This is a genomic window from Sorangiineae bacterium MSr12523, from assembly GCA_037157775.1.
GTDB lineage: Bacteria > Myxococcota_A > Polyangia > Polyangiales > Polyangiaceae > Pendulispora > Pendulispora brunnea.
Genome location: CP089982.1, coordinates 10,714,619 through 10,772,289 on the forward strand (window position 1 = coordinate 10,714,619; position 57,671 = coordinate 10,772,289).

At 65.5% G+C, this 57,671-nt stretch carries 46 protein-coding genes (1 of these 46 cut by a window edge); 15 read left to right on the forward strand and 31 right to left on the reverse strand.

The features are described from left to right. Positions 1-1,126: the 5' portion of a tetratricopeptide repeat protein gene (locus tag LZC95_42210; protein WXA93053.1), read on the reverse strand. Its footprint begins 479 nt before the window's first position; the window shows 1,126 of its 1,605 coding nt (coding positions 1-1,126); it begins with the start codon at positions 1,124-1,126; its stop codon lies beyond the left edge, outside the window. Positions 1,127-1,936: 810 nt separating this feature from the next. Here LZC95_42210 and LZC95_42215 point away from each other — a divergent pair. After that, positions 1,937-2,383: a hypothetical protein gene (locus tag LZC95_42215; protein ID WXA93054.1), complete on the forward strand. Its 447-nt coding sequence runs from the start codon at positions 1,937-1,939 to the stop codon at positions 2,381-2,383. Here LZC95_42215 and LZC95_42220 read toward each other — a convergent pair. The 5 genes from LZC95_42220 to LZC95_42240 all read right to left on the reverse strand — a co-directional run bounded on the left by LZC95_42220 (position 2,359) and on the right by LZC95_42240 (position 9,933). Beyond that, positions 2,359-5,184 carry a protein kinase gene (locus LZC95_42220; protein ID WXA93055.1) on the reverse strand — a complete coding sequence of 942 codons (2,826 nt, stop codon included), beginning with the start codon at positions 5,182-5,184 and terminating at the stop codon, positions 2,359-2,361. The genes LZC95_42215 and LZC95_42220 overlap by 25 nt on opposite strands. A 133-nt stretch (positions 5,185-5,317) precedes the next feature. Further along, a complete protein-coding gene (locus LZC95_42225) occupies positions 5,318-6,100 on the reverse strand; it encodes a hypothetical protein (GenBank protein WXA93056.1) in 783 nt (260 codons plus the stop codon). 114 nt (positions 6,101-6,214) lie between these two features. Further along, complete coding sequence (locus LZC95_42230; protein ID WXA93057.1) at positions 6,215-6,838, reverse strand: hypothetical protein; 624 nt, start codon at positions 6,836-6,838, stop codon at positions 6,215-6,217. Positions 6,839-7,086: 248 nt separating this feature from the next. Beyond that, on the reverse strand, positions 7,087-8,826 hold the full coding sequence (locus tag LZC95_42235; protein ID WXA93058.1) for a sigma 54-interacting transcriptional regulator: 1,740 nt from the start codon (positions 8,824-8,826) through the stop codon (positions 7,087-7,089). A gap of 42 nt (positions 8,827-8,868) precedes the next feature. Beyond that, a complete protein-coding gene (locus tag LZC95_42240) occupies positions 8,869-9,933 on the reverse strand; it encodes an Rpn family recombination-promoting nuclease/putative transposase (protein ID WXA93059.1) in 1,065 nt (354 codons plus the stop codon). 71 nt (positions 9,934-10,004) lie between these two features. Here LZC95_42240 and LZC95_42245 point away from each other — a divergent pair, with 71 nt between their 5' ends. Further along, a complete protein-coding gene (locus LZC95_42245; protein ID WXA93060.1) occupies positions 10,005-10,310 on the forward strand; it encodes a hypothetical protein in 306 nt (101 codons plus the stop codon). Between the two features lie 129 nt (positions 10,311-10,439). Here LZC95_42245 and LZC95_42250 read toward each other — a convergent pair whose 3' ends face one another. From LZC95_42250 to LZC95_42275, 6 genes are all read right to left on the reverse strand, one after another. Further along, positions 10,440-10,952 carry a peptidase M23 gene (locus tag LZC95_42250; protein ID WXA93061.1) on the reverse strand — a complete coding sequence of 171 codons (513 nt, stop codon included), beginning with the start codon at positions 10,950-10,952 and terminating at the stop codon, positions 10,440-10,442. Between the two features lie 32 nt (positions 10,953-10,984). Beyond that, complete coding sequence (locus LZC95_42255) at positions 10,985-11,971, reverse strand: HEAT repeat domain-containing protein (GenBank protein WXA93062.1); 987 nt, start codon at positions 11,969-11,971, stop codon at positions 10,985-10,987. After that, positions 11,964-13,136, reverse strand: a complete 1,173-nt coding sequence (locus LZC95_42260) for a HEAT repeat domain-containing protein (protein ID WXA93063.1) — start codon at positions 13,134-13,136, stop codon at positions 11,964-11,966. The genes LZC95_42255 and LZC95_42260 overlap by 8 nt, the downstream gene beginning before the upstream one ends. A gap of 264 nt (positions 13,137-13,400) precedes the next feature. Beyond that, the gene (locus tag LZC95_42265) at positions 13,401-13,919 is read right to left on the reverse strand and encodes an O-acetyl-ADP-ribose deacetylase (GenBank protein WXA93064.1); all 519 of its coding nucleotides are present in this window, start codon (positions 13,917-13,919) and stop codon (positions 13,401-13,403) included. A gap of 10 nt (positions 13,920-13,929) precedes the next feature. Then, positions 13,930-15,129 carry a P1 family peptidase gene (locus LZC95_42270; protein ID WXA93065.1) on the reverse strand — a complete coding sequence of 400 codons (1,200 nt, stop codon included), beginning with the start codon at positions 15,127-15,129 and terminating at the stop codon, positions 13,930-13,932. A gap of 4 nt (positions 15,130-15,133) precedes the next feature. Further along, on the reverse strand, positions 15,134-15,682 hold the full coding sequence (locus LZC95_42275) for a hypothetical protein (GenBank protein ID WXA93066.1): 549 nt from the start codon (positions 15,680-15,682) through the stop codon (positions 15,134-15,136). A 369-nt stretch (positions 15,683-16,051) separates the two neighbouring features. On the opposite strand from LZC95_42275, the gene LZC95_42280 reads away from it, so the two are divergent. From LZC95_42280 to LZC95_42300, 5 genes are all read left to right on the forward strand, one after another. After that, on the forward strand, positions 16,052-17,509 hold the full coding sequence (locus tag LZC95_42280; protein ID WXA93067.1) for a protein kinase: 1,458 nt from the start codon (positions 16,052-16,054) through the stop codon (positions 17,507-17,509). A gap of 61 nt (positions 17,510-17,570) precedes the next feature. Next, complete coding sequence (locus tag LZC95_42285) at positions 17,571-18,299, forward strand: amino acid ABC transporter ATP-binding protein (protein WXB00266.1); 729 nt, start codon at positions 17,571-17,573, stop codon at positions 18,297-18,299. 45 nt (positions 18,300-18,344) lie between these two features. After that, positions 18,345-19,259: a glutamate ABC transporter substrate-binding protein gene (locus tag LZC95_42290; protein ID WXA93068.1), complete on the forward strand. Its 915-nt coding sequence runs from the start codon at positions 18,345-18,347 to the stop codon at positions 19,257-19,259. Beyond that, positions 19,259-19,915, forward strand: a complete 657-nt coding sequence (locus LZC95_42295) for an amino acid ABC transporter permease (GenBank protein ID WXA93069.1) — start codon at positions 19,259-19,261, stop codon at positions 19,913-19,915. The genes LZC95_42290 and LZC95_42295 overlap by 1 nt, the downstream gene beginning before the upstream one ends. Next, positions 19,912-20,745, forward strand: coding sequence for an amino acid ABC transporter permease (locus LZC95_42300; GenBank protein ID WXA93070.1), 834 nt, complete (start codon positions 19,912-19,914; stop codon positions 20,743-20,745). Before LZC95_42295 ends, LZC95_42300 begins: the two co-directional genes overlap by 4 nt. Here LZC95_42300 and LZC95_42305 read toward each other — a convergent pair. Further along, on the reverse strand, positions 20,669-21,247 hold the full coding sequence (locus LZC95_42305) for a hypothetical protein (GenBank protein ID WXA93071.1): 579 nt from the start codon (positions 21,245-21,247) through the stop codon (positions 20,669-20,671). The genes LZC95_42300 and LZC95_42305 overlap by 77 nt on opposite strands. Positions 21,248-21,321: 74 nt before the next feature. On the opposite strand from LZC95_42305, the gene LZC95_42310 reads away from it, so the two are divergent. Further along, positions 21,322-22,371 (forward strand): NADP-dependent oxidoreductase, encoded by a 1,050-nt coding sequence (locus tag LZC95_42310; protein ID WXA93072.1) that lies wholly within the window; start codon positions 21,322-21,324, stop codon positions 22,369-22,371. A gap of 4 nt (positions 22,372-22,375) precedes the next feature. On the opposite strand, the gene LZC95_42315 is transcribed toward LZC95_42310, so the two are convergent. From LZC95_42315 to LZC95_42335, 5 genes are all read right to left on the reverse strand, one after another. Then, on the reverse strand, positions 22,376-22,933 hold the full coding sequence (locus LZC95_42315; GenBank protein ID WXA93073.1) for an NAD(P)H-dependent oxidoreductase: 558 nt from the start codon (positions 22,931-22,933) through the stop codon (positions 22,376-22,378). A 9-nt stretch (positions 22,934-22,942) separates the two neighbouring features. Continuing rightward, positions 22,943-24,340 carry a pyridoxal-dependent decarboxylase gene (locus tag LZC95_42320; protein WXA93074.1) on the reverse strand — a complete coding sequence of 466 codons (1,398 nt, stop codon included), beginning with the start codon at positions 24,338-24,340 and terminating at the stop codon, positions 22,943-22,945. Positions 24,341-24,387: 47 nt separating this feature from the next. Further along, positions 24,388-25,362 (reverse strand): 2-dehydropantoate 2-reductase, encoded by a 975-nt coding sequence (locus LZC95_42325; protein WXA93075.1) that lies wholly within the window; start codon positions 25,360-25,362, stop codon positions 24,388-24,390. Continuing rightward, positions 25,362-26,867 (reverse strand): acyl--CoA ligase, encoded by a 1,506-nt coding sequence (locus tag LZC95_42330; protein WXA93076.1) that lies wholly within the window; start codon positions 26,865-26,867, stop codon positions 25,362-25,364. The genes LZC95_42325 and LZC95_42330 overlap by 1 nt, the downstream gene beginning before the upstream one ends. Before the next feature lie 80 nt (positions 26,868-26,947). Further along, a complete protein-coding gene (locus LZC95_42335) occupies positions 26,948-27,559 on the reverse strand; it encodes a class I SAM-dependent methyltransferase (GenBank protein ID WXA93077.1) in 612 nt (203 codons plus the stop codon). A 57-nt stretch (positions 27,560-27,616) separates the two neighbouring features. On the opposite strand from LZC95_42335, the gene arfB reads away from it, so the two are divergent. From arfB to LZC95_42350, 3 genes are all read left to right on the forward strand, one after another. After that, positions 27,617-28,045: an aminoacyl-tRNA hydrolase gene (gene arfB / locus LZC95_42340; protein WXA93078.1), complete on the forward strand. Its 429-nt coding sequence runs from the start codon at positions 27,617-27,619 to the stop codon at positions 28,043-28,045. A 39-nt stretch (positions 28,046-28,084) separates the two neighbouring features. Beyond that, the gene (locus LZC95_42345) at positions 28,085-28,591 is read left to right on the forward strand and encodes a DUF1993 domain-containing protein (GenBank protein ID WXA93079.1); all 507 of its coding nucleotides are present in this window, start codon (positions 28,085-28,087) and stop codon (positions 28,589-28,591) included. A 125-nt stretch (positions 28,592-28,716) separates the two neighbouring features. Further along, entirely contained in the window at positions 28,717-29,883 is a 1,167-nt protein-coding gene (locus LZC95_42350; GenBank protein ID WXA93080.1) for a glycerophosphodiester phosphodiesterase, read from the forward strand. A gap of 1 nt (position 29,884) precedes the next feature. Here the strand turns inward: LZC95_42350 and LZC95_42355 are convergent, their stop codons facing one another. After that, positions 29,885-30,328 (reverse strand): response regulator, encoded by a 444-nt coding sequence (locus LZC95_42355; protein ID WXA93081.1) that lies wholly within the window; start codon positions 30,326-30,328, stop codon positions 29,885-29,887. Between the two features lie 181 nt (positions 30,329-30,509). Here LZC95_42355 and LZC95_42360 point away from each other — a divergent pair, with 181 nt between their 5' ends. The 3 genes from LZC95_42360 to radC all read left to right on the forward strand — a co-directional run bounded on the left by LZC95_42360 (position 30,510) and on the right by radC (position 34,416). Beyond that, a complete protein-coding gene (locus tag LZC95_42360; protein WXA93082.1) occupies positions 30,510-32,558 on the forward strand; it encodes a hypothetical protein in 2,049 nt (682 codons plus the stop codon). A gap of 164 nt (positions 32,559-32,722) precedes the next feature. Next, a complete protein-coding gene (locus LZC95_42365; GenBank protein WXA93083.1) occupies positions 32,723-33,610 on the forward strand; it encodes a hypothetical protein in 888 nt (295 codons plus the stop codon). Positions 33,611-33,705: 95 nt separating this feature from the next. Beyond that, on the forward strand, positions 33,706-34,416 hold the full coding sequence (radC, locus tag LZC95_42370; protein ID WXA93084.1) for a DNA repair protein RadC: 711 nt from the start codon (positions 33,706-33,708) through the stop codon (positions 34,414-34,416). 5 nt (positions 34,417-34,421) lie between these two features. Here the strand turns inward: radC and LZC95_42375 are convergent, their stop codons facing one another. The 5 genes from LZC95_42375 to LZC95_42395 all read right to left on the reverse strand — a co-directional run bounded on the left by LZC95_42375 (position 34,422) and on the right by LZC95_42395 (position 44,783). Then, positions 34,422-35,153 carry an SDR family oxidoreductase gene (locus LZC95_42375; GenBank protein WXA93085.1) on the reverse strand — a complete coding sequence of 244 codons (732 nt, stop codon included), beginning with the start codon at positions 35,151-35,153 and terminating at the stop codon, positions 34,422-34,424. A gap of 93 nt (positions 35,154-35,246) precedes the next feature. Continuing rightward, positions 35,247-38,912 (reverse strand): UvrD-helicase domain-containing protein, encoded by a 3,666-nt coding sequence (locus LZC95_42380; protein WXA93086.1) that lies wholly within the window; start codon positions 38,910-38,912, stop codon positions 35,247-35,249. Next, positions 38,909-41,962, reverse strand: a complete 3,054-nt coding sequence (locus LZC95_42385; protein WXA93087.1) for a PD-(D/E)XK nuclease family protein — start codon at positions 41,960-41,962, stop codon at positions 38,909-38,911. Before LZC95_42385 ends, LZC95_42380 begins: the two co-directional genes overlap by 4 nt. Then, positions 41,959-44,313, reverse strand: coding sequence for a lytic transglycosylase domain-containing protein (locus LZC95_42390; GenBank protein ID WXA93088.1), 2,355 nt, complete (start codon positions 44,311-44,313; stop codon positions 41,959-41,961). Before LZC95_42390 ends, LZC95_42385 begins: the two co-directional genes overlap by 4 nt. Next, a complete protein-coding gene (locus tag LZC95_42395; GenBank protein ID WXA93089.1) occupies positions 44,310-44,783 on the reverse strand; it encodes a hypothetical protein in 474 nt (157 codons plus the stop codon). Before LZC95_42395 ends, LZC95_42390 begins: the two co-directional genes overlap by 4 nt. A 52-nt stretch (positions 44,784-44,835) precedes the next feature. Between LZC95_42395 and LZC95_42400 the strand changes: the two genes are divergently transcribed. Continuing rightward, the gene (locus LZC95_42400) at positions 44,836-46,728 is read left to right on the forward strand and encodes an aspartyl protease family protein (GenBank protein WXA93090.1); all 1,893 of its coding nucleotides are present in this window, start codon (positions 44,836-44,838) and stop codon (positions 46,726-46,728) included. Positions 46,729-46,740: 12 nt separating this feature from the next. Here LZC95_42400 and LZC95_42405 read toward each other — a convergent pair whose 3' ends face one another. The 7 genes from LZC95_42405 to LZC95_42435 all read right to left on the reverse strand — a co-directional run bounded on the left by LZC95_42405 (position 46,741) and on the right by LZC95_42435 (position 57,582). Beyond that, positions 46,741-47,532: an FHA domain-containing protein gene (locus LZC95_42405; GenBank protein ID WXA93091.1), complete on the reverse strand. Its 792-nt coding sequence runs from the start codon at positions 47,530-47,532 to the stop codon at positions 46,741-46,743. Between the two features lie 176 nt (positions 47,533-47,708). Continuing rightward, on the reverse strand, positions 47,709-48,647 hold the full coding sequence (locus LZC95_42410) for a sigma-70 family RNA polymerase sigma factor (GenBank protein ID WXA93092.1): 939 nt from the start codon (positions 48,645-48,647) through the stop codon (positions 47,709-47,711). Positions 48,648-48,654: 7 nt separating this feature from the next. Beyond that, a complete protein-coding gene (locus LZC95_42415; protein ID WXA93093.1) occupies positions 48,655-49,938 on the reverse strand; it encodes an FAD-dependent oxidoreductase in 1,284 nt (427 codons plus the stop codon). A 44-nt stretch (positions 49,939-49,982) separates the two neighbouring features. Continuing rightward, positions 49,983-53,330 carry a carbamoyl-phosphate synthase large subunit gene (gene carB / locus LZC95_42420; protein ID WXA93094.1) on the reverse strand — a complete coding sequence of 1,116 codons (3,348 nt, stop codon included), beginning with the start codon at positions 53,328-53,330 and terminating at the stop codon, positions 49,983-49,985. A gap of 21 nt (positions 53,331-53,351) precedes the next feature. After that, positions 53,352-55,943 carry a protein kinase gene (locus tag LZC95_42425; protein WXA93095.1) on the reverse strand — a complete coding sequence of 864 codons (2,592 nt, stop codon included), beginning with the start codon at positions 55,941-55,943 and terminating at the stop codon, positions 53,352-53,354. Positions 55,944-56,009: 66 nt separating this feature from the next. Next, positions 56,010-56,729, reverse strand: coding sequence for a tetratricopeptide repeat protein (locus LZC95_42430; GenBank protein WXA93096.1), 720 nt, complete (start codon positions 56,727-56,729; stop codon positions 56,010-56,012). An 82-nt stretch (positions 56,730-56,811) separates the two neighbouring features. After that, the gene (locus LZC95_42435; protein ID WXA93097.1) at positions 56,812-57,582 is read right to left on the reverse strand and encodes an OmpA family protein; all 771 of its coding nucleotides are present in this window, start codon (positions 57,580-57,582) and stop codon (positions 56,812-56,814) included. Positions 57,583-57,671 lie beyond the last annotated feature (89 nt).

The following is a 57,671-nucleotide window of genomic DNA, read 5'->3' on the forward strand; positions in this document are numbered from 1 at the left end:
TGATCTTGTCTCGCGCGAGCAATGTACCCCAAAGGAACGGCTCGTCTTTCGCAGGCCAGTAACCGTCGGCCAGAGCCCCCTTGCGACGCAGGACTTGCTCCGCCAGCTTTGCAGCTGCTTCACCCCGTCCCGTTTCAATCAACAAATCGACCATGAATGCACTCGCGTTGAGACGGTCGAACTCCATGGACGAATCGCGCGCGAGTTCGATCAATTGCTGCGAGAGTTCTTCGGCCTTCGCCAAGTCACCGTTTAGAACGGTCAATGCAATACGGTAGCGCGTGAAGAAGATATCTCTTCTTGGTCCCGGATAGTTGTTTCGCGCCTGTTCGAGCGCGAGCTCTACGCTTTCCGTGGGTGCTCCCTCGAGAAAAAGCGCGTTCGCCAAATCGACATACGACCAGTATGCACTGGGCACCGTTGCAATCCACCTTCGCGCGTCGGCGGCAATTTCCCCACATTGGCCGCTCGCCTGCCTCGCAGTGATTCTTTCCGTGAGGCAATCCGCCGCACCTGGCGCTACTTCGAGACATTTGTCGAGGGCAGCGATGGCTTCGTCATATTTCCCTAGATAGATGAGGGCTTGCGCTTCCTGTTGCCAGGAATCGGCATATCGAGGGTCAATGGTCAGGGAGCGTATCGTAACATCGAGAACGTGTTCCACCTCCGAGGCACTCGTGGCAGACATCATGTGGGCGCGTCCTGCGTTGTACAGAATTTGCGCATCCAGCGGGAATCGCTCCGCCAGAACGTCCAGCCGTCGTGCCCACTCACTGCGATCGGCCGGCTCGGACAAGATGAGCGGGGACAATGCATCGAGCATCGCGCGATCTCGTTCGCTCATCGCATCCCGAAGGGAAAGCGCCCGTCGATACTGCTCGCGCACCTCGGTGATCGTATTGAAGGCATACGTGATCAATGAAAGCTGCACGGCTGCCTCGGGGCATGTGGGATCGGCAACCGTCGCTTTCTGAAATTCAGTGGAAGCTACTTCCCAAGAAGCTCCCTGCACCGCAGTGAGTCCTGCCCGATAGTGAGCCTCCGCTTCCTTGCTGCAGATGGACGAGATGGGAAGGTGCAAAATCGTCGTAGGTGTGAGCGAGGGCACCACCGAGGAGGAGGACACGGTACGGGATTGACGCAGACGAATCGCGAAAAACGTCACACCCGAAATCAATACGAGTAACGTTACGAGCAAGGCGGCGGCGCGTCTTCGTTTTCGAGGCAATGCTCCTGGCGCCGCCACCCCCGCGGCCAGCACGGTTTGATGTTGCCCCTCTTCTGACGTCCGTGGATCACGCGTACTTCTGCCAGTTTCCTGCATTGCGGAGGGAAGCCGCTGTTCGGTATCCGCTGGCACGTCTTGAGCACGGCGTCGCGGTGGCAATGTCTCGCTGGAGTTAACATCGTCGACGGTGACCGACAACTCCGAGACGAGTTTGGCGCGAACGTCGGACGCCACGTCGAGAATTGACTTACCCAAGGCGGGTTCGAAGGCCGACGCCAGAGCGTCACGCATTTCCTTCGCGGAAGGCCATCGTTGGCTCGGAGCGAACGCTAGGGCCTTATCCACGAACTGCACGATCGAGTCGGGCAGCTCCGGTGCGACTTCTGCCAGTGACCGTGCGCGTCTCGTCGCCGCGGCCGCCAATTGAGCACCTGCGCTATCGGCTTCGTGCACATACCGTCCCGACAACAGCGCGAAAATGGTCGCCCCGACCGCCCAGCAATCGCTGTGTGGACCGATGGCAGGGCGCTCCCCCAATGCTTGCTCGGGGGGCATGAACGCGGGCGTGCCCATCATGTGAGCTGTTGCACTCCCCGTTCCTCCCCCAACGAGACGCCGCGCGATGCCGAAGTCCAGCACGCGAACACGCCCCATCGAAGTAACGAACAAATTGTCAGGTTTGATATCGCGATGCACGATACCTTTGCCATGCGCAGCCTGAAGCACGTCGAGCACGTCGTCGATGACAACCGCCACCTCGGCGACCGGCAAACGTCTATTCTTACTTTCCCATCGACGGCGAAGAGTTTCCCCCTCGAGCAGTGGCATCACGATATACGGACATCCTTGCTCGTCCTCATCGTCATCGAGAACGTTGACCGCTCCCGGGTGTTCTACCTCATTCGCGACATAGGCCTCGCGGCTAAAGAGGCGCCGCACATCGAAGTCGTCGACGTAGTGCTCGAACAGAAATTTCACGGCGACTCGATGACCATTGCGATGTGTCGCAGCGTAGACCGCGGCCATACCACCCATGCCAATCAGTCGTTCAATACGGTACTTTCCGACGTCCTTTCCAACTCGGGCCAACAGGCGCTTCGGCACATACGACAGCGAATCCCCATCACGGGTCACAGCGTGCACCCGAGTGCGTGAGCGCGCTTCTTGGCGTTTTCCGCCGTGACGGACCGCGGCTTGGCATTGCCCCAGCGCTGCAACACGACGCCGTACGCGTTGCAAGCGCCCGCCACGTCACCGGTGTACTCTTTCGCCTGTCCGAGCCAGAAATGGGCACGCGTGTTCGGGAACGGTTGCTCCAGCCTGAAGCAAGGTTTGACGGAAGCTTCGAGCGATTTGACGGCACTCTCGTATTCGCCCGCTGCGAGGGCAATCCGCCCTTCGAAGGCATCGGCCATGACCGGGACGATGTACTGTTGATCGGCTGGCTTCAGGGCGGATGGCTCCTCGCTTGGCCGCGCTGCCCAAGCTTGCGCACCTACGTCCTTCGTGTCGCTGATGGGGCCCCAACGCAGCGCCCAGGCTTGCTGCTTGGTCAGTTCTGACAGCGAACTTTTCTCCCAGTGCTCGGACCAGTCGAGCCACTGCGCACGGGCCGGCCGGAACATTGCGGAAAGGACCAAGGGTTCGAATGCCGCTGCGCGCCAGAAGCCCGCCGGGGCTGCGCTCTTTCGTCGCAGAAAACGCTGAGCTACGGGAACGGCACGAGCTTCCTGACCTGTCTCCACGAAAATATCCACGAGGAGCGCCGACATGCGCACGTGATGCAAAAGCACCGACGATACTTGCGCCTGCGCAGCCATTTGCTCGGCCAATTTTTGGGCTTGTACGAAATCGCCGTTCAGCGCCGCGAGAAGGGCCGAGTAGTATACATAGATGACGTCACTCCACTCCTTCGAGCCAAGATCGCGCATTTGCTGAAGCGCGGACTCCACACTCTCGAGGGGAGCGCCCGTGGCCGCTAGTGCTTGGGCCAATGTCAAATAGGCGCGGTGATTCCTCGGTGCGTTGACGATCCATGAACGTGTGTCGGTCAGGGCAGCTTCACACTCGCCACATTCCCGGAGGCTGCGGCCACGCTGGTCGAGGCAATCCGTCGAGCCAGGCGCAACTTCGAGACACTTGCGGAGTGCAGCCCTCTCGTCATCCTGTCGACCCAGCAAGGCGTAGGTACCGGCCTGCATTTGCCAGCCATTTGCGGCCAACGGGTCGATCGCTGTCTCTTCGCGCGCTAACTCCAATACGCGCTGGGCCGTCGCCGGATCACTGGCGCTAAGAAGATGAGCTATTGCCGCATAATCGAGAACCTGCGCATCGTACGGAAACCTTCGAGCCATTTCGTCGAGTCGACGCGTTGTCTCTTGGCGATCGGCGGGTTCCGACATGATGAGGGGTGAGAGCGCGTCGAGCATGAGACGGTCTCGTTCGCCGAGCGCATCGCGGACGGCAAGGGCCTGGCGAAACCATTCGCGCTCCGTTGCAATGGGATAAGTCAACGAGTAACCCGTCAGCGCCAACTGCACGTGAGGTTCAGGGCATGCCGGATCGAGTGCAGCAGCCTTTTCGAATGCCGCGTGGGCCACGTCCCACGTCGCCTTGCGCATCGCGATGAGCCCTTCGCGATAGTGAATGACAGCTTCGTTTTTGCAGGTAGGTGAAATCGGCAGATCGACGATGGTCGTCGCCCTGGCCGTCGGTACTGCGGGAACCTCTGCCTGCTTGCCCTGACCTCGGCCCAGCACGGCAACGCCCACGGCCAGGAATACGAACAGTCCTATCACCGACACCCAAATTGTCCGCGTGCGCGGCGCGACTCCTTTCACGACGCCGGCGGCGAGCACGGTCGTTGCCTCGTCTCCGACATGGCGGGATGGGCCTGAAATGTTGCCTGCAGCGGCGCGGCTTTGCTTGGGGCCGCCCGACGTCTGCGCATCCCTCTCCGTCATGCCGCCCACTTGAGAACGGTGCTCGCGCTCAAGGGTCGTATTCGCATGAAGATCGTCGCCCGCGGGAGACAATTGGGTCGCGATTTCGCGGCGAACGTCCGTCGCGACATCCGACACCGGTTTCCCAAGCGCGCTACCAAAGGCTTCCAGCAATGCCTCACGCATCTCACGCGCCGACGGCCAGCGCTGGCCGATGTCGAAGGCGAGAGCCTTGTCCACGAGCTGCACGGCCGCGACGGGCAAGGTGGACGCGACTTCCGCGAGCGATCGCGCGCGCTTCGTCGCGGCGGCGGCCAGTTGCGCGTTCGAGTTGTCGGCCGGGTGAACGAACTCCCCTGACAAGAGCAAGAACATCGTGGCCCCGACCGCCCAGCAATCGCTGTGCGGTCCGATGGCTGTTCGCTCGCCGAGCGCCTGCTCGGGTGGCATGAACGCAGGGGTTCCGAGCATCTGTCCTGTCGCGGTCCCCGTTCCGTCGCCCTCGAGGCGGCGCGCGATACCGAAGTCGAGCACGCGGACGTGACCTGTGTTCGTCACGAACAAATTGTCCGGCTTGATATCGCGGTGAACGATGCCCTTGGCGTGTGCCGCGGCCAGAACGTCGAGGGCGTCGGCAATGAAGACGGCGACCTCGGTGAGCGGGAGTCGTTTGCCCTTTTCCTCCCATCGGCGGCGCAAGGATTCGCCTTCGAGGAGCGGCATGACCATGAAAGGGCACCCGTCGTCGTCGATGTCGTCGTCCAGCACGTTGACGGCGCCGGGGTGGCCCACCTCGTTGGCAACGTAGGCTTCGCGGCTGAAGAGACGGCAGATCGCGGGGTCGTCGGCGTATCGCTCGAGCAAAAACTTGATCGCGACCCGGTTCCCGTTGCGGTGGGTCGCAGCGTACACCGCGGCCATGCCGCCGATGCCGATCAGCCGCTCGATCCGGTACTTCTGTACATCGGTACCGACCCGCGCCAGCACGCGTTTTGAAACGGCTTGCCCTGACATCCGAGCTTTCTTCCGACCGGACATGATGCCGCTCGGCTCTTCCCAGCGTCAAGGGACGCTTGTCTCTACATTCCCATCGGTCTTCGCTGATTTTCGCAACGTCGCGACCAGCGAGCCTCGAGCCGGGCGCGCACTAATCCAATGCGGCGGGTGCCTGCGGAATGGGTGCATGAATCGGTTCCTCTGAATCGGCAGATTCGTCGGGTTTGCCGCGGCGGGTGGCGAGGTTGCGAAAGTCCTCGTAGGGACGCAGGGCCGCCTGGGCTGTGGTGACGGTGTGGGGCTCGTCCTCGTCGACCTCGCCGAGGGTGCGGCGGGCGTAGGCGGCGATGGCATTTTGCAATGCACGCAATGGATCGGCGACGGCGATGGCGGCGGTGCCGGCTTCGATGGGGTGCGTGATGCCGAGGGCTTTGCCATAGGCGTCGTGGGCGATTTTCACGTTGGGGAGAAACTCGGGGCCGCAAAGGGCGTCCAGATCGTGGGCGAATTTCTGCTGTGCGATGGTCGTGAGTTGCTTATCGCTTTCGGCCCATTCCTCGCTGTAGGGCAATGTCAAAAAGCCAAGTCCCTTGGGGAAGAGAGTGGCAACGAGATCGAGTGCGCGGCGCGCTCCTGGATGGCGGTCGACAGGCAGCGCTCCATAAGCATTGAGTCGAACGTAAAGTGCGCGCCAGGCCACATCGAGGGCGGTATCGAATGCGCGCACGGCAACTGGGCTCGGCGCGGTGTGCGGTTCGTTCCACATCGCCTGAAGGGCCACGGCGGCGTCGCGGACTTTGCCGAGTGCCTTCTGCTGGGCCGCTCCCTGCCTCCTCGGCGCCGCCTCGAGCAATGCACGAGCAAAGCTCAAGGTACTCGCCACGGACCGCGTCGGCAGTGTGGCGTACAACGTCGGATCGAATTCGCCTGCCATGGATCCCCCCATCGAAGAGCTACGGGCCACGCCCTCGCAGTCGCCCCCGTATAAGATGCCGCAAGAGCTGGCTCATCGCGCGTGACCCGAACGATCCTCTTCGGGTTGAGGTCTTCAGCCGGCAGCGCGTTTGTGGACGCCCGAGGTCACGTCGCATCGCCGCTGCAGTGCGAGTTCACCGCGCAAGCGCATGCTCGCAATGGCGTCCATGGCGCGCAGGTTTTCGACTTTGTATTCGGTGCCGGGCGCGCAGGGCTCTTTGGTGATCAACCGTTGGCCGCGGGGCAATGGCCCGTTTCGCTCTTGCCAGGCGGCGGCCAGTTTTTGCCCGGTCCATAACGTTGGGGCGCGAAGCAGCGCGGCTGCCCATTCGGCCATGGAGCTCGCCATGGGAAAGTACGTCGCGGTTTGCGCGTCGAAGCGGCAGATGGATCGACCGCGCCATACGAAGGCGTCGCCAAAGATGGTGTCGGCAAAGAAGACGCCGCGGTCGGCGAGGCCGCCGTAGGCGTAACGCCAGGTGGCGAGATCGTTCCAGCGGATGATGCCGGGCAACGGGCCCACGTTGATGTCCGGAAAGACGTGCAGCGCGTCGTCGAAGGCGAAAAAGCCGTTCTTCAGCCGCAAGAGCGAATGAATGGCATCGCCGACGCCATGACCGAAGTGGCCGTGCAGCGGATAGGGCGAACCTTGGACGAGCGGCGGCGAGGCAAGCTCGCACAGTCTGGCCAATGACATCGCGTCGACACCCCGCGAGGCTTTTCGGGCCGAAAGAAAAGAAGAAAAGAAAGAAGAGCGCCCCCCTGGTGGTGGTGGTGGTGGAAGAGAGGGCCATGAGTGGACCTCCCCCCGAGGGGCGCTCGGGTGCATGCTTGAGCAAGTGGCGCGCCAAGACGGAACCAGTCACTTTCAGCGGCTTTGCGCGCCTCGCCCCGAGCCGAATGCCCAAAATTTGAGCACTCGCACTGTCTCGATTTTGGGCACTGTCACGTTCTTGGGCGCATCTTGTTGTGCAGCGTGTTTCGGCTGATTCCCAAGAGCGCGGCGGCCTTCGTCACGTTGCCGCCGGTGACTCGCAAGGCGGCGTCGATGGCGCGGCGCTCGATGTCTTCCAGTTTCGCCGGCAAATGCACCGTGTCGCGCGATTCGACCTCGCCCTCCCCCTCGGGCGCGGGGGCACTTGCAGCCGGCGGCGCGAGAGAAAGATCCGCGGCGGTGAGGAGCGGCCCGCTACCGAGAACCACGGCCAGCTCGATGGCGTGGCGAAGCTCGCGGACGTTGCCGGGCCAGGAATAAGCGCGCACGGCCTCGAGCGCATCGCTCGAAAAGCCCTCGAGCCGCCGTCCCGCGCTGGGGCCGATGTCCGCGAGAATCCGCTGCGCGAGCAAGACGAGGTCGTCACCGCGATCGCGCAACGGAGGCACGGTGTATTTCGCGGCCGAGATTCGGAAATAGAGATCGCGGCGAAAGGTGCCCTCGGCAACCATGGCGGAGAGATCGCGGTTGGTGGCGGCGACGACACGCGCATGCAGGGCGAGCGCGCGGTTCGAGCCAACGCGCTCGAAGCTCTTTTCCTCGAGGACACGGAGCAGCTTTGCCTGGCTTGGCCATGGGAGCTCGCCAATTTCGTCGAGGAGGATCGTGCCGTGTCCGGCGGCTTCGAAGGCGCCGACTTTGGTGGCAATGGCGCCGGTGAAGGCGCCGCGCTCGTGGCCGAAAAGTTCGCTCTCGATGAGGGCCTCGGGAATCGCAGCGCAGTTGATGATGCGCATCGGAGCGTCGCGGCGAGGCCCCGTCTCATGGAGCAGGCGCGCGACGAAGCTTTTTCCCACGCCGGTTTCGCCCAGGAGAAGAACGGTGACATCGGAGCCCGCAAGGCGCGGGATGATGCGCGTGAGCTCGACGGCGGCAGGCGAATCTCCGAGGAACGCGTGTGCGCTGCCGACGGCTTGGCGGCGCAACGTTTCGCGATCTTCCTTCACGGTGGCGAGCACGGACAAGCGCGCGAGGTGCGCCCCGCAGAGCGACGCCGCGAGAACGAGGAGCCGGCGAAGCGAATCGCCGATCCGAGATGGCGGCATCGCGAGGGTGAACGCGACCCCTCCGATGGATGCGCCGTACGTGGGCACGGCGATGCGCGTGTTACCGTCCGCCAACGCGGTTTCCACGAGGGGTTCGCCATTCTCCGACGCGCGGGCTCGCTCATCGATGGGCAACAGTTCGACCGCGCTGCACGGCGCATGCTGTTTGACCCACGAGCCAAGAATGCCCTCGATGCCCTGCGCATCGGAAGCCGGCGTGAGCGCTTCGTTGAGGGCATACATCGCGGCCAATCCGCGAATCTCGGAGGCGGCGCCCGTGAGAAGGGACGCGACGGTGGTCGCCCCATCGTGGGCAGACGCCTTCTCCTGCTCCAATGCACCGGACTCGACGACGAGCAAGGTGGTATCCCCGACGAGGACGGTTCCGCCGACGTGAACCTCCGCATCATGGACTTCCTGCCCGCCATAAACGAGCGGCGAAGCGTTGTTGCACGTGCGCATGTGCACGCCATCTTTCGTGGCAAACACGTGAAAATGATGCCGAGACACGCGCCGATCGCTCAGCACGAGATGCGCATCCCGTGCCCGCCCCACGAGCTTCACCTGCTCGTCCACGAGCAACTGCCCACCGGCGTCCATGCCACCGGAAACGATGAGACGTTTCGTCGAAACTGCTTCCACCACGGGCGATTCTATAGAGCGCGTTGCCCTCCAGGCAACGCGCCTTCACCCACCGAAGATTTCCGATTCCTCATTCAAGGTGAGCGCCCTCTCGTACCAGCGCTCGAGCACGTCGGAATCGCTGCACCCCTCGAGCCGCGCCCGTCCGGCTTCCGAGAGAGTGACTTTTCGCGCTTCGAGGGCTTTCTCGATCGCCATTCGCAGCGTCTCGATGCGGCCTTTGGCCAGACCGTCTGCCATTCCCTTGGCCAGACCGTCTGCCATTCCCTTGGCCAGACCGTCCGCCATTCCCTTGGCCAGACCGTCCGCCATTCCCTTGGCCATGAGTTGTTCCGCGGCAGTCATCACGTCCTCTTTTCCTTCGGGCCCTGCGATCTCTACGAGTTTATCGTACACTGCGCGAGCGTCCACATCCCTGAGCACCTGGAGCAGGTAAACGTAGAGCCGGGTCAAAAGCGTGCGCGTGGCCGCATCGCGCGTCGTCACCCGGGCAAGTTGTTGCATCAGAGGTGCAGCTTGCTCGAATCGTTCGAGTGAACTCGATGTCCACAACGCGATCTGCACCAGGCGACCCAGCACATGGATCGTGCGACCGGCAAGCACCTCCACGGAAAGAGCGGTGAGATCGTCGAGAATGTAGCGAAAATGCGGTATAAATTCGCGAGTTGCCTCGATCGCGGAAGAGCTCGCGTCGAACATCGAGGAGAGCTCCGGCGGACCACTCCATCCCCCCTCCCCATGATGCAAGACGAGGCATATGAGCAGAGGAATTTTGCCGCCCGGATGCTCGTCAAGCCATCTTCGCCAAACTCGTAGTGCATACTCGAGCAAGCGAAGCGCCATCGTCGCGTCGTACTTGGACTGATGTTCGGCCAAAACGCACACCAGCGACGGCTCGCCAGACACGGTCCGTACGCCGTAGAGTAAGTCCGAATGCGTCTGTCGCAGATCGTCATCGATGTAAGATCCCGGTAAGACGACGAGGGTCGAAAGGTCGAGCTGCGTGAGAATGGCTCGCGGCAGGACCAGTTCCAGCTCGCTCCGAGCGATATCAGGTCGGCCGAAGCTGGCCTTGAACAAGGCATCGTGGGGACTCGGAGACTTCGACATGGCTCACCATTCATCGGTCGCAACATCGCGACAGTTGTGCGCGTCGAGCGTTTTGCGGGATAACCTTCCCCATGGGTTGGGCAACGGCGTACATCGAGAAGCTTCGGGCGGGGGAGACGGTGCAGTTTCGGCCGCGCGGGCACTCGATGAAGGGCAAGATCGAGAGCGGGAATCTCTGCACCGTGGTGCCGGTTCAGGACCATGACGAATTACGGCCCGGCGACATCGTTCTTTGCAAAGTACACGGAACGGAATACCTGCATCTGGTAAAGGCCATTCAAGCTGGGCGCTTTCAAATCGGGAACAACCGAGGACGCATCAATGGATGGATTGGGTCATCGTCCATTTTCGGGAAATGCATATCCGTAGAACCGTGAACATCGCCCCATGATCCAATTCGCCACCGCAGCCGCGTCGTACCGAAACGCGTCGGAAGACCGATATCGCCATCGTGGTGGCGTGGCTGGGCAATTGAGTTCGCGCAGCCACGCCACGGCGCCACGAATCTACTGCAACGTGGGCGTACCTACCCTATTGCCGCAATAGGCGCTGGAGCCACATGTGGTGCCCACGCTGGTGTACCAAGCCGTTTTGCGGGTTCCGTATTGGCGATTGTCCGCGTGCACGTGAGCGCCCGTGGATTGGCCGGTGGACCCTACGAGGCCGAGCGGACAGCGGTCGCAGGTCTTGGAGCCGGAGCTGCCATTGGCGTTGACGTGCAATTGGCGGAACTCCCAGCCGTTGCTGCCGCTCACCACGTAGTAATTGCCCGCGCCGCCGTTGCAACTGGAGCCACTGCAGGTGTTCGCGCAACCACCGTAGTACCGGTAGTACTTGCTCACGTTGATCATGCCGCGGTGGTTCCACTCGCTGCAGGTGCCATTGCTCATATCGAGGGCATTGTGCGAAGCGCCGTTGCACGAATAATACGTGGTCGATCCCACTCGTGCGCCTTGATCGCAAATAGGGCCCACCGCCGTTTCCGCATTGACGGCGCCGGCCCAGCCGACGACTGCCACGACGCCTACGAGATACAATAACGATTTACCTATCATCGCGTCTCCCTCCGTTCCTTCTCTCTCGAAATGAGGTTCCACTCCTGAAGGCCGAGCTTCAACGCCGCAATCCAGGCATCGATCTCGCCCTTCATGGCAGGATCGATCGACGCAAGCGACTCCAGAGCCGGTATCGCGTGCGTTTGCCCGAGGCGTGCAATCGACTCGAGGACGGCGCGGCGCACTTCCGGGGTCGCATCGTTTCGATAAAGCTGCGTCAATGCGACACGCGCCTCCGAGGAGTGCGCCGCTTGCACACCGCCCAGCGCGCTTGCCGCCGCCGCGCGAACCTGCGGATTGGACGATTCGAGTTGCCCGGTCACGTCCCGAACGGCGCGCGATCCCACTTGTTCCATCGATGCATTGCGCAAAAGTTCCGCCGTCGCAGCCGGATCGGTGGACGCCTTGGCCGCGGAGATCGCCGTCTCCGACACGGTGCGATCGTGGCCGGCATACACCTCGGAGCTCTCCGCCTTGAGGTTCTCGACGACGGCCTTGCGCACCTCCGGCGATGCATCCTGAATCAATTGCTCGTAACGCACGCGTTCACCGCTCTTTGCCATCATGTCCACCGAACCGGTGGAGCGAAGCCCGCGCAAAGCCGCCGCGCGAACGGCAGGATCGGCATCGTGGGTGGCGCGGGATAGCAACGGCCGAATCAACGAGGGATCCTCCGAATGGCTCGCTTTGGTGGCCAGTGCCGCGGCCAACGCTTCGACCATCGCCGGCTGGCGCTCGCGCGCGAAGGCGGCGCGCAAATCCTCGGCCGACAAGGTGAGTGCCGCCTCGCGCAACACCGTGGAGGCGTACCGCTTCAGCGAGGGCGACCCCGATTGCAGCGACTCGCGCAGGTTATCGACCATCGAGTCCACCGAGCACGATGTCTCCTTTTGCATGTGCTCGGGTGCCGTGGCTGCAACGGGCCCTGCGAGCAACACCAGCCCCGCAGCCGCGGTGACGAATGCAAAAATCCGCTTATCCATTGGTGCGGCCCTCCTCTCCCTCGCCTTCTTCCGGGCATTGATGGCGCTCTTGCTTCTCGAACCAGACGCGCGCGAAATCGACGGTTCCCTGCGCGTAGAGGGCTTTGAAGTCGAGGTAGTCTTGCTGAAAGCGTGAGTCTTGCGCGGCAAATTGCGCGAGCAGCGGCAATGCCCGTTCACCGGCGGCCCGCACGGCAAAGCGAACGATGGCCCAGCGAACACAGAGCTCCTTCTCGTGCGAGAAGGCCGTTCGGAAGATCTCCAGCGCCCGCTGCGGCTCCGCGGTCACGGACAAGCGAAACGCCGCCATTTCGCGCACGTCGCGCTCCGGATCGCTGTGCAGGATATTTCCCAATCGGTCCATCGACCCGCGGTCGAGCAATGGATTCGAGTACGACGGCATTTCCAACGCCAGAAGACGAACCGCGGATTCATTGGAGCGCTCCCCAATTTGAAGGAGTTGCTTCCAATAGCGCTCGTACGAGCCCGTACGGGCGTAGTCCTCCTTCATGACGCGCCCCAACGTGCGCGTGGCCACCCACGCCGTCGAATCCACCGTCTCGTCCATGGCCACCGCGCTGAGACGCGAAAGCGCACGGTCGGAAAGCCGTCGCTGGGTTTCCAGCGCATCGATGGCCGCCGAACGATGCTCCAGGCTCGCGGTTTTGCTCTCACCAAGCCCTACGAGACGCTCGGAAACCTCTTCATTTTGCACGGCGGGCGTCTTCTTCAACGCCTCCATGTAGACGCCCAGCGCCGGCGGCGCGGAGGTTTCGGCCCAATCCACGACCTCCAGGGCCTTTTGCGGATCATCCCCAACCAGCTCGGTCAGGCGCTCCTGAAGGTAATTCGTGAGATGTGGATCGTTCGCCGCCAAGGCCGCGGTCAGCGCCGCGCGGAAATTCGCCAGCGACAGGTTTTTGTCGAACGCTGCAAGGTTTTTCCAACATACGGTCACCGGAAGCTGCTCGACCGGCGGCGCCGACCCCAATGGACCTCCGCTCGAAGCCCTATCGAGACCACTCGGCATTTCCGAAAAAGACGACGATTCGTGAGCGTCCACCGATGCGTGGGGCGCGTCGCGCCGAATGGTCCACCGCAACACCGGACCGATGACGACCAGCGATCCGACGAGCCCAAATACGAGGAGCCTTCTTCGCGCCATCGAAATCTCCTTTTCCAATTCCCTTTTCGACCGAATCGCACGAAGCGACCGGAGTACGAAGAGCGCTAACGGCTGGGAGCCAATGCATATATCACCGAAATGCAGGTGAGCAACACCAGTTCCCTATGCGAACAATCGACAAAGAATCGTCGACCCAATTCGCAATTGGCCACTTCACGTTCGCGATCAATCGCGTCTTTTTCGCGAGCCTTCGCGATGGTCTTCGAATACCCCATGGCTGCACGAGCCATGTGGAATCGACTTCTACGACGACGACGTTTCGGCCAGCGTAAATGCACGCAGCGCGACTTCATCGAAAAGAACGAAGCGCACGAGCTCCACCGAGGTCCTCGCCTCGCGCACCGTGCGAAGGGCAATGGGCGCGGCCTCGTGCAAGGGATATCCATATATCCCCGCGGAAATCGCGGGGAATGCAACGGAGCGTGCTCCCAATTCGTCGGCGACGCGCAGGGACTCGATGTGGCAACTCGCGAGTTCGCGAGCGGGCGCGGACGAGCGCACGTAGATGGGGCCCACGGTGTGGATGACCCAGCGCGCAGGCAGCCTTCCCCCTCCCGTGGCCACGGCTTGGCCAGTGGGGAGGCCATCGGGATAACGCTCTGCGCGGATGCGGCGGCACTCTTCCAGAATGGCGCGGCCACCGCGGCGATGAATGGCCCCGTCGACACCCCCGCCGCCCGATAGCGACGAGTTGGCTGCGTTCACGATGGCGTCGACGTCTTGCTCGGTAATGTCGCCCTGGACGATTTCGATCTGCAGCATACCGACTATGTTAGCGCCCATACCGGCGCATGATCGCGCGCAAGCGATCCAGCGGAATCGCGTGCGCCACATGATCATCGCGGCCGCGTGTCGTCGTGGCCATGGTCAGCGAATTGAGGATGGCCTCTTCCACGCTTTCCACGGTCGCCTGAAAAATGGGGTCGATGCGCTCGTCGGCGAGTTCGCGCAGCGGATGCGTGAGCTCGGTGGGCTGACCTGGGATGCGGTTGCCCGTGGCGAAGGCCACGAACAAGTCGCCGCTGCCGTTGTGCGAAATGGTTCCGGTGCGCGCGACACCGAGGGACACGCGACGGGTGACACGCTCGAGTTGGCGCGAGGTCAAAGGCGCATTGGTCGCCACCACCACGAGCAACGAACCGTCGGTGTGGTACGCCTCCTCGGGAAGCAAATCTTTGATTTCCTCCCCAACGGGCACGCCATTGATGCGCAATTCGGGGCGGGTCCCGAAGTTCGATTGGACGATGGCGCCCACGATGTATCCGCCCGCTTTGTCCGGCAGAACGCGCGACGAAGTGCCGATTCCGCACTTGAATCCGTAACACATCATGCCCGTGCCGCCGCCCACGGCGCCTTCCTGCACGGGGCCGTCGCTTGCGCGCTCGGCGGCCTTCATCACGTCGGCCGCGGTGACGTGCAAACCGCGCATGTCATTGAGCCAGCCATCGTCGCATTCGCCTACGAGCGGCGTCGTCGGAGCCTCGTCCTTGCCAATGCCGTCGAAGCGCTGCTGCATGTAGCGCACGCCCCCATCGAAGGCGGCGCCGATGCCATGCGTGTCGGTGAAGACGATGGGCGTTTCGAGGTAGCCGAACTCTTTGACGTAGTGCAGCCCCGTCATTTCGCCGTTGCCATTGAGGATGAAGCTCGCGGCGGGCACCTTGCTGTGCCAAAAGTCGTCGGACGTCGGCAGGATGACGGTCACGCCCGTGCGTGCGGGGCCTTTGCCCGGTATCAGCTTTCCAAAGCCCCAATTGTGGGTGACATGTCCGACGCGCACGCCCGGAACATCGGTGATCGCATTGTATTTGCCGGTGGGCAGGCTGCCGAGCGTAATGCCGAGATCACGAAGACGGGCGCGTTGCTCGCTCCCTTGCTCCACCGAGACCGGCGCAGACGCCGGCGCGGGTGGCGTCTTTGGAGGCGTACAAGATACGATCGATGCCGCAAGAACGATGTGCGAAAGCTTCATAGCGCTAGGGCGCTTTTAGCAGTGCCCAAGCGACGATGCCGAGAACGACGGCGACGAGAACGAGGATAGTCAGCTGCCGGCGCTCGCGGCGGCGGTGAATACTCGGGTGCGTGATGCGGTCGCCGTCGGAGACCGCGTCCTCGGCCGCGGGCTCGGCCATGGCGACTTGGGCAGCGGCCAACTCGGCCTGCAGGGCTTTGGCGCGACGTGATGCACGGATCGCGTCCGGCGAATCGGGCGGCGTGGAATTCGGACGATCGCGACGCTCCGAGCCATTGCGCGGCGCGCGTTGTTTCTCTTCATCCCACTCGAGAATGCGCACGCCGGGAAGCAAATCGGAGCGGGGAATGGCCGCCGCCTCCTCGGCCGATTCGTGCACCACGGGCTTGGCGCGCTGAAACGACTCGACGAATACGCCAATCGATTCGGCCTCCGTCGATGCCACCGCCTCCTCGGCGAGGCGCGCATAGTCGCGCTCGTATTGATTCACGATCCGCGCCGCACGCGCGGCGGTCTCGCGATCCAAATGCGAGAACTCTCGCGCAGCCCTCAATACATCTTCCTCTAGCGCCGCAGACTCACGCACCCCACGCTCTTGGCCCGCCCCTTCGCCAAACGTAGGAGGACCCGGCTCGGTCGCAGCGAATGCCGGATCGGGATCTGTACCGAACGGGCCCGGTTGTTTCTTGGACTCTTTCATGGACCTGCGGCCCGCACGAGGGCGAGGAGCAATCGTGTCCCAAGTTCAAGCAAAGCGCTACCGCTAGGTCATCCTTGGACGATTTCGTCCTTCCAATAGAGGTTGAGCTCATCACTCCTCCCACCTGACGGCGTCATTCGCGCCATGTCGGCAACGGTACATCTTCACTCTTCCACCCCGGAGCGCACGCGGTACGCTCACGCCGATCCTGGGAGTCGTCCGATGCCCAAGAACGTCGGGGAAGTGGAATACGCAGCCGGTGTCGTCCTCGCCGGCAAATATCGAGTGGATAGGCGTTTGGGCGGCGGCGCCATGGGCACGGTTTACGAGGTTACGCAGACGGATCTCGAGCGAACGTGCGCCGTGAAAGTGATGAAGACGTCGCTCGCGCGGGACCCCGCGCTCCTTGCTCGCTTTCGTGCCGAGGCGCAGACGCATTCCCTCCTCGAGGGGAGCGGCCACATTTGCACCGTCTTCGATTATGGCTCCCTCGAAGATGGCACTCCCTATTATGCCATGACGCTCCTGCGCGGCCGCCCGCTCAGCGAGTTGATTCATTACTACTACGCCATCAAGCAACGGCGATTTCCGCCCAAAATTGCATTGGCGATTGCCCATCAAATCTGCAAAGCGCTGGCCTTTGCGCACGAACGCGGCGTCGTCCATTGCGATATCAAACCCGAGAATCTTTTCGTGCACGTCCAACCGGGGTCGCAAGCCTGGTGGGTGCTCGTCGTCGACTTCGGAATTGCCCATAACGTGGCCTCCACGGTGCAGCCCGACGAAATGTTCATCGGCACACCGCCCTTCTCTCCGCGCGAGCAAGTCCTCGGCCGGCCTCCCTCGCCCAAGATGGACGTTCACGCGTTGGGCGTCGTCCTCTTCATCATGCTCACGGGCCGCGCGCCCTTCGCGCACCTCGGCGCGAAGGGCCTTGCTGCGGTGCTCTCCGCCCGGCCGCCGGCGGCCCCGCTCCTCAGTCAATTCGGCGACTACCCGCGCGAGCTCACTGCGCTGCTCGCGCGGTGCCTTTCCCACAATGCCGACGAGCGCCCCGACGCGCGCCACCTCGCCGCACGTTTTCACGAGCTTGCAAACGAGCTTCCCGAGTCGGGCGCACGGCCCGACGAAAGCGCTAAAACGCCGGCGCTCACGGCCCCCATCACCCCGTCGGAGACGCCGCTGGCCATCAGCCGCTGGCAGCAGGACCAGGACAAATGGGACCGCACGCAACGGCGACTGCAACGACGCGAGAATTTGCGCCGGTTCGCCAGGCGCACCGGATTGACCTTGGCCATCGTATTCGGCGTGGCGGGCGCTTCCTCCACGGGCATCCTCCTTTTCCGAAAGCCCGATGCGCCGCCGCCGCATGCCTCCGGACAATCCGCACCGATCGTGCCGACTTCCGCGCCCCTTGCGCCGCCCCCCATCGCGCCTGCCCCGACGGCACCTGCCAAGACGGCACCTCCCCAGGCAACGACTGCGGAACCAGCACCTTCGGAAAAAGCCCCCGCCGAGCCAATCCCCGCGGCCTCCGCAAGCCAACGACCTTCACCCAAAGCCTCCGCCGCCCAGCGTTCCTCGGCGGACATGGCACCGCCGCCGCGAACGCGCACTCCTCAAAAGGAGAGCGCAACGCCGGGCAACCTGGGAACCGACCTCGAGACCACCATCGATTGAGCTCTTGCGCGAATAGTGCGAACTTCCTAACGTTGATGCCTTAATGGGCGAGACAGATCCGTTGGTGGTGCTCAAGGGGGTCAACAAGTGGTACGGGCAACTGCACGTGCTGCGGGATGTGAACCTGGAGATCGCAGCGGGTGAGGTCGTGGTGGTCATCGGCCCGTCCGGTTCGGGCAAATCCACCCTATGCCGCGCGATTAACCGCCTCGAAACGATCCAGGGCGGAGAAATCCGCTTCGCAGGCCGCCCGCTACCTGAGGAGGGCGCGGCGCTGGCCAAGCTGCGGAGCGAGGTCGGCATGGTGTTTCAGTCGTTCAATCTGTTCGCGCACAAGACTATCCTCGAGAATGTGATGCTCGCCCCCATCAAGGTGCTCAAAGAGCCCGAGGAAGAGGCGCGAACGCGCGGCCTCGCCCTGCTCGAACGGGTGGGCATCAAAAATCAGGCCGACAAGTACCCGGCGCAACTTTCCGGCGGGCAGCAACAGCGCGCAGCCATTGCGCGGGCGCTGGCGATGCGCCCCAAGGCCATGCTCTTCGACGAGCCGACCAGCGCGCTCGATCCGGAGATGGTGAACGAAGTTCTCGACGTCATGACCAACCTGGCCAAAGGTGGCATGACGATGATCGTCGTCACGCACGAGATGGGCTTTGCCCGTCGTGCAGCGCACCGCGTCGTATTCATGGCCGATGGTCAGGTCGTCGAGCAGGCTCCACCCGAACAATTTTTCGCGGACCCGAAGACCGATCGGGCCAAAGACTTCTTGTCCAAGATCCTAACGCACTAAAGAGAGGCTCCAATGAACTCGTGCAGAACTGCATCTTTTATCGGTATGGGTGCCCTCGCAATCGTGATGGCCTTGGGCGCATGTGGAAAGAAAGAGGATCCCGGTGCCGCTGGCAGCGCCGGCAGCACGAGCGCCGCGGTGGGCACGGGCGACAAATGCGCCAGCTCGGGGGTCAAGCTCACGCCGGCGACGGACGTGAAAATCGAGGGCAGCAAGACGTACGACAAGATCAAGGGCGCCGGTAAAGTCGTCGTCGGCGTGAAGGCCGACCAGCCGAACCTGGGCTACAAAGACGCCGACGGAAAGCGGTGCGGTTTCGATATCGAAATTGCCCAATTGGTCGCCGCGCGCATCGGCATCGATCCGTCGAAAATCGAATACAAAGAGATCCCCTCGACGAACCGCGAGACGGCCATCAAGGGCGGCGAAATCGATTACTACGTGGGCACGTACTCCATCACCGACAAGCGAAAGAACGACGTCGGCTTCGCCGGCCCGTATTTCATCGCCGGCCAGGATCTCTTGGTCCGCAAGGACGAATCGGGCATCGCCGGCAAAGATGGCTTGCAGGGCAAAAAGGTCTGTTCGGCGACGGGCTCCACGCCCTTGCAGCGCGTGCGCGAGCAAAAGCTGACCGACGACGGGAACATCAGCGAGTTCAAGACCTACTCCGAGTGTGTCTCGCAATTGCTCGACAAGAAGGTGGACGCCGTCACCACGGACGACGCCATCTTGAAGGGATACGCCGCGCAGAGCCCGAGCAAGCTCAAGGTCATTGGCCAGCCTTTCAGCCAAGAGAAATACGGCATCGGCGTGGCCAAGGATGACACGGCCTTCCGCAATGCGGTGAATGACGCGCTCGAAGCGGCGGCCAAAGACGGCACCTGGAAGAAGATCTACGACGGCACGTTGGGTCTCTCCGGATCGTCGGCGACGCAACCCCCCGTCGAACGATACTGATGCTCGAATTTTTCCGCACGCTGACCAACAACTGGGACATCTTCTCCCGCGGCTTTTTCACCACGCTGAAGCTTTTCGTCATCGGCGCGGTGGGGTCGCTCACGGTGGGTACCATTCTGGCGACGATGCGCGTATCGCCGGTGCCGGTGCTCCGCGGGCTGGGGGCGGCGTACGTGAACATCATTCGCAATACGCCGCTGACCCTCGTTTTTGCCTTCTTGGTGTTCGCTGCACCCAAGTTGGGAATCGAAATCGCATTCGAGCCGGCGGCGTACACCGCGCTCACCATTTATACGGCGGCCTTCATCTGCGAAACCCTGCGCTCGGGCATCAACACGGTGCCCGTGGGCCAGGGCGAGGCGGCCCGCGCGTTGGGGATGACGTTCGGCCAGGTCCTGTACCTCATCGTGCTTCCGCAGGCGTTTCGCACGGTGGTGCCGCCGCTCATCAGCATGCTGAACGCCATGTTGAAGAACACGACCGTGGCCGCCGGCTTTTCCGTGGTGGAGGCCGGCGCCATTCAGGCGTACCTCTCCGAGCGCGGTGAGAATCAGGTGTATACGCTTTTCTGGATCACCTTTGGCTTTCTGACCTTCGTGGTGCCGCTCATTCTGCTGCAGCGGTTCCTCGAACGCCGATGGGCGGTGGTTCGATGAGCACCTCCGTTCTCTACGACGAGCCGGGCCCGCGCGCACGCCTGCGGCACCGCTTCGTGGGCATCGCCACCATTGGGCTGATCGTCGCCTTCGTGGCGTTCACGATTTACCGCTTTTCCGAAACCGGCCAATTCGAACCGCTCAAGTGGAAGCAATTCGAATACGAGGCGATTCAGCTTCAATTGCTCCACGGGCTGCTCGCCACGTTGGAGGCGGCAGGCACCGCGGCCGCACTTGCGCTCATTTTCGGCGGCGTCTTCGCCAGCGCACGCATCAGCGACGCGTGGATCTTTCGCGCGCCCGCCACGTTCTTGGTCGAGCTTTTCCGCGCCATTCCGCTGCTGATTCTGATCTTCTTCGGCTATTACGTACCGCTGCAGTACGGCCTGCACATTAGCAACTTCTGGGCGCTGGTCGCCGGCCTCACCGTGTACAACGGCTCGGTGCTCGCGGAGATCATCCGCGCGGGCATCGCGGCCATTCCGAGCGGGCAGTCCGAGGCGGCGTATGCGCTGGGCATGCAGAAAGGCCAGGTGGTCCGGCTCATTCTGCTGCCGCAGGCCATACGGAGCATGCTTCCGTCGATCATCGGGCAGCTCGTGGTCCTTTTGAAGGACACGGCGCTGGGCTTCATCATCACGTACCCCGAGCTTCTCTACGTCGGCAAGCAAATGGGCAGCCGCTTGGCCTTCGACCTTCCCTACGTGCCGACGTACCTGGTCATCGCGGCGATTTACATTGGCATGTGCGCGATCATGTCGGCGTTTGCGAATTGGCTCGCAAAACGCGGGGACGGAAAGCGATCGCCAGCCCCAGCACCTCGTCCGTAATTTTCACTTTGCCGCCCCGCACCGCGAGCTCGAAGGCGCTGAGGTCTTCGAGCACCGGCGGCAGCTTGAACGCGTGGGACAACGTCTTCGTGAAGTCCCACGCGAGGCTTTCCTTGGCCAGCGCCTCGTTGATCTTCACGGTGATGTGCGCATCGATCATCGGGGGCAGCCCCGCGAGATCGGCGTGCTCCACGTGCAGGCCAAAGGTGAGCGCATCGTGACCGTCGCGGCGCTCGACGGCGGGCTTGAGAATCACGGTGAGCGATTTGATGGTCACCGGCACACGAATCCGAAATACCGGCCAGCGCACACTCGCTTTGCAGACGAGCCGCAATCCCACGTCGGGAACCAGCGTCACCTCACTGGGATCGTGAAGCACGAGAAAGCGCCCTTCGGCGTCGTCTTTCTCCTCGTCGTTCACGTCGAGCCGTATCTTCAGCGGTACGAGCTGCTCGACCACCGCCACCAAATCTTCGCGCGAGAGAATCGCTTCGAGCCACATAGGTAAACGCTAACGCATATCTCGCCTATCTAAAAACGGGACACCCGCGTAACCCGCTTGAGTCAAGTTTTGCCATGTTGACCATGGACGTCGTGCAACTTCGTTTCTACGTTGCCGCCCCCATGGCACTCATCAATCATCGATTTCAACTTACTTCCCGCCCGGTCGGCCTGGTCAAGCGCAGCGATTTCACGTACAGCGAAGCGCCCGTCGCCGATCCGGGCGAGGGTGAGGTCACCGTCAAAGTGCGTTACCTCTCGCTCGATCCCGCGATGCGCGGTTGGATGAACGACGCGAAGTCGTATGTCCCGCCGGTCGGCCTTGGCGAGGTGATGCGTGCACAAGGAATTGGCGAGGTCATCGCATCGGCCGATCCGAAGTTTCCGGTTGGGGAACAGGTCCTGGGCCTTTTCGGCGTGCAGGAATACGCCACGCTCAAGACCAAAGGCCTGCGAAAGGTCGACCCCAAGGCCGCACCGCTTCCGGTGTACTTGAGTGTCCTCGGAATGACCGGCATGACCGCGTATTTCGGTCTTCTCGACGTGGGGCAGCCCAAGCCCGGTGAAACCGTGGTCGTCTCCGGCGCGGCCGGGGCCACGGGCATGGTCGTGGGGCAAATCGCGAAGATCAAAGGCTGTCGGGCCGTCGGCATCGCAGGCGGCAGCGAGAAATGCGATTACCTCGTCAAGGAGCTCGGGTTCGACGCGGCCATCGATTACAAGAGCCAAGACGTCAAAGCGGGATTGAAGGCCAACGCGCCCGACGGCATCCACGTCTATTTCGACAACGTCGGTGGCGACATTCTCGACGCCGCGCTTTCCAAGCTCGCGCGCCATGCCCGCGTGGTCATCTGCGGCGCCGTTTCGCAGTACAACACCACCGAGGGCGCCAAAGGCCCGGCGAATTACCTTTCGCTATTGATCAATCGGGCCCGCATGGAAGGCTTCATCGTCTTCGATTACGCCGAGCGCTATGGCGAGGCCGCACGCGAGCTCGCCGGCTGGGTGGCCGCCGGCAAGCTGAAGTCGCGCGAGCAAATCGTCAAAGGACTGGATACGTTCCCGGAGAGCCTGCTCAAGTTGTTCCGGGGCGAAAACACCGGGAAGCTGGTGCTCGAAGTCTAAATTTTCATTTCTTGTGCGAGGCGATCCACTCGGCAAATGATTGCATGTACTGCGTCAGCGTCTTGCGGATTGCCTCGTCGGTCAGGTTGCCTTCCGCGTCGAACTTGTCCCCGGCACGCCGCACGAAGACTTCGGGCTTGTTCATCACGTGGAGGTTCAAAAACACGGCAACCTGCCGCCAGTGGTACTGCGAACGCATCGTGCCGCCGTCACCTCCGCTGGCGCCGATGATGCCCAGTAGCTTGCCGTTGAACGGCTGCTCCGGCGGGCGCGAGGCCCAGTCGACGGCGTTCTTGAGGCCACCGGGAATGGAATAATTGTATTCCGGGGTCGCGATGAGAATCGCGTCGGCCGCGGCAATCTGCGCGCGGAATCGCACGACGGATTCCGGGCGGCCCGCAGCCTCGACGTCCGCGTCGTAGGGCGGAAAGTCGGCCCACTCCGCCGTCTCGAAGGTGAGCGAGGCAGGCGCGAGTTGTGTCGCGGTGCGGAGCAGCGCACGGTTGTAAGATTGTTTACGAAGGCTACCTGCGATTCCCAATACCCGAAACGTAGAACTCATGGCGCGGGATCATAGCGCACCCGCTTCGTCGAGCGCACGGGCCACGATGGCGATATCATCGGCGGTCGTGGACCAGTTGGAGAATGCGGCGCGGATGGCAGGCCGGCCCGCGTACAGGGTCGGCGTGAAGAATGCGCGGCCGCCCGCGTGAATGGCCTCGAGCACGCGATCGCGATCGCGCACTTCGCGTGATCGAGGCGCGAAACACACGATGTTCAGGTGCACGTCCGCGAGAAGCTCGAACGAACCAGAGGCGCGAAGGTGCTCGCCGAGCCGGCGCGCGTGCTCGCAGCAGCGATGCACCAATTCCCGGTAGCCCTCACGGCCGTAGGCCATCAACGTCATCCAGGCAGGCAGCGCGCGAAAACGGCGCGAGTTCTCTGGCGTGCGGTGCAGGAGATCCGGCCCGGCGCCGAGGTACGCGCCCGCGGCGCGGAAGACGCGCTCTTGGTCGGTCAAATGCCTCGTGAACACGAAGCCCGAGTCGTAAGGCACGTTGAGCCATTTGTGTGCGTCGGATGCGATGGAATCGGCGAGTTCGAGCCCGTCCACGAGGTGCGCGTAGGCTGGATCGGCCGCCGCGAAGAGGCCGAAGGCTCCGTCGACGTGGAGCCACGCACCGTGGCGTCTGGCCACCTCGGCGACGGCGCGAAGGTCGTCGAAGTCGCCGGTGTTCACCTCCCCGGCGCTCGCCGAGACGATGCACGGCGCGGCGTAGGCGCGCGCTTTCAAGTGCGCATCCAGCGCGGCCGGGTCGATGACGGCGCGGCCCTCGACGAGGGAGATGCGCTCGATGCACCGCCGCCCCATGCCCAAAATGGAGACCGCTTTGTCGATGCTCGCGTGCGGCGCACCGGCGAGAACCGCAATGGGCGGCGCACCGGTGAGCCCCGCCTCGGAGACGTCGATGCCGATGCGCGCGTACGCCCACTGCCTCGCGGTGGCCAGGGCCACCACGTTTGCTTGTGTGGCACCGCTGACGAAGGCCCCTTCGAACGAATCGGGCACGCCAAAGAGAGCGCGCAGCATGGCGAGCGTGTGCCTCTCCACCCCGGTGGCGATGGAGTCGCCGTCGCTCGAGACATTCTGGTCATACGCCGCGGCGAGCCAATCGCCCGCGAGCGCCGCCGGCGTGGAGCCCCCCGTGACGAAGCCGAGGTAGCGCGGTCCTGCCGAGCCCGAGAGCAGCGGCTCCAGGTTCGCGCGGAAATAGTCGAGCGCGCGCGTCGTGCCCCACCCTTGGTCGGGCAGGGCCGGAAACGACACCGCGCGCAGTGCTTCCCGGGGCGCGGCCACGGGGCGCTCGGCCACCGTTTTCAAGAAGGCCTGCGCCCCGTCGCGCACCGCACTCAGGATTTCATCGAGTCGCTCACCGGTCATCCCCCCCACGTGGAGCCACCGGCACACGGCGGGTAGATACACTTCTCTTCAGTTCGACCGGTACAGTTCCCAACTTAGAGCGTCGTGCGTTGCTCGAGCAGCTTGACCGACGCATACACCGCATCGATGGACGGCGTGGGAATGTCCATCCAGCGCCCCAGCTCCGCGACGGCACCGACCATGGCATCGACCTCGGTGGGCCGACCGCGTTCGATGTCTTGAAGCATGGACGTTTTGTGGGCTCCCACCTTTTCCGCGCCGTCGATGCGCTGTTCGATCTTGATGCCGAAATCGATGCCCAATCGCTCGGCCACCGTTTGGGCTTCCTGCATCATGGTGCGCGCCAATTGCCGCGTGAGCGGATATCGGCATATCTCTTCCAGCGTGGAGCGCGTGAGCGCGGAGATGGGGTTGAACGCGAGGTTGCCCCAAAGCTTGACCCACGTCTCCCAGCGGATGCGCGGCGTGACCTTCGCCTTCATTCCCGCAGCCTCGAACGCCTCGCGCAGGATGCGCACGCGCTCCGTCTTTTCCCCATCGAGCTCGCCGAGTGAGAAGCGCTCGCCTTCCACGTGGCGGATGACACCGGGGGTGTCGATATCCGCCGCGGGGTAAACGATGATACCGATGACTCGACGCGGCTCGATGTTCGCCTCGATGACGCCGCCGGGATCCACCAATTCGACGCGGCGGTTTTCGTAGGGTCCTGGCAATTTATGGAAGTACCACCACGGAAATCCATTTTGCGCCGTAACGACGCTCGTCTCCGCGTGGTAGAGCGCCCGAAGGCGCGGCGCGATGGCCGGCAAGCTGCCCGCCTTCAGCGCCACGATGACCACGTCTTGTGGTCCCGCCTCCTCGAAATCCGACGTTGCGCGCGTTTTGACCACGCGCTCGCGCCCATCGATTTCGATGAGTTTGAGCCCGTGGTCGCGAATCGCTTGCAGGTGCGGCCCGCGCGCGATGAGCGTGACGTCCTGCCCCGCAAGCGCCAGCCTCGCGCCGAGAAAGCCGCCGATGGCGCCCGCACCTACGATACAGATGCGCATCAGTCCTCGCTGCCCACTTGAAGGAACTTGGCCATGTTGATCCGTTGTAGCTTACCCGTAGCGCCGCGCGGGATCTCCGTGAGCACGTGGAATTTCTTCGGAATCTTGTACTCTGCAAGCGCCGCAGCGCAATGCGCGCGCAGCTCCGCACTCTCGCACTCGCCCTTGAGGACCACGGCCGCGTGGATCTCCTCGCCGAGCATCTTGTGCGGCACGGCAAACGCGAGCGCCTCGGCCACCGCGGGGTGGCGAAGGAGCACGTCGTCGATCTCCAGCGGCGAGACCTTCTCACCACCGCGGTTGATCAATTCCTTGATGCGCCCGGTGAGCGAGAGGTAGCCCTCCTCGTCTTGTACGCCTTGATCGCCGGTGCGAAACCACCCATTGGTGAAGGCCGCCGCATTGGCCTCGGGGTTGTTCTCGTAGCCGTCGACCACGTTGGGCCCGCGCACCACGACCTCGCCAATCTGGCCAGGCTTCAGCAGATTGCCGACTTCGTCCATGATGGCCACGTCTACGCCATGACCGACGCCCACGGTACCTCCCTTGCGCACACGCGGCGGCAGTGGATTGGAGGACATTTGATGGCTCGCCTCGGTCATGCCGTACGAATCGAGTTGCGGAGCCTGGAAGAGCTCCTCGAGCCGTTCGCGCACGACGCCGGGCATCGGGGCGCTGCTCGAACGAATGAAACGCAGCGGCTTCTTGCGAACGACGTCGGCATGCTTCGAAATGCGCGCGAGCACCATCTGGTGCATCGTGGGCACGGCCGAATACCACGTGGGGGAGAACGTCTCGTACAGTGAGAGGAACTCCATGGCATTGAACCCCGCCGGACACACCACCGTGCCGCCCGACGAGAGCGTGGACAACATGGATCCGACGATGCCGTGAATATGAAACAGCGGCATCACGCACAACGTGGTATCCGCCGGCGTGAGATTGTACGTACCGCGAATGTTCCCCGCCGACGCAAACAAGTTGCGATGGCGCAAGGGAACGCGCTTGGGCCGGCTGGTGGTGCCGCTGGTGTGGAGGATCATGGCCACGTCGTCTTTGAGCGACAACTCGACGGGCTTGGGGGCATACGTCGCCCCGCCGGTGCGTTCGAACGAGCAGCGCCCCTTCGAGTCGGCCGACACCGTGAGGAGCGTCATGGTGGGCAGTGCGGCGGCAACCGCCGCGGGGATCCCTTCCGGCGAAGTAATGAGTACCTTCGCCGCCGTGTCTTCGTAATAGAATGCGAATTCTTCTTGTTTGTATTTCGGATTGAGCGGTGCGGAAGTACCCGCCATCGCAGCGCCGAAAAATGTCGTAATGAGCTCCGGCCCATTGATCATGGCAATGGCGATTCGATCGCCACGGCCAAATCCAAATTGATTCAATTGGGCGGCGAGCTTCACCACATTTTCGCGCAATTGGCCGTAGGTCACCGGCGGTTTGCCAGGGGCGACCAGCGCAGGGTGGTTGTCTTCTCCAGCGAGCAAATCGTAGAGCGTCGTCATGGGAAGACCATTATCGACCACGATGTCGACATGTGCACTGTCAATTATTCATAATCGTCTCAATCTAACTGAGCTGTAATCTAATGACGCTTACGGAGCACCATGGCAAGCCAACGCTGTTCTGCGCGAGGTTTTCCGGTCGGCCGGTAGTAGTGCGTAACTTCGTCGAAGCCCTGTGCAGTAAAAAATGAGAGCCAAAGTTCATGATCGAAAAAGCACGCATAACGCTCGCCGGAAAACCCTTCTTCGCCTTCGCCGCGCGGGTTGGAGCAAAAGAAGACTCCGCCCGGTTTCAATGCTGCGCCGAGCTCGCCGATCACACGTGGTAAGTGCGCACTGGGAACATGGAATAAGGATGCATTCGCAAATATGCCATCGAAGAAAGACTGCGGCAGAGATAGCTCGAGAAAGTCCTGCTGCCAGACTTCGCATCCACTGTATTGCCGTGCCATCTCCGCAAAGCGCGCCGATCCTTCGAGGCCAATCGGAACGTTCCCTCCGTCCTTCATCGCTTTGAGATCGCGCCCCGGTCCACAACCGAAGTCGAGAATGGTCAACGGGTGTGACGCATGGATAGCCGAGACGAGCGCCTCGATGTTCTGCGATACGTCATGATCGCGGGTGCCGGCCCAAAAGCCTTCGGCGTTCGCATCGTAATAGGCCAAAGTTCGTTCGCTGATGTCGATTGGCATCGTTGGGCGATCAACATATCGCGTCGATCGAGGGCGCGCGATGGTATGTAGGTCCGCATGCCCTCCGAAGCTCTTCCCGTCGGCGCAATCGTGATTCCGGGTACGGATCTTACGTGGACCGCCACGCGCTCGTCGGGGCCTGGCGGCCAGAACGTGAACAAGGTCTCCTCGCGGGTGGAGCTGCGCTTCGATCTGGAAGGCACCACGGCGCTCGGGCCCGCCGCGAAAAACCGATTGCGGGTGCTTGCAAAAGGCTACCTCGACGCCGACGGTCGCATCTTGATTCGGAGCGAGCGCACGCGCGACCGACAGCAGAACTTGGAGGACGCGCGCGAGAAGCTGCGCGAGCTCGTCGCGCGGGCGCTCGTCGTGCCAAAGAAGCGTCGTCCGACGAAGCCCTCGAAGGGCGCGCAAGCGCGGCGTGTGGATGACAAGAGGAGGCAAGGCGTGAAAAAGCGCGACCGCCAGGGAAGCGACGCGTCATGACCTTGCCGAACGGGGCGGTGCGCTCCTAAACGGAGCACCATGTCCCTTTACGAAGCTACGGTTCCGCAGTTCAAAAAAATGCTGTCCAACCTCGACCGCTGGCTGCAGGCGGCCGTCGCGCACGCGGAGACGAAGAAGTTCGATCCGAACACCCTCGTGGTGGCGCGCCTCGCGCCGGATCAATATCCGCTCGCTCGCCAGGTGCAAGCCGCCTGTGACCAGGCCAAGTTCGGCGCCGCGCGTCTCTCGGGCAAGGAGCCGCCGAAGCACGCCGACACGGAGCAGACGATCGACGAGCTGCGCGCACGCATCCGCGTGGTGATCGAATACCTCGATACGTTCACGCCCGCCGACTTCACCGGCAAAGACGAGGCACTCATCGCATTACCGTTCTTGGAGGGCAAACGGATAACGGGAAGTAATTACATCACCGAAATGACTTATCCTAATTTCTATTTCCACGTCACCACGGCGTACGCCATCTTGCGGCACAATGGAGTGAACCTGGGGAAGAGAGATTTTCTTGGTTCGATGACCCTCGTCTAACTCGAGCGCGCGGTCGCTCTCGGGGGCTTGGGGTGGCGGAGCCCCCCAAAAACTGACCGACCGTCACGAGTATGTCACGCAAATTGTTTCACGGTCGTGGCGGGGTATGACCTAAAAGAGGCACCATGCGCATTAGCCGTCGTCACTCGCTATTCGCCTCGTGCCTCTTTTTCGTCGGGTTGTCTGCTGCATCGCTGGTACTGATGCATTGCTCGGAGGACGATTCGGTGGTTTTGCAACCCCAACGAGATGCTGGCCCAGATACGGCCACGGCGGACGCCGGGATTTACCCGCTCGTCATTGGACACCGCGGCGCATCGGGCTATCGGCCCGAGCACACGCTTGCATCGTACGAGCTCGCCATCGCCATGGGCGCGGACTTCATCGAGCCGGACGTCGTGTCCACCAAAGATGGCGTTCTTGTCGTACGGCACGAAAACGAAATTAGCGGAACGACGGACGTCTCCTCGCACCCCGAATTCGCCGACCGCAAAAAGAAGAAGACCATCGACAGCGGCAAGGAAACCGAAGGATGGTGGACGGAAGATTTCACCCTCGCCGAACTGAAGACATTGCGCGCGCGCGAACGGCTTCCGAAACTCCGTCCGGCGAATACGGCCTTCGACGGCCTTTATGAAATCCCCACGTTGCAAGAGGTCGTGGACCTCGCCAAGAAGCGTGGCGTCGGCATTTATCCGGAAACGAAGCACCCGACGTATTTCCGCAGCATCGGTCTTCCGCTCGAGGAGAAAGTCGCACAACTTCTCCGCGATGCCGGCTGGCACGAGGCCACGGATCCCGTGTATCTGCAATCTTTCGAGCCGCAAAGCCTGCAGAGGCTGAAAGAGCTCACCAATTTGAAGCGCGTGCAGCTCCTCGATGCCGATGGCAAGCCGTACGACTTCGTCGTGAGCGACGACCCGCGCACGTATGCGGACCTCGTGAAGCCCGAGGGGCTGGCCTTCATCGCGACGTATGCGCAGGGCATTGGGCCCAACAAGAACTTCCTCATCCCGCGCGACGCCAATCAAAAGCTCTTGGCGCCGACGACGGTGGTGGCCGACGCGCACAAGGCCGGCCTCATCGTGCACCCCTTCACCTTCCGCAACGAGAACACGAACCTCCCGGCAGACTTCCGAGGCGGCACCCCCGACGACGCCGGCATTTACGACCAAGCCCGCGGCGACGCCCCGGCCGAGTACCGCACCTTCTTCGCGCTAGGTATCGACGGCCTCTTCAGTGACTTCTCCGACACCGCCGTCGCCACCCGCCGCCAGGTCTACGGCCGCTGAATCAGCCGCCGCTTCGGAGATTGGCCATCGATTCGCGGATGACGCTGAGGTCCTCGGGCTCCCCGATGTAGTCGGGCAGGAGACGCTGGACCTCGCGGAGCAGATCCTCCGGCAGGCACGGCTTGAGGAGGAACGAGTTGCACCCGGCTTCGCGGGCGCTTCGCGCGTGGCGGTCGTGCGTGTGGCCGGTGAGGGCAATGATAGGAACGGTGGAAGTCCGCGGATCCGCGCGCAGGCGCCGTGTGGCCTCCCAGCCGTCGATGATGGGGAGCGTGAGGTCCATCACCACCAGCGACGGAGCGAGCTCGAAGGCGACATCGAGCGCCGCCTGACCATTCTCGGCCTCGGCAATGCGGTAGCCGTAGCTCGAGAGGAACTCGACGTACATCTCCCGGTTGTCTTGGGAGTCGTCGACGATCAAAAGCAGCGGTGCGGTGGATGACATGATGCAGCTCCGCCCGGCAGTCCCTCCCCGGGTCAGCTCCCAACGATGGATGGGGCACGCTGCCAGGTCAAGGGTGAGAGGACAAGCCTACCACATGGTGCGCGAACCATCCAGGGCGGTTAGCGTGCACGTGCGCTTGAGATATCGTCCCGCACGCGTAGGTCGGTGTAGATTCCGAGGTATGCTCACACGGGCAGCATGCATGGCGAGGGCCGGCGGCGGATGCCTCCTCGCAGTATCTTGTGTCTTTGCGGCCAGCGACGCGCTCGCGGTCGGCACGCGCACCTTCGACCTCGATTCCCTGGAGGAGTTCTCCGGCGGCGATCTCAAAGGCGTCGCGGTGAGCTCCGACGGCGGTGTGCGCGCCGGCTTCAGCGTGGGAAACGTCCCGCTCACCGATGCCTCGTCGTCGTTCTCCGCGCTGACACTCGGGGACGGCAGCGTGCTCGTGGGCACCGGGCCCTCCGGCAAAGTCTTCAAGGTCGTGGGCGATCGCGCCGCGCTCTTCGCCGACACGGGCGCGTTGGCGGTCACCAGCATGATCGAGGTGCGCGGGGTCATCTACGCCGCCAGCATGCCCGATGGAAAGATCTTCAAGCTGTCGCAAGGCAAGGCCGAACCCTGGGTGACCTTGCCCAACACGAGCCACGTGTGGGCTCTCGCGGCCGACGGCAAAGGCGCCATTTTCGCGGCGACCGGCCCGGAAGGCCGCATCTACCGCATCGAGCCCTCGGGTTCGCACTCGGTGTATTTCCGCAGCGACGAGCCCCACCTCGTATCGCTGGCCTTCGGCGAAGGCGGTGAGCTTTACGCGGGGTCGAGCGGCAAGGGGCTACTCTACAAAATCGCGGGACCGGGGCGGGCGACGGTGCTCTACGACTTCCCCGGCGAAGAGGTGAAGGGCATCGTCGCCGTCAAGCGCGGCGTCGTGTACGCGATTGCCAACGACTACGGTGAGCCGCCGGAGCCGCCGAAGCGCGCCCCCGCGAGCGGGCGTTTCCCTGCGCAGCCCTCGGCGGCCAAGCCGATTCGCCCGGGCAAGGGTGCACTCTGGCGCTTCGATGCCGCGGGGCGACCGGAAAAGATGATGGCGCACGCCGAGTTCCACTACATGTCGCTCGCGGCGGACGCCGAGGGTCGCCCTTACGTCGGCACGGGCGCAGAAGGCCGCGTGTACACGGTCGACGATGCGCACACGGTCACGTTGGTGGCCGACACCGACGATCGGCAGATCGGCGCGCTGACCTTCGGCCGATCGATTTACCTCGCGGGCTCGGACGCGGCCACCGTGCACCGGGTGGTGGCGCAGGGCGGGAGCGAAGCCGTGTGGACCAGCCGCGTGCTCGATGCCGGGCTGCGGGCGAAGTTCGGTCATCTCTCGTGGCATGCCACGGGCGCGCTCGAATTCTCCACGCGCACCGGCAACACGGGCACACCCGACGCCACGTGGAGCGGGTGGAGCGCAGGCTCGTCGGCGCCCGTGACCGTCGCCAGTCCACCGGCACGGTTCATTCAGGTGCGCGCACGATGGTCGCGCGATCCGAAGGCGGTGCTCTCCGAAGTGATGCTGCCCTTCATGACCGACAACGTTCGGCCGGTGGTCCTCGAGGTGGACGCACGCCCGAAGAACGCGGCCAAGGAGAGCAAGGAAGCGATCCCTTCGAGCGGCAGCGAACCACCGAAGCACGACAGCGTGCTGAAGGTGACGTGGAAGGTCGACAATCCGGACAACGATTCGCTCCGCTATCGGGTCAATTTCCGGCGCGAAGGGCAAGGTCTCTGGCGCGACGCGCTGCGCGACGGCGAGGTGCTGACCAAGAGCGAGTACGACTGGGAAACGACGGCCCTGCCCGAGGGCAAATACCGATTGCGCATCGAAGCGAGCGACGAGCCCGCCAATCCACCGGATCTCGTGCAGAAGCACGCGATGGAGTCGGGCCCCGTGCTCGTCGACAACACGCCACCCATCGTGCGGGATCTATCGATCACCGGACGCCGCCTGCGCGTGCGCGTGGTGGATGGCCTCGGCCCCATTTCTCGGGTCGAGATGGCGGTCGATGGCAAGCCCGACTTCCGCACGCTGGGTGCGGCCGACGGAGTGTTCGACACGGCGGAGGAAACCGTCGACACCGACGTGTCGGGCCTGGTCCCGCCGGGAGCCCACATCGTGACGGTCCGCGCGTATGACGCAGCGGGCAACTTCGTCGTTCGCGATCTCGAATCGCGCTGATCTGACAGAGATGTCATAGCCCTACCGTGCGCGTGCCAGTCGGAACGGCGCAGCGGAAGGGCACCGAGTGGCACAACTCTCGGGATTCTCTGGTCTTTTTTAAGTGGAATGCGAAACTACCGTTTCGCGGCACGCGCCGTGAATCAGTCCTTCACCCTCGTCCCATGTCTTCGCCCTCCCCGCGAGAAAAACGCTTCGCTTTGTGCGCGGCCCTGGCCGCCGTCGTCGCCGCCGTCGCGGTGGGCTGCGCGGCGACCGGCAGCGTGAGCGACATGGGCGGCAATGGGTCGGATCCGGGCAGCTTCGGTCCCCCGCCTTACGCGCTCCCCGATTCGGCCGATGGCGGCGATGGGGCGGCCGCGGTTCAGCGCGGCAATGCGCTTTGCCATGCGGAAGCATTCGCGTGCTACCCCGATGGCACACGGTCGGACACGTGCAACGACGACGCGGGTCCGTCGGACTCGACGGAAGACGCTGGCGTCCCCCCGCCCCCGCAGGACAAACTCGCTTGCCGCGTGCGCTCGGGGGGCACGACCTGCTTGCCGGCTGGAAAGGGCGAAGCCAATCAAGCGTGCACCAAGGCCGCAGACTGCGCAGCGGGCTTCGAATGCGTCGCGTCCGGAACGCAGGGGTTTTGCCGGCACTACTGCTGCGATGGGCGGACCTCGTGCACGGACAAGAACGCGTTTTGCGACATCCAGATGACCAAAGACGCAAAGGAAAGCGTCGCGGTTCCCGTCTGCATGCCCGTTCGCCAATGCGACTTGTTGGAGGTGAATCGCCAGTGCTCCCTCCTCGATGAAGACTGCTCCATCGTCGATGAGAACGAAGGCACGACGAGCTGCGTGACCGTCGGCCCCGCACGTGTGGGCGAGGACTGCAGCAGTACGCACTGCGGGCGCGGTCTGGCGTGCCTCGGGCAATCAGGCCAGCGCAAGTGCTACCAGCTGTGCAAAAAGAACGACCCGAGCGCCTGCGCGCCGAATGAGAGGTGCGTCGGCTCGGCGCCCCTCTTCCAAGACTCGAACATCGGCACCTGCAGCAGCCGCTGATCGGGCGGGTTTGGCACCTGTCCCAGGACGGGGTCGAACTGTCCGGGACAGGCGACGAGCGGGTGGCGCGGCCGAAAACGCGCAGAGAAAGCGACATGCCGAAGCGGCACGTGCCGTGCGATGCGCCGGGCATGAACGAAACGGCGAGCTATGGCCCGCGCGAGCGCGCGCGGCAACTTGGGATTGAATCCTTGGGCGATGCGGATCTGGTGGCGCTCCTTTTGGGCACGGGCACCGTGCGGGCGCCCGTGCAGGCCGTCGCGGGCGAGTTGGTCGCGACGTCGGGTGGTATTTTGGGGCTGGCGCGCGCCGGAATGGGCGAGCTGGCCGATCAGCGCGGGCTCGGCATGGCCAAGGCCTCGCGCATCGCCGCGGCCATCGAACTGGGAAAGCGATGCGCGCATGCCGCCGTCAACACGCAGAGCGAACGCCTGCACGACAGCGCCAGCGTGGCTGCGTGGGCAAGGCCGCGCCTGGCCGCGTTGGAGCATGAAGAGCTATGGATTCTCGCGGTCGATGGGCGAAATCACCTGAGGGCTGCACGCAGGGTCGCCGCCGGAGGCCTGCACGGGATGCACGTGGCACCGCGCGACGTTCTGCGCATCGCCCTTCGGGAGGCTGCGAGTGCCTTCGTGCTGGTGCACAACCACCCCAGCGGCGATCCCACGCCAAGCTGCGACGATTTGGACTTCACCCGCGCCGTGCTCACGGGCGCAGATGCCATCGGCACCCCGCTCATCGATCACGTCGTGGTCGCACGAAATGGCCACGTATCGCTGCTCGAACGGGGGATTTTACCCATGTGAAGCGGTCAGCGCGCAACCAGTCCTCCGTCGACGACCAGGTTCTGGCCCGTGACGTACGCATTGGTCATGAGAAACAAGGCGGCGTGGGCCAGATCGCTCGGCTGGCCGAACCTTCGCGCGGGCAACTCCGATTCGGCCCACCGGCGAATGCCCTCGCGCTCCTCACCTTGATGAATCGGTGTGTCCACGAGTCCAGGGGTGAGGGCATTCACACGCACCGGCGCAAGCTCGATGGCCAACGCATGCGCCAAGGTGACAATCGACGCGTTGACGGCCGCGAGGATGCTCATCCGTGCCGGCGGCTTCAGCGCGGACGCGCCCGAGGTGAAGATCATCGAACCACGCTCGCGCATGATGGGCGCCGCCGCGCGCGCCGCGAAGAAGAAGCCTCGCAGCTTGTCGATCGCCCCTTCCATCTGCGCATCGGTGAGCGCCGCGATCGCGTCGATGCGCTTCTTCTCGTCCGCAACGGCCGTGAGCACCAGATGATCGATGGTGCCGGCGCTCCGAATCGCATCGGTCAACGCGGCCGAATCCACCATGTCGGCCGCTGCGACATCGACGTTGGCACCCCCGATGGCCGCCGCGGCCGAGTCGAGCTTGTCCCGCGAGCGGCCAATGAGAACGACCTTTCTGGCGCCGGCTTGGGAGGCGAGCCGCCCAATGGCCAGGCCAACACCGGAGCTGCCACCCACGATGACGACGGTTTGATCGGCGAGGGCACTGTCGATTTTCATGTGTCCCATGGTGGCGCCGGCGGCGCGTACGTTCCATGGCACTTCGTCGGGAAGACTTTGCCGATCGTCCGGGCCTACCCCGCCGGCGTTGCGCTAGAAGAGCGCGAGTTGGTGCGGCTTCGTCTGCGGGTGGCACAGGGAAACGTAGCCGCAGCGGATCTGTTTGCACCGGGAGAGGGGGGCGCGGGGGAAAGCCTCGCGGTGCCGCGCGTCGACGAGGCGATCGGCCAAGGTGACCAGATGGCGGCGGGTGGCCTCGGGCGCAGCCGACTCGCGAAACTTGGGCTCGGAGGGATCGCCACCGAGAAAGACGATGCCGGTGCGGACCTGCGTGGCCGAGGGAAAGATGGCGCGCGCGGCGAGGGCATAGACGTCGAGCTGAAAGGCGTAGGGCTCGACCTGGGCGGCGCGGGCGCGCTTGTAGTCGATGACATCGAGGCGCCCGTCCGGCCAAGCGACGAGCAAGTCGATCGTGCCGCGCAGGGCGATGGTGCGGCCGCGCGCATCCTCGAGGGAGAGGGTGAACGGCTCCTCGCGGCGAAGGATCGCGCCCTCGGCGGCCGCGCGCGCGGCGTAGGGGCCACATACGAAACGGGTCAGGGTGCGCGCAAGGCGGGCGTGGCGCGGGTTCTCGGGCAAAATGCCCTCGCGCGCGAGCAGGCCATCGATATCCTGGGCGGCGGCGTCGGAACCGAAGTGCGACGCGGAGGTGCGCTCCAGGACGCGATGCATCAGCGTCCCCTCGCTGCGCGGGTCGATGTGCGCGACGGGCGGAGCGCCCTCGGTCTCGCGCTCGGCGCCGCTCACGGCAAGCGGCGGTGCATCGTGCTCCGGCAGATCGAGCACGTGGACGAGCTGGAAGCGCCGCGCGCAATGATGAAAATCCTGCAGCGAGGTGGTGGCCATGGTGACGGTCTGCCACGGCGGGCTCCACGCTTTTTCACGCACGGAGACGGCAGCATCCGACTCGGGGTGGCGCGAGGCGGGCATGCTCGCGGGGGTCGCATCGCGCGGGGAACGCGGCGGAAGTTCCTCCGCAGAAAAGATCGCCCCGAGCGATTCGTCAGCGGCCAACTGTTGCAAGACGGCCGCAATGGAGGCGTTGAATGCCTCCGAAGGGTCCTTCGGCGGACGGCGATCGCCGACGAAATACATGGCGTGCGATGCGCGCGTGACGGCAACGTACGCGAGGCGCGCCTTCTCGGCGCGATCGCGGCGGCGGATCGTGTCCTTGGCGCGGGTGAACGACGGCGGGTCGAAACGCGTGCCGCTTTCGTCGGCGAGGCGCACCGTCAGCGAAGGCGGCCCATGGCCCGACGGCGGCTCGAGGATCATGGCACCCGCCTCGGTGCGCCGGCCGTCGGCGCCGACCTCGGGGACGAAGACCACGGGAAAATCGAGCCCCTTGCTGGCGTGCACCGTGAGCAGGCGCACGGCATCGTCATCGTCCGCGAAGGTCGCCGCCTCCGTCTCGTCCGCCGCCCCTTCTGCGGCGCGCGTGAGGCGCGCGAGGAGCACGGCGGCATCCGTCTCGCGATCGGCCATGGAGAGCAATTTGCGCACGTTCGCCACCCGCTGCTCGCCGCGCGGAAGCTGAATGAGCACCTCCTCCAGGTCGAACGCCCGCACGGCCTCGCGCAAAAGCCGGCCCGGCAGAATGCGGTCGACGTTGCGCCGCAGACGGGCCACCACCTCGAAGAGATGGCGAACGCGCGGGCGGTCTTCCTCCGCCATCAATGCGCGGCGCGGGCCGGAATCCCACGAGGCCGCGGCCTCCATCGAGATCATGCCCGCCCCCGGTGCCGTGAGCGCGAGCAACGTCTCGTCGCGCGCAGAAACCCAGGGCCCGCGCAACACTTCGAGCAACGCGAGGCGCTCGCGAGGGCGCACGATGAGCGCGAGCATCGCCATCACGTCGCGCACCTCGCGCGCCGAGAAAAAGCCGCGCCCCGCCACGACATACGGGACGCCGTCGTAGGCCAGCGCATAGGCCATGACCTCCACCATTTCGTTCGTGTGGCAGAGCACGGCGATGTCGCCCAACCGATGCTCCGACGCCGACGTCAACGCGCGAACGCGATCGGCAATGGCGAACGCCTCGTCGAGCCGCTTGGTTCGCCCGCGCGGCGACACCGGCGGACGGAGCCAATGCGTGCGCACCTTCGGCTCCGGGGCGGGGGGGCGCTCCGGCGGCGGAAGCAGATCCTCCGTCTCGGGCACGTAATTGATCTCGAAGAGCACCTTGCCCGACGACACCAGGCGCCGGCGGCTGAAGGCATTGGCAAAGGTGAGAAGCTCGTCCTGGCCGCGCCGGTTGTGGCGCAGCGGAACGAGATCCGCGAGCGGCGCCGCGGGCTCGCTCACCTCCGCCTCGATGCCCAGGGCCGTCCGCGCCCGCCAGCCGGCCAGGCCCACGCACAGCTCGGCGAACACCGCGACATCCGCACCGCGGAAGCCGTAAATCGACTGCTTGCGATCGCCCACGACGAAGAGTCCCGCGGGCCTCAGTCGATCGATGGGCGGAATCGTCCCCGGCGTTCGCGCCGCGGGATCGCTTTCCCACAAGAGGTGCACGAGCTCGCGCTGCAGGCGCGACGTGTCCTGGAACTCGTCCACGAGCAGCGCGTCGATGCCGTCGCCCACCTCCTTCGCGATGGCCGGATGATCCCGCAGCAGATCGCGCGCAGCGCGCAAGATGTCGCCGAATCCCAACGCCCCCGCGCGACGCCGCGCACGCTGGATTTCGCGATCCGCCGCCACCAGCAGCTCGCGCGCCGAACGCGCGCGGGGAGCGTAGTTTCTGCGCATCTCCCACGCCTTGATCAAGCGGTAGCCGCGCTCGGCGTTGGTTTCGCCGGCGGGCAGCTTCTCCTGGCGGAAGTCGAAGAAACCCTGGCTCTTCTCGCTCTTCGTCCGGCGGATCGCGCAGAAGTCGCGCGTGGCGGCGATGAACCGATCCATGCAGGCCGCCGTCGGGGCCTCGCCCATCGCGCGCCGCTCGTTCCAGGCCGCGATGAACGCGCGCGCCTCGTCGGCGCGTTTCTCGTGGATGGCCAAGTACTCCGCGTGCTCCAGCAGCTCGCGCAACAATGCCTCGATGTTCTCGGCGTCGCGTTCGTCGATGGCCAGGCTCTCCGGGCCTCGCCCGTCTTCCTCGAGCCGCGCAAGCATCGTGGCCACCTCGCGCGAAAGCTCGTCGACGCCGCCGCTGGCACGCACCAGATCACGCACCCCCTCGGGATCGATTTCCGCACGTTGCGCGAGGGCGCGCCCGATGGCCTCGTCGGCGCGGGCGCGCGCTTCGTCTTCGCCCTCCAGGTCGAAGTCCGGAAGCAGGCCTATCTCGAGCGCATACGCCCGCACCAGGGTCGTCGCGTAGCTGTGGAGCGTGCCCACTTGGGCCTGCGGCAGCCGCTCGATGGCGCGCCGGGCCCGTGCCTCCATTTCGGCGGGCGACCAGCGGGACACGTGCGCGGCGTCACATGCGAGCAAAAGATCCGCCGCATACTTCGAGCCGGGATCGCGCAGCGAAAGCCGCTCGAGCTCACCGGCGAGGCGCGTGCGGATCTCGGCCGCCGCTTTGCGCGAGAACGTCGTGGCCACGACGCGCGAGGGATCCACGGGCGGGTGCAGGCGCTCCTTGTGACCGAGCTCGCTGGCGCCCATCATCAGGTGCACCAGCACGCCCACGAGGCTGTGCGTCTTGCCGGTGCCAGCGCTCGCCGCCAGCACGAGGTTCCTGCGGAAGGCGAAAATCACCGCGCGCCCCCTGCTCGGGCCGCGCCCTCGACGCCCTCGTCCTCCTCCGCCACCACGAAGCGCGGCCTGCGGCAGGCGCCATCGTACGCGCAGCGATCGCACACACGCGGATCGCCCGGGAGCGGCGCCACATCGCCCTCGCGCACATGGCCGATGACCGTGAGCGTGCGCACCTTCACGCCCGACTCGCTCTCGCCCATCGACTCCTTCCAGGCATTCGCATACCCCGCCACCGAATACGTCCGATCGAGCTGATGGTACGGCAGGTACAGGCCCTCCGCATACGCGGCGGCGAGAACCTCCTGCGCGATGTGCGCGTACAGCGGCACCTGGAAGGAGGAGCCGGTGACATCCCGCTGCGTATCCTTCGCCGTGCGCGGGCTGCGCTTGTAGTCGATGATGCGAATACCGCGCAAATCCGGCGAACGGTCGACGCGGTCGATGCTCCCGCGGATCGAGACCGCCTCATCGCCATGGCCAAATCGAAGCGCCGGCCAACTTTCCTCGCGGCCATCGCCGAAAGGCTGCTCCGCCAAGGCGAAGTCGAACGACTCGTCGGCGATGCTGTAGTCGATGACCTTGCGCACGTCGTCGCGCGTTTGCTCCAATGCCATGCGCCGCAGGGGCGAGGCCGCCCTCTCGCGCGCCAGCACGCGGTCGGCGGCTTCCAGCGCGAGCGCGCGGATCCCCTCGGCATCGCGCGGTCGCTCCCGCCACAGAGGCAACGTGGCCACGAACGCCGCCGCCAAGGCCTCGTGCACCAAGGTGCCGGCCTGGCGTGCATCGGGCACGTCCGACGCGGGCTCTTTCTCGCGTGCGCCGAGCACGTGGGCGGCGAAGCCCTGGAAGGCGCAGCGCGCGAAGTCTTCGAGGCGGGTCACCGGCAAAGGACGCACCGCGCCACCCGTATCCTCGAGGAGGGCACGCGCGAGAGGCTCGTCGACCGCGAGAACCCCCGTGAGCGGACCACGGTACAGCGCCGACTTGGCGCCGTGGAACGTCTCGCGCGAAAGCTCGATGTGCGCGCGCCGTGCCGCATCGGGCACCGCGTGCCGGGCGCCCTGCGGATCGCGCGCGAGCATCACCAGGCGCGCTTCCCGCGCGGTCAGCGGATGCGCGCGCAACGGCGCCAAAGGCCATTTTTTCTCGGTTACCCCGCCGCGCCCGAGCCAGGTGAGCAGCGGTGCCGGCTGCAGCAGCGCCCCCTCGGCATCGTGCGCGCAATAGACGAAGACGACGCTCTTCGCACGCGCCACGGCCAGGGCCAGCGCCCCGAGCCCGCGCGCCGCCGTCAGTCCGGGGGACGCCGGTGCCCGCACCGCATCGATCTCGCGCAGCGCCGCAGAGAACGACTCGAAGACGAGCGCCGGGTGCGCATTCGACGGAGGCAGACTGCCCTCGTTGGCCGAGGCGACCACCAGCTTCGACAGCGGCTCGTCGGCCAGATCCGCCACCCGCGCGATGCGCAGTGCCCCGATGCGGCGCGCCCCGGGCGGCGGCTCACCGGCCTCCAGCGCCCGCACGAACTCGTGACGAAAGGCATCCATGGTGACGACCACGCCGTCGTCCTTCAGGCGAATCACCGCCGCCTCGTACCGATCCAGCGTCTCCGTGAGCACACGCCATGCGTGCGCATCGCGTGCGAGCGCGTGAAGCTCCGCGCGCGCGAGCCCCGTTGGTACGTCGTCACGCGCCAAGGTCGCCCGCGCATCGAAGCCCACCCGCGCAGGAAAACCGAGCGCGCGCCACAGCTCGCGCGCGGCGCGAATGTGCTCCAGGCGCGTTCGCGCACGCTCCACGCCCCAGAGCACCTCCCCTACCCGCCGCGCGAGGCCCGAGAGATTCCCCGCCGCCGTCGCCGCGAGCTCCGCCACCGGATCGGCCCCGCGCACCGTCGGCGTCTGCTCCAGCGCGTTGGCCAGCCGATGCAGCTCCGTGCGCGCCGCGCGCCCATCCGCGAGCCCCGTCAACGTCGCCGCATCCACGTAGCGCGATCGAAGCAGCCGCGCCACCTCTTGCCGCGGAAGCCCGCGCGAGGCCAGAGCATGCGCATCCAGCGCACGCGCGACGATGGCCGCCGCCGTGGGCGCCGGCCCGCGCGGATCGTGCACGGGGATGCCCAAATCGTCGAACGCACGCCGAATCGGCTCGAGCACGTGCTCGTCGAGCTGCGGCACCGCCACGGCGATCGCCTCGATGGGCGTACCCCGCAGAAGCTCCGCGTACACGGCATCGGCCACCGCACGTGCCTGCACCTCGGCGCTCTCGGCCTGGCGAATCTCGAGCCGCGAAGGCTCCGGCACCGCCCCGTCGAGCCGCAGATCCCCGAGCACCGGCTCGATGGGCACCGTCTCCGGCGCAGCATCGAGCGCGCGCGCCACCTCGTCGAACACGATCTCCAGAGGATTTCGCTCGCGGGTCGCATCCAGCCGCGACTCGAAGGCCGGCAGCTCCAGCACCGCACCACCCTTGCAGCGCTTCAACGCGCCATCGAGTGCGCGCCACCAGGCCAGATCGGCCGGCTCCCACGCCACGATCCATCGCGCCAGAAGCTCGGCAGCTCCCACCGCTTCCTTCACCGCCGCAGGCTCCACAGCGGCGAGAACGCGCGCGAGCACCGCCCCCGCCGAGCGACCATCGACGAGACCCAACGCCGACAGCGCGCGATCGAGCGCCACCATCGCAGAGCGAAGCATGCGCGCACGCCGGCTCGACGTGCCACCCTGCGCTTCCATGCGCTCCAGCGCCCCGAGGCTCGTGTCCGACGCGCGCAACGTCGCAATGGCCGCATCGATCGAGTCCACCGTCTTGAGCCACACGTGCGACGCACCGCGAGCCATGGGACCGAGCAGCGGATCGTCCGGCGCCACCGCGGCCAAGGCATCGGCCAGCGCCAGGCGCGTGATCTCCGGCGAGGCCAAGGTCACCTCCGGCGCAAGCGCCACGAGCAGGCGATGCTTGAGCGCCGTCCGCGTTTCGCACGCGATCCCCTCGCGCGACAACCGCTCGACGTGGCGCTCCGTGGGAACGACGAGACGCACCCCCGTCACGGAACGACCCGCAAGGGAACCGCGAACACCTCCTTCAGCGCGGTGCGCTCGTACAGGAAGGCGTACGCGGCCTGCGACGAGAGCACCCGCTTGATGTAACCGCGGGTCTCTTCGTAAGGAATATTCTCCACGAACAAGTCGAAGTCGGTGGCCGTTCGCTTGGCCAGCCAGCGGTTCACCGCGCCGGGCCCCGAGTTGTACGCGGACACGGCCAGCGATTTGTTCTGCGCATACGACGTCCGCAGCTGCGCGAGCAGCTTCGTCCCGAAGGCGATGTTCACGTCGGGCCGCTTCAGCGACGCCTCGTCCCAGGGCATGCCCGTCCCTTTCGCGAGCGCCTTTGCCGTCGGCACCACCAGCTGCATCAGGCCGTAAGCATTGGCAAAGCTCTTCACCTCGGGGAGGAACGTCGACTCCTCACGCATGATGCCCCAGGTGAGCGACAGCGGCAGCCCATTGGCCTCGCTCTCCTTCTTCACCAGCGTCTCGAACGCCCGCGGGTAAGCCACCTCCCACGCAAAACGCCACGTTCCCACGGGGTAGTGCGCCAAGTGCTCCTGCAGCTTCGCCCGCGTGAAGGCATGCCCCAACTCCGGCGCGCCACCGCGGTTGTACACGTCGCCGATGACCCAGAGCAGCTCGTGCTCGGCATCGTCGGCGACGAAGTTCGCCTTGGTGAATTCCTTCTTGGCCCCTTCGATGTCGCCCACTTCGAGCAGCCGCACGCCGCGATCGAACGCCGGCGTGGCGAACTCCGGATGATCGTGCGTGATGAACGGCCCCGAAGGCTCGCGCGCCTGCGCCGCCTCCAAGGCCTTCGCGGCCATCGCCTCGTCCAGCGACGCGAGCCTCGTGTAGGCCTGCGTCATGTAGAACGTCAGCGGGAAGTCCTCGATGATCTTCGCGTACCGCGCGCGCGCATCCTCCACGTCGCCTTTGGCTTCCGACACGCGGGCGCGGAAATACGGAGCACGCCCCGACGTCGCCCACGCGCGGTCCAAGGGATCGAGCGCGATGGCGCGGTCCAACGGATCTTTCGCGCCGGCCCAATCGCCCCGCGTCATGCGGTGGAGCGCCACGCGAAAGAGCCCTTCCGTCCCCATGTCGCCGTCGGGGTAGTCGTCCGGCAGGCTGAGAAGCATGGTCGTGAAGCGCGACTCGTCCCCCGACTCGCCCAAGATGAGCGCCGCCAAGAGCCGCGCGTCGTCGGCCAGGCGATGCTTGGGAAACTGCTGCTCGACCTTGGCGAACCGGTCCACCGCCTCCTGCGTCCGATTGGCCGATCGGCTCGCCTTTCCGCCTTGAAAGAGCGCGCTCACGAGCTGCTCGTCGCCCGTGCACATGCGGATCGCATCGCCCCACGCGTCGGCCGCGGGCTGCTTCGTTCGCGCGACGGCTTGCGCGCGCATCGACCCGACCTTGCAGGCCACGCTTCCCGTCTTGCCGGGAGCCCACGTCGCCATCAACGCGTTCGCCGCCTGGAGTCCGCGCGAAGGTTCCCCGTTGTCGAGGTAACCCTGGATCTGCCGGACCAAATCCGCCTCGCCCAGTGCATCTTTGAACTGCGGCTCGCTCTTGCGCAGCAAGGCGGTCGCGCGTTGCCGCGCCGATTGCGCGCCCGAGCTTTCGGCAATCTTGGGGATCTCAATCACCACGCGCGTCGCCAGATCGTACGCCTCGCGCGGCGTGCCCTCGGTTTGGCCCTCGATGATCGCATTGGCCAGACGCACAGAGAGCTCCACCCAGCGCGGCAGCTTCGGATTTTCGGCGAGGATCTCCCGCCACAATTTGGCCGCAGCGCCGCGTTCTCCACGGCCGGCCAGCGCGTCGGCGAGCGCGATTTTCGCCTCGTCGTACGCGGGAAGCGACGTGGGGACGGCGTGCGCGTGCTGGAAGCTTTCGTCCCAGCGCGCGGCCTTGCCCAGCACCTGCGCTGCGCGCAGCTTGGCGTAGGGCGACAGCGGACACTCTTCTTTCACGGCGTCGTAGGCATTCACCGCCTCCGCCGGCTCGGTCGCCAGCGTGTGAAGACGCCCGGACAGGTACGACCACGCACAGATGGCCGCGGCATCCGCCGGATTCGCCGCGCGGGCATCGTCGACCATGCGTGCCGCGCGCGCGTACTCCTTGATGCGCTCGAGATCGCGCACGCCGCCGAGGCGCGGGTCGTCGTAGGCCGATTCCACCTTGGGAACATCGCGCTGCGACCGCACCGCGGGCGGAGGGATCTTGGCCTCGGCGGGCTTGACCTCACCGCTCGAGGGGCGCGGCTCGGGCTCGCGCCCGCTCGACCCGCACGCCGTACACGCAAGCAGCGCGGCGTTCGCCGCCATGACCAACAGACGCCTCATCGCTTTCGCCATGCGTCGCTCGCGGACTCCTCTTCCATCGCTACGATGCGCTTGCGCGCGCGCTCGAGGTAACGCGACCGATCCTTGTCCACGACGTCGGCATCGGCCTTGCGCTGCACCAGTTCACCTCGGGCGCGTGCCTCCGAGTCGGCCGCGCTTTGCTCGGCCAGCGCCGCATGCTCGACCTTCGCGTCCATGGCCTCGCGCTCGGCGCGTGCCACGGTTTCCCATGCCCCACCGCGCTGCAGATCCACCGCACGCAACGCGCCTTGGTCGAGGGCATCGCGTTCGGCATTGCGCGCCACGTTGGCTTCTGCCGCGGCGCGTGCCCGAACAGCCTCCAACGCCTGCCGCCGCTGCTCGGCCGATTCGCGCGCCCGAATCGCCGAAGCGAGCTCCACGGTAGCGTCCTCGACGCGCCGGGTCCTCAGATCGAGGAGCGTCTCCAGAGGATACGGCTTGCGCGGCATGGGTCCCTCGAAGTGTAGCGCACGTACTAGGATGGCACGCTCGAGGATCTGTATGAAAAGGACGCTTTCCCTCCCATTGACCTTGTTCTTGCTCGCGTGCGGGTCGTCGTCACCCGAGCCCGCCGCCCCTTCCGCAACGCCGACCGCGGCGTCCAGCCCCGCGCCGGCGGCGCCCGTGGCCGCAGACGATGCCATGGCGCTGATTCAGCGCATGAAAACCGCAACGGGCGCCCAACACTGGGGCGAGGTGCGTGCGCTGCACGCGAAAGGCGACGCGGTCTTCGACGGTGTCAAGGGCACGTTCACCCTGGATGAGGACCTCCAGGGCCGCTTCGCCCTGCACGCCGCGCACGAGGTGTTCGTCGTGGGCGAAGGCTTCGACGGCAAGCAGCGCTGGCGCCAGGATGCCGGCGGGCAGCCGCACGCGCTCGACACCGCGGAGGCGAAGGCCATTGCCGTGTCCGAAGTTTACTTGGCCAGCCACGGTTACCTGTTTCCGGACCGGTTCAAAGCGCAATTTCGCCGCTCGCAGTTCGAGGAGCACGGGCGCCCCTGGGAAAAGCTGGAGGTGATACCCGAGGGCGGACGCACCATCACGATGCGCATCGACCCCAAGAGCTACTTGGTCGACCGCACCAGCATGCACCTGTCGTTTCACCCGCGCGTGACGAAGTATGCGGATTACCGCCCCGTGGACGGCAAACTGCAGCTCCCCTTCTCCATTCAGACGCAAGACGACGAGGCGCTGACCATCGCGTCGTACCGCATCGAGACGGGCAACGCGTCGGATGCCGACTACGCCGTGCCCTCCAACAAGGTCACCGACGTGCGCATGACCACGCCGAAAACCCTGGCTGCGATGCACCTGGATCCGGGGGGTCGCTTCCTCGTCGAGGCGAAGGTGAATGGCAAAGGGCCCTTCCTCTTCATCCTCGACACGGGTGGCCACTCCATCGTGACCCCCGAGTTCGCGGCGCAACAGGGCCTCGCGGCGGTCGGAGGCGGCATCAGCTATGGCTCGGGCGAAGGCTCGACGCCCACGAAGTACACGAAGGTGGCCTCGTTCCGACTCGGCGGCGCGGACATGATCGATCAGCCCTTTTTGATCATGCCGTTCCCGTATTCCATGCTGGATCGCGGGAAAAAGCCGCCCATCGTGGGCGTCTTGGGCCTCGAGGTGTTCGACCGGTTCACCGTTCGCATCGACTACGACGCCAACACGATCCAGCTCTCCCCTGCCGGCGCGCCACCGCCAGCCACGGGCACGCGCGTGCCCATCGAGTTCACCCTCGATATGCCCATGATCCGCGCCAAACTCGACGGCCACGAGGGCATGTTCGGCATCGACACCGGCAACTCGGGCGACGTGGTCATCTTCGGCGAGTGGGCCACCAAGAATGGCCTCGCCGACCGTTACCGCGCCGGCATGCCGCTCACCTCCTTCGGGGCCGGTGGCGAGTCGGTGAATTACTTGGCGCGCGCGCAAGGCATGGAAATCGAAGGCCTGGTGGTCAAAGATCTCCTCGCGCGCCTTGCCCTCGACAAGGGCGGCGCGTTCGCGGCCACGGGCGAAGCGGGGAACATCGGCCAGACCGTCTTTCCGCGCTTCAACATCACCTTCGACTACCGCGCGAAGACGATGCAGCTCGAACCGCGCAAGGCGCCGAAGATCTGGCCTGCACCCCGCGCAGGATTCGGTGCGGGCAAGGCCAAGGCGGACACGTTCCGCATCCACACCGTCATCAAAGACGGCCCCGCGGCGGCGGCGGGCCTCAAGGTCGGCGATACCTTCGTGGCCATCGACGGCGTCCCCGCGGATCGCCTTTCCTCGGCGGATCTGTATCAAAAAGTCCGGCAAGCGCCGGGCACCAAGGTGCGGCTCGCCGTGGAACGTGACGGGAAACGTCAGGACGTGACGCTCACCCTGCGCGAACTCGTGCCGTAAAGGTCGAAGTGCTTAGCGCCGCCACGGCTCCTCGGTCGTTGGCGGCGTGGTCTCGCGTGCATCCTGCACGGCTTGCGCGAGGGCAAAGCGCAGGGCACAAATGCGGCCGGCGACGACGAGAAGGCGGCGCAGCGAGTCGGTCACCTTGTCGCGCGTGCGCGTGGTGAACTCGAGCCACCCGGCCGATGTTCCCGGAAGGGGAACGGCAATCTTCGTGCGGCCGTCGCCGGTGGCCATTTCGAGCACGGTGAGGCCATCGCGCGAGGCCGGCTGCTCGCCGCTGGGCGGAACGAATTCGACCACCTCGCACTCGGCGTACGACTTTGCCCAGCCCTCCAACGCGCGCGCGATCGACGGCGGATCGGTGGCGCCGCCCAGCGCTTCGTCCAGGGCAAACACCGCCGCGAGCCCCCGCACGTCGGCGGCGACGCCCGTGAAGAGGGTGTGCACGTCCTTCGTGATCGAGGCGCGGTAGCGGGGCACTTCCTCGAAGTCGTCCGCGTCGGCCGCCTCGGTCACCAGCAGGTACGTGTCGCCCACGACCACGGTGTCGCCCACTTTGACGATGGCCTCCGCGATCTCTTTGCCGCGATAGAGAAGCGGCGCGGCGCCATCGCACACGTGAATGCGCGCGCCCTGCTCCGTGGCCACGACGTGGAAGTGATGGCGCGACACGGACCGATCGTCGAGGCGCAGATTGGCATCGCGCGCCCGGCCTACCATCTTCACGTCGTGGTTGATGATGAGCTGGGCCCCCACGTTCAATCCGCGTGCGACGATGAGGCGCCGAGTCGGTTGGGCCATCCCACCACACAGCATAGTCAATCGATCGAAATTCGCGAGCGCCGTTGTGCTTCCAGGTTGGCCAGACCGCCCCAACAGGCCCGATCAGCCTAGCATCCGTCCGCACGGGCTTTCTTCCGTCCGGCCGAAAACGCTGCACGATGTCCTTGGCGAACGCATTTGCAGCGTCCGGGCGTTCAGCCTCGCGCCAGCAGGCGGGCCAGCTTGGAAAGCGCCACGATGGTGCGCAATTCGGTTACGACGCCGTGCGCATCGAGTTGCACCATGATGACCGTGCGCGGCGCCAGGCCGTCGCGCTTGGACGAGCGGCAGGCCACGATGGCGGGCAAGCCATTGAGCATGCGAAGCGCGACCTCGATGCCACCGCGCTGGCCGGCCTGCGTCGTCTTGGTCCAGAAGGTCGCCACCTTTTGCCGGCCGCGCACCGGGACGCGGGCGGCAATGTACTCGCCGTCGGAATCGGTGACCGAGCGCACGCTTTCGGCCAAAAGGCGCTCGATGGCCTCCGTGTCGCGCATGGCCAACGAAGCCATCAGCGACGCGAGCACGGCGCGCGTTCGCTCCTGCAGCTCCCGCGTCGGAATGCAGCGCGCCCGATCGTAGGTCTCCATCATGCGGCGGGCGCGGTGATGCGTCACTTTGACGTGCGTCTCGCTCATATCGAGCACGCCCGCCACCTCACGCACGGAATAGTCGAAGACGTCGCGCAAGAGGAGCACGGCGCGCGGGCGCGGCTGCAGGGCCTCGAGCGCCAAGAGGAACGCGAACGACGCGCTCTCCAGCAAGTCGTATCCCGCATCGGCCGCCTCGGACGCGCCCGACGTATCGGGGCTTGCGTCGTCCTCCGTGTCGATGGGCTCGGGCAACCACGGCCCCACATAACCGCGCCGGCGGCGCTGCCGCAGAAGATCGATGCCCGCGTTGATGGCAATGCGCCCCAGCCACGGGCGCATCTCGCCCTCGGGCTGTCGCTCGCGGGCCATCGCGCGCACGAAGGTGTCCTGCACGATGTCGTCGGCATCCTGCGCGCTGCCCGTCATACGGTACACGATCGCCCACACGTGCTTTGCGTGCTGGCGGTACGCTGCATCGTAGGACGGGTCCGTCTTCAACACTCGGTCATCATGCCACGTCGCGCAGGGTGGTGGCCTCCAGGGCAAGATCTGCCGCGCGGTATGCGCTGGCGAACGCCCCGTCCGCAAGCATGCCTTCGTCGCCGACCCAGTCGCCGGCCAGAAAAAGGCGCGGCACGTCCGCCACCGCCACCGGCGTGCGCACGCCACGCGCCGATGCGCGAGGCAGGTCGTTGACCACGGTCATGGCCGGCAGAAATCGCGTGTGGGCTACATGCGATCGCCAGCCCGGCTGCGCGCGATCGAGCACCCCCTCGAGCTCGGCACGGACGACGCCGGGCTTCACCGTTTCGCCGGCCAAGTAGCGCGCCACGTGGATGACGGCACCGCCCTCCGGCGCAAGGCGTGCGAAGGCGCTGTGCACGGACAGGTAGTCCGCGCGATCCAGGCCCAAGGTGAAATGGTGCCGCGGGTTGGGAAGCGCGCGCAGGGCCACATCGAGGCACGCCGCGCGCACGGGCACGGCATCGGAGGCGGCGCGTGCGAGCGACGCGCTCTCGGGCACCAAGTTGACCGCCGCGCGCGGTCCCACCGCGAGCACCACGGCATCGGCCACGAGCTCACCTCCATCGGGCAGGTGCACGGCGAGGTGCCGGCCCTCGCGCGCGACCCGTTCCACGCGAGTGGGGGCGACCCCGGTGTGAATGCGCACGCCGGCCTGCCGGGCGCGATCCGCGAGGCGATCGACGAGGCTTTGCCAGCCGCCGTGGAGATACGTCACGCCATGCGCCAGCGTCATGCGCAGCTGGCGCATGGCCCACGCGGCGGAGATGCGCTCATGATCCGCGCAGTACGTCGCCACGCGAAAGAGTGCCGCGAGAAACACCCGCGCCTCGGCATTTTTCACGCGCCCGACCCACGCGGCGAGCGGCACCGCCTCGAGCCCCTCGTCATGGGCCAGCGCATTCATCGCCGAGGCCAATTCGAGCTTGCCGCCCACCCCAATGAGCCCACTCGCCAGCATCGACACGGTGCCACTCGGCATGGGGTGCACGCGCCCGCCAAGCTCGACGAAGCGATGCGCCGACTTGAACACCAGGCCGTCGAACGGCACATCCATCGCGCGCAAGACCCGCTCCGCATGCCCGCCGAGGTACAGCGCGTGCGGCCCTTGGTTAAACACCCAGCCCTTCTCGTCGTCCGAGGCGCCCCTGCCACCGAGCCGTTCGGCTCGCTCCAACAGCGTCACCGCGGCCCCTGCCCGCACCGCGCGCAACGCCGCACAGAGGCCCGCAAGCCCGCCGCCAACCACCACTACGTTGCTCCTCGTCATGATCACCTCTTTTCAAAGGGATCACGACGAGGCTCGCCGAAAGGTTACACGGCGTCGGGCTTGTTCCACTCCTGGATGGACTTCACGCTCGTCCGCACGCCATGGCTGGCCTCGATGGCGTCGCATGCAGCGAGCGCGGCCGCGATGGTCGTGAAGTAGGGCACGTTCATCAAGAGCGTCTGCCGCCGCAGCGAGAAGCTGTCACGCACCTCGCGGGCGCCCATGGTCGTGTTCACCACCATGCCGACCTTGCCGCTGCGGATCTCGTCGACGACATGGGGCGCGCCCTCGGCCACCTTGTTGATGACCTGCACCGGGATGCGCGCACGCTGAAGCGCCGCCGCCGTGCCGCGCGTGGCGGAGATCTGGAAGCCCATGGCGCGAAGACGCCGCGCGATGATGCACGCGACCGGCTTGTCCTCGTCCTTCACGCTGATGAAGGCGCGCACCGTCGACCGGGTCTCCTCCTTCAGGAGCCCCGCTTGCCCGACGGCGAGCATGCTCTTGCAGAAGGCGCGTGCAAACGTATCCGCGATGCCCATCACCTCACCGGTGGAACGCATCTCCGGCCCGAGAATCGTGTCCACCCCAGGGAACTTCGTGAAGGGGAACACGCTTTCTTTCACCGCGACGTGGCGCGGCACGATCGCGTCCTCGACGCCCAGTTCGTCGAGCATCTTGCCCACCATCACGCTCGCCGCGATGCGCGCCAGCGGGCGGCCCGTGGCCTTGGAGACGAAGGGCACAGTGCGGCTCGCGCGCGGGTTCACCTCGAGGACGTACACCTCGCCGCCTTTGATGGCGAACTGCACGTTCATCAGCCCCACCACCCCGAGCTCCAGCGCCAGCATGCGCGTCTGCTCTTCGATGGAGAGCACGATCTCCGGGCTGAGCGAGTGCGGAGGCAGCACCGAGGACGAGTCGCCCGAGTGCACGCCCGCCTCCTCGATGTGCTGCATCACACCGCCGATGACCGCGCGCTTTCCATCCGCGACGCAGTCGACGTCCACCTCGATGGCGTCCTTGAGGAACTCGTCGATGAGGACGGTGGTCGTCCCCGCATCCCTCGCAGCCTCCACCGCGCGGTGCACGTAGGTCGCGAGCTCTTCGCGCGTGTACGCGATGAGCATCGCGCGCCCGCCGAGCACGTAGCTCGGGCGCACCAGCACCGGGTAGCCGATTTCGTCGGCGATGCGCATCGCCTCCTCGGCACCTTGCGCGATGCCGCTGCGCGGCCTTTTGAGCGCGAGCTTGCTGAGTAGCTCGTCGAAGCGCCCTCGATCTTCGGCGCGGTCGATGGCATCCGCCGTCGTGCCGAGCAGCTTCACCCCGGCGCGCTCGAGCGGCACCGCGAGCTTCAGCGGCGTCTGTCCGCCGAATTGGACGATGACGCCCTCGGGCTTCTCTTCTTCGACGATCGCGAGCACGTCTTCCAAGGTGAGCGGCTCGAAGTACAACCTGTCCGACGTGTCGTAGTCGGTCGACACCGTCTCGGGGTTGCAGTTCACCATCACGGCTTCGTACCCGAGCGACCGCACCGCCTGCACCGCGTGCACGCAGCAGTAGTCGAACTCGATGCCCTGCCCGATGCGATTCGGCCCGCCGCCGAGGATGACGACTTTGCGCTTCGTCGCCTCGCTCGCGCCCGACTCGCTCTCCGTGTCGTACGTCGAGTAGAGATAGGGCGTGTGCGCCACGAACTCCGCGGCACACGTGTCGACCCGCGAGAACACCGGCTTGACGCCCACGCGCTGCCGCTCGGCGCGCACGAGGTCCTCGGTGCTGTTCGTGATCAGTGCGATCTGCCGATCGGAGAAACCGAGGCGCTTGAACCGGTGCAAGGTCTCGCGCTCCAGGGTCGCCGGGCCGAGCTTCACCATCTCGCGCTCGGCGTCGATGATGCGCCGGATGTGCGCCAAGAACCACGGGTCGATCTTCGTGCGCGCGTGCAGCTCTTGCTCGGTCATCCCAAGCCGCATCGCATCCGCCACGTAAAAGAGCCGGTCCGGGGTGGGCACGCCCACGAGCGAGCGCAGCGCCTCGAGCTGCACGGCGGCATCCACCGGGGGCAGCTCGTGCGGAAGCTCCACCTCGGGGGCCTCCATGCCGAGGTCGCGCGCCTTCTTCGGCTCGGCCAGTGCGCGGTAATCGACCTTGCCGAGGAGCGACGAAAGGCCGTCTTTTCCGGTCTCCAGCGAGCGGCCGGCCTTCTGCAGCGCCTCGGGGAAGGTGCGGCCGATGCTCATCGCCTCGCCCACGCTCTTCATCTGCGTGCCCAAGGTGTTCTCCGCACCGGGGAACTTCTCGAACGCGAAGCGCGGCCACTTCACCACGACGTAGTCGATGACCGGCTCGAACGCGGCGCTGGTCTTGGTGATGTCGTTGGTCAGCTCGTCCAGGCGATAGCCGACGGCCAGCTTGGCGGCGACCTTGGCGATGGGGTAGCCCGTCGCCTTCGACGCGAGCGCGCTGGAGCGCGACACGCGCGGGTTCATCTCGATGACGTAGACGCGGCCATCTTCGGGGCTCACCGCGAACTGCACGTTCGAGCCGCCCGTCTCCACGCCGATTTCCGTCATGACGGCGCGCGAAGCATCGCGCAGCCGCTGGAATTCGCGGTCGGTGAGGGTCATCGCCGGCGCCACGGTGATGGAGTCGCCGGTGTGCACGCCCATGGGGTCGATGTTCTCGATCGAACAGACCACGATGAAGTTGTCCGCCACGTCGCGGATGACCTCGAGCTCGTACTCCTTCCAACCGAGCACGCTCTCCTCGATGAGCACCTCGGCGGTGGGCGACTGCGCGAGCGCCCAGGCCACCTTGGCATCGAGTTCGCTCGCATCGTAGGCGATGCCGCCGCCCGATCCGCCCAGGGTGAACGAGGGGCGCAGAATCGCCGGGAAGCCCGTGCGCGTGACGATGTCACGCGCCTGCTCCACCGACTTGGCCACCTCGGCGCGCGGGCAGCGCAGGCCGATCTTCTCCATCGCCGCCTTGAAGAGCGAGCGATCCTCCGCCTTGGCGATCGATGCCGGCTTTGCGCCGAGCATCTCCACGCCGAGCTCTCGCAGCACGCCGTGTTCGTGCAACTCCAGGGCGAGGTTCAACGCGGTCTGTCCACCGAGGGTGGGCAATATGGCGTCAGGCTTCTCTCGGGCGAGGATCGCGGCGACCGTACGAAACTCGAGAGGCTCGATGTACGTGCGCGAGGCGAGCTCGGGATCGGTCATGATCGTCGCAGGATTGGAGTTGACGAGGACGACCTCGTATCCCTCCTCCAAGAGCGCCTTGGCTCCCTGCGTGCCCGAATAGTCGAACTCGCAGGCCTGGCCGATCACGATCGGTCCCGCACCCAGGAGCAGAATCTTCTTGATATCCGTCCGGCGGGGCATTGCGTCCCGCCCTATACCAGATCAGCGCCGGGCGATGGAGCTACGTGTCGAATTCTGGTCCGGACCGAGCGGAACCCCGTAGCGGGCGTGCAGCCGTCTCGCCTCGACGGAATCCGGATGATTTTCGAGGACCTCCTCGAGCACGGCGAGCGCGTCGGCGCGGTGTCCAGTGCCATCGAGAATCGTCGCCAAGAAAATTCGCGGCTCCGCGCTGCCATCCCGCAGCGCCCACGCCTCGGCAGCGCGCCGCGCATCCCGCAGATCGCCCGCCTTGGCCGCCGCGTTCGCCCACGCTTTCAGGGCCGCGGGGTCGCTCATGTGCGTTTTCGCGTAGGAACGCGCCTCGAGAAGGCGGCGGTCGGGCGCACGATCGAGCGTCCGCGCCACAATCTCCGTACCCGTGGCCGTTTCGGCGTCCGCTGCACGAGCCTCGACTACGGGGGCCTCGGGCACGGGCACGGGCACGGGCACGGCGGACGTTGCCAACGAGCTCGCCTCGGGGGTTGGAACCGCGTTATGCCCGAGCCCGATGGCGCGCACACCCACAGCCGCCACCGCAACGAGCGCAACCGCAGCCGCGGCCCGCGACACCGCCCTGCGCACCTTCCAGGAAACGGACCGCGCGGGCGGCGCCAGGCTCGCTTCCAGCGCCTCGCGCATGGCGCGCGCGCTCGCAAAGCGATTGTCCGCCGACTTGGCGAGCGCGGTCATGATGACGTCCTCGAGCGCCTCCGGGATCCCGCGGTGCGGGGCGCGCACGCGCGGGGGCTCCGGCACCTCGCGCAGTTGCTTGCCCATCACGAGCACGCTCGACGAGCCTTCGAACGGCGGCGTTCCCGTCACCAATTCGTAAAGCACGCACCCGAGCGCGTACAGATCGCAGCGCGCATCGACCGAATCGCCGGCGACTTGCTCCGGCGACATGTATTCCGGCGTGCCAAAAATCGCGAACCCTTGGTTTCGCTTCTCGTCGTGCGAGCTCACGTCGCTCAGGGCCATGGCCACGCCGAAATCGAGCAGCTTCACGACGCCCGAGCGCGTGAGAAAGAGATTCGCCGGCTTCAAGTCGCGGTGAACGAGGTTCGCATCGTGCGCCGCCTCCAGCGCGCGCGTCGTTTCGATCGCGAGCTCCACGGCCTCGCGGAAATCCATGCCGCGCGTGCGCGCGAGGCGCAGATCCAAGGTCTCGCCGTCGAGCAGCTCCATGGCGAGGAACACGCGCCCGTCGAGCGCGCGCCCGAAGTCGTACAGCAGGCACAGATTCGGATGCGACAGCGCCGCGATCGCACGCGCCTCGCGCCGGAAGCGCTCGATCGCGTCCTTCGCCGACGCATGCTCGGGCGCGAGCACCTTGAGCGCGATGCGCCGCCCGAGCTCCACGTGCTCGGCCTCGTACACCGCGCCGCTCGCCCCCTCGCCGATCTTGCGCACCAGCCGATACGGAGTCCCCGGCAAGGTCGCCGCATCGTCGTTCATGTGCGCGCGCACCTGCTCGGCGACGGCGCCCGCCGCCGGCGTCGAGGACTCCTTCTGAAGCGCCCGCGCGCCCTTGAGCAGCTTCGCGAACTCGGCGCGCGATCGCGCGGGCTCGGCGGGCCAGAGCACCTTCATCAGCGCCGACACGCGCCCGCGCACCCCGCGCTCACCGGCCTTCGCCGCCGGTGCGGTGGAGAGAATCTTCGCCAGATCGTGCGCCGCCTGCGCCGCCGCGGCGTAGCGATCGTCGGGCTCGTTCTCGGTGAGCCGCGCAATCACGGTGTCCAAGTCGGCGGGCGCGCCAATCTCGTCGGCGATCTTCGGCACGACGACCTTGCCCGCCGCGGCGTCTTCCAGGTGCTTCTGCGGATCCTGCGTGAGGAAGCGCCGCCCGGCGCAAAGCTCCCAGAGCATGATGCCCAGCGCATAAATGTCGATGCGCCCATCGCCGACCTGCTGCCGCGCAACCTCGGGGGCCACGTACCCGGGCTTCGCGAATACGACCCCCGCAACCGTGTGGCAACGCCGGTTGTGACCGCGCGCGGTGCCGAAGTCGATCAGCTTCACTTCGCCGGCGTAGCCGATCATCACGTTCTGCGGGCTCAAGTCGCGGTGCACGATGCCGAGCGGCGTTCCGTCCACCCCTGCGCGCTCGTGCACGTGGGCGAGAGCGTGCGCCATCTCGATGGCGATCGCCAGCGCCTCCGGCCAACCAATGCGTGCCCCGAGTTGGATCGCGCGCTGCCGCACGTCCGCAAGCGACCGGCCCTCGACGTACTCGACCAAGGTGTACGGCTCGCCCGCTTCGTCGGTGGAGGCCTCGAGGACCTGCGCCACGCCGGGGTGATTCAGTTGCGACTGCACGCGCGCCTCGTCGAGGAACCGCGCCAGGAACGACCCGTCGTGGATGTGATCGCGCCGCACCGTCTTGACGACGCACGGCCGCTCCGCGCCCTCGATGCCCGTGGTCGCGGCCAGGTAGACATCGCCCATGCCGCCGCGCGCGAGGAGCTTCATGAGAAGCAGCCGCCCGAACACGCGGGGCACGGCCATCGCCGCATCCGAGGGCGACGCCGCCGAAAATCCGCTCGAGATCGGGGCCTTGGAGGGCCGGTCCGCCGTCGCTAGCTCGGTCATGCGCCGGACGGTAAAGAGCGCCCCCAGAAGGGCCAAATTTTCGGCCCCAGCCGGCGGCGCCCTACCTCATTGCGGCGCGCACAACCCCGGCGGCTTCTTGTCGATGGTGGCGATTTGCTGCTTTGCGTCGATGCCGATCTTCTGCTTCGGGTACCGGTTCACACACGACTGAAACGCGAGCTTCGCGTCGTTGCAGTCATGCAGCATCAAGTACGACTGCCCCATCGCGTACAGCGTTTTGTCGAGCACATTGGACTTCGGGTTGAGCTTCAACACCCGGTTGAACTCGCCCAGCGCCGTGGCGGGCCGCCCTTCCAGCAAGTCGGCATCGCCCATCAGGAAGAGCACGTCGTCCGTGCGATCGTCCGTCGGATACCGCGACACGTACTCGCGCCCCAAGGTGCGGGTGAGCCCCCAGTCCTTCTGCGCATACGCCGCCTCGGTCGCCGAATAGTGCTGCGCCTTGTCCGCCGGAATGCTCACGGGCGGAGGCTTGGTCGGCTGCACCTCCTGGGCGCGTTTCAACTCGTCGAGGCGCGCATTCACTTCTTCGCGCACGGAGCCGACCTCCTTGCGAAGGTCCTCCACCGCCCGGCTGCCCTCGTCCAACTTGCCGGAGAGCGAGTTCACCCGGTTCTTCTGGGCGACGATGTCCTCGTCCTTGTCGGCATAGGCCCGCGTCGCATTGTCGAGCCGCTCGCGCGTCGCATCGAGATCGGCCCGCAAGGTCGCAATCTCCTGCTTTTGCTGCTCGATCGTCTTCGTGAGCGCGTCCACCCGCGCCACGTCGGCCTTGTGATCCTTCTCGAGCGCAAACAGCCCGCACCCGGACGTAGCCAGGGTGAGGGCTGCTGCCGCTAGTGAAACCCTAGCGAATCTCGATGTCGACGCGGCGATCATTCTCCCAGCCTGCCTCGTCCGTACCCACCGCATCCAGCTTGCCGCGCGACGACGTGGCAATGCGGTCGGCGCCGATTCCCGCAGCCGAGAGGAAGCCTTTCACCACCTCCGCGCGCTCGGCGCCGAGGCTCATGTTGAACTCGTACTCACCGCGGTTGTCGCAGTGCCCCGTCAGCAGGACGCGCGAGCCCTTCAACGGCCCCGACGTCAGGCAGCCCACCAGGCGCTGGAGCGTCTGCTTGCTCGCATCGCGCAGGGTCGCCTGCTCGAAGTCGAACTTGGGCGCGGGGAAGTCACTGCAGCCGGGCCCGCCTTGGGGCGGCTTGACGCAGTGGCCATTTTCGCAACGCGATCCTTGCGGGCACGGCTTTTCGTCGCTGCACTCGCGCACCTCCGCCACCTTGTCCTGGCAGCGGTTGTTCACGCAGGGCGCACCACCCGGGCACGCCTTTTTGTCGTCGCAGTAGCCGACGACGGCCAAGCACTGGCCGGACTCGCACTTCTGTCCGGTGGCGCAGCCCTTGTCGTCGCGACAGTCGACGCACTTCCCATTGAGGCAGACGCCCTTGTGGCCGTCGGCGTTGCAGTGCTCATCGTTGTCGCAATTGGGCCATTTGGGACCGCCGCATCCGACAAAGACGCAGACGACCACCAGCGTGATCCACGCGAACATGCGAAGCGCCGCGGCTTGCGGGGTACGCACCTTTCCGTGGGCGGATTGCGTGCTGGAAAGAGTCATACCTCCGGGGGTTAGTCGCCGGGCGGCCTCTTTGTCAACCTTACATCGCCACCGCGTCGTCACGGGGAGCGTGCTATGAGCTGCACCGC

Coding starts and splice junctions, on each gene's coding strand:
- LZC95_42225 (WXA93056.1), bottom strand. CDS start 6,100: ATGGCAGGCGAATTCGATCCGACGTTGTACGCCACACTGCCGACGCGG.
- LZC95_42425 (WXA93095.1), bottom strand. CDS start 55,943: ATGACCGAGCTAGCGACGGCGGACCGGCCCTCCAAGGCCCCGATCTCG.
- LZC95_42345 (WXA93079.1), top strand. CDS start 28,085: ATGTCCCTTTACGAAGCTACGGTTCCGCAGTTCAAAAAAATGCTGTCC.
- LZC95_42310 (WXA93072.1), top strand. CDS start 21,322: ATGTTGACCATGGACGTCGTGCAACTTCGTTTCTACGTTGCCGCCCCC.
- LZC95_42255 (WXA93062.1), bottom strand. CDS start 11,971: ATGGATAAGCGGATTTTTGCATTCGTCACCGCGGCTGCGGGGCTGGTG.
- LZC95_42315 (WXA93073.1), bottom strand. CDS start 22,933: ATGAGTTCTACGTTTCGGGTATTGGGAATCGCAGGTAGCCTTCGTAAA.
- LZC95_42230 (WXA93057.1), bottom strand. CDS start 6,838: ATGTCATTGGCCAGACTGTGCGAGCTTGCCTCGCCGCCGCTCGTCCAA.
- LZC95_42355 (WXA93081.1), bottom strand. CDS start 30,328: ATGTCATCCACCGCACCGCTGCTTTTGATCGTCGACGACTCCCAAGAC.
- LZC95_42365 (WXA93083.1), top strand. CDS start 32,723: ATGTCTTCGCCCTCCCCGCGAGAAAAACGCTTCGCTTTGTGCGCGGCC.
- LZC95_42265 (WXA93064.1), bottom strand. CDS start 13,919: ATGCTGCAGATCGAAATCGTCCAGGGCGACATTACCGAGCAAGACGTC.
- LZC95_42300 (WXA93070.1), top strand. CDS start 19,912: ATGAGCACCTCCGTTCTCTACGACGAGCCGGGCCCGCGCGCACGCCTG.
- radC (WXA93084.1), top strand. CDS start 33,706: ATGCCGAAGCGGCACGTGCCGTGCGATGCGCCGGGCATGAACGAAACG.
- LZC95_42330 (WXA93076.1), bottom strand. CDS start 26,867: ATGACGACGCTCTACGATTTGCTCGCTGGAGAAGACAACCACCCTGCG.
- LZC95_42405 (WXA93091.1), bottom strand. CDS start 47,532: ATGGCCCAACCGACTCGGCGCCTCATCGTCGCACGCGGATTGAACGTG.
- LZC95_42295 (WXA93069.1), top strand. CDS start 19,259: ATGCTCGAATTTTTCCGCACGCTGACCAACAACTGGGACATCTTCTCC.
- LZC95_42290 (WXA93068.1), top strand. CDS start 18,345: ATGGGTGCCCTCGCAATCGTGATGGCCTTGGGCGCATGTGGAAAGAAA.
- LZC95_42245 (WXA93060.1), top strand. CDS start 10,005: ATGGGTTGGGCAACGGCGTACATCGAGAAGCTTCGGGCGGGGGAGACG.
- LZC95_42360 (WXA93082.1), top strand. CDS start 30,510: ATGCTCACACGGGCAGCATGCATGGCGAGGGCCGGCGGCGGATGCCTC.
- LZC95_42395 (WXA93089.1), bottom strand. CDS start 44,783: ATGCCGCGCAAGCCGTATCCTCTGGAGACGCTCCTCGATCTGAGGACC.
- LZC95_42350 (WXA93080.1), top strand. CDS start 28,717: ATGCGCATTAGCCGTCGTCACTCGCTATTCGCCTCGTGCCTCTTTTTC.
- LZC95_42220 (WXA93055.1), bottom strand. CDS start 5,184: ATGTCAGGGCAAGCCGTTTCAAAACGCGTGCTGGCGCGGGTCGGTACC.
- LZC95_42390 (WXA93088.1), bottom strand. CDS start 44,313: ATGAGGCGTCTGTTGGTCATGGCGGCGAACGCCGCGCTGCTTGCGTGT.
- LZC95_42260 (WXA93063.1), bottom strand. CDS start 13,136: ATGGCGCGAAGAAGGCTCCTCGTATTTGGGCTCGTCGGATCGCTGGTC.
- LZC95_42215 (WXA93054.1), top strand. CDS start 1,937: ATGCGCAGCCTGAAGCACGTCGAGCACGTCGTCGATGACAACCGCCAC.
- LZC95_42335 (WXA93077.1), bottom strand. CDS start 27,559: ATGCCAATCGACATCAGCGAACGAACTTTGGCCTATTACGATGCGAAC.
- LZC95_42270 (WXA93065.1), bottom strand. CDS start 15,129: ATGAAGCTTTCGCACATCGTTCTTGCGGCATCGATCGTATCTTGTACG.
- LZC95_42240 (WXA93059.1), bottom strand. CDS start 9,933: ATGTCGAAGTCTCCGAGTCCCCACGATGCCTTGTTCAAGGCCAGCTTC.
- carB (WXA93094.1), bottom strand. CDS start 53,330: ATGCCCCGCCGGACGGATATCAAGAAGATTCTGCTCCTGGGTGCGGGA.
- LZC95_42400 (WXA93090.1), top strand. CDS start 44,836: ATGAAAAGGACGCTTTCCCTCCCATTGACCTTGTTCTTGCTCGCGTGC.
- LZC95_42280 (WXA93067.1), top strand. CDS start 16,052: ATGCCCAAGAACGTCGGGGAAGTGGAATACGCAGCCGGTGTCGTCCTC.
- LZC95_42325 (WXA93075.1), bottom strand. CDS start 25,362: ATGCGCATCTGTATCGTAGGTGCGGGCGCCATCGGCGGCTTTCTCGGC.
- LZC95_42435 (WXA93097.1), bottom strand. CDS start 57,582: ATGACTCTTTCCAGCACGCAATCCGCCCACGGAAAGGTGCGTACCCCG.
- LZC95_42415 (WXA93093.1), bottom strand. CDS start 49,938: ATGACGAGGAGCAACGTAGTGGTGGTTGGCGGCGGGCTTGCGGGCCTC.
- LZC95_42305 (WXA93071.1), bottom strand. CDS start 21,247: ATGTGGCTCGAAGCGATTCTCTCGCGCGAAGATTTGGTGGCGGTGGTC.
- LZC95_42375 (WXA93085.1), bottom strand. CDS start 35,153: ATGAAAATCGACAGTGCCCTCGCCGATCAAACCGTCGTCATCGTGGGT.
- arfB (WXA93078.1), top strand. CDS start 27,617: ATGCCCTCCGAAGCTCTTCCCGTCGGCGCAATCGTGATTCCGGGTACG.